46 protein-coding genes and 1 pseudogene (2 of these 47 running past the window's edge) are annotated in these 57671 nt (G+C 36.0%); 29 read left to right on the forward strand and 18 right to left on the reverse strand.

What is annotated here, in order from left to right:
• The 4 genes from ACOOWA_RS14555 to ACOOWA_RS14570 all read right to left on the reverse strand — a co-directional run.
• Positions 1-1629: the 5' portion of a hypothetical protein gene (locus ACOOWA_RS14555; protein ID WP_421376266.1), read on the reverse strand. It extends 765 nt beyond the left edge of the window; only the first 1629 of its 2394 coding nucleotides appear in the window; its start codon is at positions 1627-1629; the stop codon falls past the left edge of the window.
• The gene (locus ACOOWA_RS14560) at positions 1620-2363 is read right to left on the reverse strand and encodes a hypothetical protein (RefSeq protein ID WP_421376268.1); all 744 of its coding nucleotides are present in this window, start codon (positions 2361-2363) and stop codon (positions 1620-1622) included. Before ACOOWA_RS14560 ends, ACOOWA_RS14555 begins: the two co-directional genes overlap by 10 nt.
• Entirely contained in the window at positions 2336-3469 is a 1134-nt protein-coding gene (locus ACOOWA_RS14565; protein ID WP_421376270.1) for an AAA family ATPase, read from the reverse strand. Before ACOOWA_RS14565 ends, ACOOWA_RS14560 begins: the two co-directional genes overlap by 28 nt.
• 116 nt (positions 3470-3585) lie before the next feature.
• The gene (locus tag ACOOWA_RS14570; protein WP_421376271.1) at positions 3586-4227 is read right to left on the reverse strand and encodes a hypothetical protein; all 642 of its coding nucleotides are present in this window, start codon (positions 4225-4227) and stop codon (positions 3586-3588) included.
• Between the two features lie 242 nt (positions 4228-4469).
• On the opposite strand from ACOOWA_RS14570, the gene deoD reads away from it, so the two are divergent.
• Positions 4470-5180 (forward strand): purine-nucleoside phosphorylase, encoded by a 711-nt coding sequence (deoD, locus tag ACOOWA_RS14575; protein WP_421376272.1) that lies wholly within the window; start codon positions 4470-4472, stop codon positions 5178-5180.
• On the opposite strand, the gene ACOOWA_RS14580 is transcribed toward deoD, so the two are convergent.
• The gene (locus tag ACOOWA_RS14580) at positions 5177-6760 is read right to left on the reverse strand and encodes a Na+/H+ antiporter (protein WP_421376273.1); all 1584 of its coding nucleotides are present in this window, start codon (positions 6758-6760) and stop codon (positions 5177-5179) included. The two genes, deoD and ACOOWA_RS14580, sit on opposite strands and share 4 nt — an antisense overlap.
• Before the next feature lie 259 nt (positions 6761-7019).
• On the opposite strand from ACOOWA_RS14580, the gene ACOOWA_RS14585 reads away from it, so the two are divergent.
• Entirely contained in the window at positions 7020-8048 is a 1029-nt protein-coding gene (locus tag ACOOWA_RS14585) for a LacI family DNA-binding transcriptional regulator (RefSeq protein ID WP_421376274.1), read from the forward strand.
• Positions 8049-8257: 209 nt separating this feature from the next.
• Here ACOOWA_RS14585 and ACOOWA_RS14590 read toward each other — a convergent pair whose 3' ends face one another.
• Complete coding sequence (locus ACOOWA_RS14590) at positions 8258-8644, reverse strand: winged helix-turn-helix transcriptional regulator (RefSeq protein WP_421376276.1); 387 nt, start codon at positions 8642-8644, stop codon at positions 8258-8260.
• 171 nt (positions 8645-8815) lie between these two features.
• Between ACOOWA_RS14590 and ACOOWA_RS14595 the strand changes: the two genes are divergently transcribed.
• The 4 genes from ACOOWA_RS14595 to ACOOWA_RS14610 all read left to right on the forward strand — a co-directional run bounded on the left by ACOOWA_RS14595 (position 8816) and on the right by ACOOWA_RS14610 (position 12065).
• Positions 8816-9562: an SDR family oxidoreductase gene (locus ACOOWA_RS14595; protein WP_421376377.1), complete on the forward strand. Its 747-nt coding sequence runs from the start codon at positions 8816-8818 to the stop codon at positions 9560-9562.
• A 22-nt stretch (positions 9563-9584) separates the two neighbouring features.
• Complete coding sequence (locus ACOOWA_RS14600) at positions 9585-9902, forward strand: nuclear transport factor 2 family protein (protein WP_421376278.1); 318 nt, start codon at positions 9585-9587, stop codon at positions 9900-9902.
• A 458-nt stretch (positions 9903-10360) separates the two neighbouring features.
• A complete protein-coding gene (locus tag ACOOWA_RS14605; protein WP_421376379.1) occupies positions 10361-10846 on the forward strand; it encodes a hypothetical protein in 486 nt (161 codons plus the stop codon).
• 664 nt (positions 10847-11510) lie between these two features.
• A complete protein-coding gene (locus ACOOWA_RS14610) occupies positions 11511-12065 on the forward strand; it encodes an REP-associated tyrosine transposase (RefSeq protein ID WP_421376280.1) in 555 nt (184 codons plus the stop codon).
• 247 nt (positions 12066-12312) lie between these two features.
• Here ACOOWA_RS14610 and ACOOWA_RS14615 read toward each other — a convergent pair.
• The 9 genes and pseudogenes from ACOOWA_RS14615 to kduI all read right to left on the reverse strand — a co-directional run.
• Positions 12313-12648 (reverse strand): annotated as a pseudogene (locus ACOOWA_RS14615) (altronate dehydratase); the annotation flags it as partial.
• A 190-nt stretch (positions 12649-12838) separates the two neighbouring features.
• Positions 12839-14455, reverse strand: a complete 1617-nt coding sequence (locus ACOOWA_RS14620) for a UxaA family hydrolase (RefSeq protein WP_421376281.1) — start codon at positions 14453-14455, stop codon at positions 12839-12841.
• 6 nt (positions 14456-14461) lie between these two features.
• The gene (locus tag ACOOWA_RS14625; protein WP_421376283.1) at positions 14462-15925 is read right to left on the reverse strand and encodes a tagaturonate reductase; all 1464 of its coding nucleotides are present in this window, start codon (positions 15923-15925) and stop codon (positions 14462-14464) included.
• 153 nt (positions 15926-16078) lie between these two features.
• Entirely contained in the window at positions 16079-17611 is a 1533-nt protein-coding gene (locus tag ACOOWA_RS14630; RefSeq protein WP_421376285.1) for an MFS transporter, read from the reverse strand.
• 175 nt (positions 17612-17786) lie between these two features.
• Positions 17787-18446: a bifunctional 4-hydroxy-2-oxoglutarate aldolase/2-dehydro-3-deoxy-phosphogluconate aldolase gene (locus ACOOWA_RS14635; RefSeq protein WP_421376286.1), complete on the reverse strand. Its 660-nt coding sequence runs from the start codon at positions 18444-18446 to the stop codon at positions 17787-17789.
• A gap of 231 nt (positions 18447-18677) precedes the next feature.
• Complete coding sequence (locus ACOOWA_RS14640) at positions 18678-19685, reverse strand: sugar kinase (protein ID WP_421376288.1); 1008 nt, start codon at positions 19683-19685, stop codon at positions 18678-18680.
• A 361-nt stretch (positions 19686-20046) separates the two neighbouring features.
• Entirely contained in the window at positions 20047-21444 is a 1398-nt protein-coding gene (gene uxaC, locus ACOOWA_RS14645) for a glucuronate isomerase (RefSeq protein WP_421376290.1), read from the reverse strand.
• An 18-nt stretch (positions 21445-21462) separates the two neighbouring features.
• The gene (locus ACOOWA_RS14650) at positions 21463-22245 is read right to left on the reverse strand and encodes a gluconate 5-dehydrogenase (protein WP_421376291.1); all 783 of its coding nucleotides are present in this window, start codon (positions 22243-22245) and stop codon (positions 21463-21465) included.
• A 9-nt stretch (positions 22246-22254) separates the two neighbouring features.
• A complete protein-coding gene (gene kduI, locus ACOOWA_RS14655; protein ID WP_421376292.1) occupies positions 22255-23091 on the reverse strand; it encodes a 5-dehydro-4-deoxy-D-glucuronate isomerase in 837 nt (278 codons plus the stop codon).
• An 869-nt stretch (positions 23092-23960) separates the two neighbouring features.
• Between kduI and ACOOWA_RS14660 the strand changes: the two genes are divergently transcribed.
• The 14 genes from ACOOWA_RS14660 to ACOOWA_RS14725 all read left to right on the forward strand — a co-directional run bounded on the left by ACOOWA_RS14660 (position 23961) and on the right by ACOOWA_RS14725 (position 43414).
• Entirely contained in the window at positions 23961-26963 is a 3003-nt protein-coding gene (locus ACOOWA_RS14660; RefSeq protein ID WP_421376294.1) for a SusC/RagA family TonB-linked outer membrane protein, read from the forward strand.
• A gap of 10 nt (positions 26964-26973) precedes the next feature.
• Complete coding sequence (locus tag ACOOWA_RS14665; RefSeq protein WP_421376296.1) at positions 26974-28797, forward strand: RagB/SusD family nutrient uptake outer membrane protein; 1824 nt, start codon at positions 26974-26976, stop codon at positions 28795-28797.
• 17 nt (positions 28798-28814) lie between these two features.
• Positions 28815-29915, forward strand: coding sequence for a pectinesterase family protein (locus ACOOWA_RS14670; protein ID WP_421376298.1), 1101 nt, complete (start codon positions 28815-28817; stop codon positions 29913-29915).
• Between the two features lie 22 nt (positions 29916-29937).
• Positions 29938-31383: a pectate lyase family protein gene (locus ACOOWA_RS14675; protein WP_421376300.1), complete on the forward strand. Its 1446-nt coding sequence runs from the start codon at positions 29938-29940 to the stop codon at positions 31381-31383.
• Positions 31384-31431: 48 nt separating this feature from the next.
• The gene (locus tag ACOOWA_RS14680) at positions 31432-32442 is read left to right on the forward strand and encodes a DUF4861 family protein (protein WP_421376302.1); all 1011 of its coding nucleotides are present in this window, start codon (positions 31432-31434) and stop codon (positions 32440-32442) included.
• Positions 32443-32452: 10 nt separating this feature from the next.
• Positions 32453-33712 (forward strand): glycoside hydrolase family 88/105 protein, encoded by a 1260-nt coding sequence (locus tag ACOOWA_RS14685; RefSeq protein ID WP_421376304.1) that lies wholly within the window; start codon positions 32453-32455, stop codon positions 33710-33712.
• A gap of 260 nt (positions 33713-33972) precedes the next feature.
• Positions 33973-35613, forward strand: coding sequence for a glycoside hydrolase 43 family protein (locus tag ACOOWA_RS14690; protein ID WP_421376305.1), 1641 nt, complete (start codon positions 33973-33975; stop codon positions 35611-35613).
• Positions 35614-35737: 124 nt separating this feature from the next.
• A complete protein-coding gene (locus ACOOWA_RS14695) occupies positions 35738-37396 on the forward strand; it encodes a glycoside hydrolase family 28 protein (protein WP_421376307.1) in 1659 nt (552 codons plus the stop codon).
• 369 nt (positions 37397-37765) lie between these two features.
• The gene (locus ACOOWA_RS14700) at positions 37766-38668 is read left to right on the forward strand and encodes an alpha/beta hydrolase (protein WP_421376309.1); all 903 of its coding nucleotides are present in this window, start codon (positions 37766-37768) and stop codon (positions 38666-38668) included.
• Positions 38669-38920: 252 nt separating this feature from the next.
• On the forward strand, positions 38921-39895 hold the full coding sequence (locus ACOOWA_RS14705) for a pectinesterase family protein (RefSeq protein WP_421376311.1): 975 nt from the start codon (positions 38921-38923) through the stop codon (positions 39893-39895).
• A 253-nt stretch (positions 39896-40148) separates the two neighbouring features.
• Complete coding sequence (locus ACOOWA_RS14710) at positions 40149-40886, forward strand: rhamnogalacturonan acetylesterase (protein WP_421376313.1); 738 nt, start codon at positions 40149-40151, stop codon at positions 40884-40886.
• A 183-nt stretch (positions 40887-41069) separates the two neighbouring features.
• On the forward strand, positions 41070-41411 hold the full coding sequence (locus ACOOWA_RS14715) for a cupin domain-containing protein (protein WP_421376315.1): 342 nt from the start codon (positions 41070-41072) through the stop codon (positions 41409-41411).
• Positions 41412-41472: 61 nt separating this feature from the next.
• Positions 41473-42372 (forward strand): alpha/beta hydrolase, encoded by a 900-nt coding sequence (locus tag ACOOWA_RS14720; RefSeq protein ID WP_421376317.1) that lies wholly within the window; start codon positions 41473-41475, stop codon positions 42370-42372.
• A gap of 136 nt (positions 42373-42508) precedes the next feature.
• On the forward strand, positions 42509-43414 hold the full coding sequence (locus tag ACOOWA_RS14725) for an alpha/beta hydrolase (protein ID WP_421376319.1): 906 nt from the start codon (positions 42509-42511) through the stop codon (positions 43412-43414).
• Between the two features lie 269 nt (positions 43415-43683).
• Here the strand turns inward: ACOOWA_RS14725 and pelA are convergent, their stop codons facing one another.
• Positions 43684-44709, reverse strand: a complete 1026-nt coding sequence (gene pelA, locus ACOOWA_RS14730; RefSeq protein WP_421376321.1) for a pectate lyase — start codon at positions 44707-44709, stop codon at positions 43684-43686.
• Between the two features lie 6 nt (positions 44710-44715).
• The gene (locus ACOOWA_RS14735) at positions 44716-45834 is read right to left on the reverse strand and encodes a DUF4861 family protein (RefSeq protein WP_421376323.1); all 1119 of its coding nucleotides are present in this window, start codon (positions 45832-45834) and stop codon (positions 44716-44718) included.
• Between the two features lie 194 nt (positions 45835-46028).
• Between ACOOWA_RS14735 and ACOOWA_RS14740 the strand changes: the two genes are divergently transcribed.
• Positions 46029-46511, forward strand: coding sequence for a hypothetical protein (locus ACOOWA_RS14740; RefSeq protein ID WP_421376325.1), 483 nt, complete (start codon positions 46029-46031; stop codon positions 46509-46511).
• A 48-nt stretch (positions 46512-46559) separates the two neighbouring features.
• Here ACOOWA_RS14740 and ACOOWA_RS14745 read toward each other — a convergent pair whose 3' ends face one another.
• Complete coding sequence (locus ACOOWA_RS14745) at positions 46560-47000, reverse strand: cupin domain-containing protein (RefSeq protein WP_421376327.1); 441 nt, start codon at positions 46998-47000, stop codon at positions 46560-46562.
• A 323-nt stretch (positions 47001-47323) separates the two neighbouring features.
• Between ACOOWA_RS14745 and ACOOWA_RS14750 the strand changes: the two genes are divergently transcribed.
• The 8 genes from ACOOWA_RS14750 to ACOOWA_RS14785 all read left to right on the forward strand — a co-directional run.
• Positions 47324-53032, forward strand: coding sequence for a DUF3320 domain-containing protein (locus tag ACOOWA_RS14750; RefSeq protein WP_421376329.1), 5709 nt, complete (start codon positions 47324-47326; stop codon positions 53030-53032).
• Positions 53033-53043: 11 nt separating this feature from the next.
• Complete coding sequence (locus ACOOWA_RS14755) at positions 53044-53376, forward strand: hypothetical protein (protein WP_421376331.1); 333 nt, start codon at positions 53044-53046, stop codon at positions 53374-53376.
• Between the two features lie 51 nt (positions 53377-53427).
• Complete coding sequence (locus tag ACOOWA_RS14760) at positions 53428-53847, forward strand: lysozyme inhibitor LprI family protein (protein WP_421376333.1); 420 nt, start codon at positions 53428-53430, stop codon at positions 53845-53847.
• An 8-nt stretch (positions 53848-53855) separates the two neighbouring features.
• Positions 53856-54575 carry a hypothetical protein gene (locus tag ACOOWA_RS14765; protein ID WP_421376335.1) on the forward strand — a complete coding sequence of 240 codons (720 nt, stop codon included), beginning with the start codon at positions 53856-53858 and terminating at the stop codon, positions 54573-54575.
• A gap of 103 nt (positions 54576-54678) precedes the next feature.
• The gene (locus tag ACOOWA_RS14770; protein ID WP_421376337.1) at positions 54679-55635 is read left to right on the forward strand and encodes a DUF2157 domain-containing protein; all 957 of its coding nucleotides are present in this window, start codon (positions 54679-54681) and stop codon (positions 55633-55635) included.
• A complete protein-coding gene (locus ACOOWA_RS14775) occupies positions 55625-56710 on the forward strand; it encodes a DUF4401 domain-containing protein (protein ID WP_421376339.1) in 1086 nt (361 codons plus the stop codon). The genes ACOOWA_RS14770 and ACOOWA_RS14775 overlap by 11 nt, the downstream gene beginning before the upstream one ends.
• Positions 56697-57185, forward strand: coding sequence for a GDYXXLXY domain-containing protein (locus ACOOWA_RS14780; RefSeq protein ID WP_421376341.1), 489 nt, complete (start codon positions 56697-56699; stop codon positions 57183-57185). The genes ACOOWA_RS14775 and ACOOWA_RS14780 overlap by 14 nt, the downstream gene beginning before the upstream one ends.
• A gap of 9 nt (positions 57186-57194) precedes the next feature.
• Positions 57195-57671, forward strand: the 5' portion of a protein-coding gene (locus ACOOWA_RS14785) for a class I SAM-dependent methyltransferase (RefSeq protein ID WP_421376343.1). 234 nt of this gene lie beyond the right edge of the window; the window shows 477 of its 711 coding nt (coding positions 1-477); the start codon lies at positions 57195-57197; the stop codon falls past the right edge of the window.

Raw genomic sequence — 57671 nt, forward strand, 5'->3', positions numbered from 1 at the left:
AACCTCGCAGCCACGAAGAATTTTGTAGAGTTCATAGTAGTTTTTGTCATAATAATTATTCGAAAGATAGGTTCTCAACAATTGTTTTTTACTGCTCAGAATAAAAAATTCTCCTTCATACAAAAACTTTGCAATCTGCTGCTGCGGAATCGGGAAAAGTAACGGATAATTAAGCGGAACGTCTGTTTTTTCACCTTTACTATTTTGGCTGACTGATCTTTTGCTTTTTTTGCGTGGAGGATCTGCCCAAAGTTCTTTCAGAGGAAGTACAATCTTCTGAATATGTTTTCTCGCTCCTAAATGATGTTTATAAAAATTAAGTTCGCCGTCTGAAGATGTTGTTACTAAAAACTTAAGCCGGTTTCTGTTTTCGTGAATGACTCTTTGCAGGTTTTCATTCATTAAATTCTCATGATTGGTGATAAAAAAAACTTCAATATCTTTTTCTGTACGTTCTTTTTTGAAAAATAAATCCAAAGTTTCGGAAACATCGAGTGTTCCGCTTACCAGATTAAGGTTTTCAATCACTTCTTCAACATGATCTAATGTCATCGAAATGCTGGATTTTCCCAATGCATATACTTTACACTCCGAATGCGCTTTAGGATGCTTAATTATCGCAAGAGCAGAAGCAAACGCCAAAACTTTCGGCGTTCCCCAGTTTTTAAGCGAAGTGTCAATAAGAATAATTCTTTCAAAAACATTTTCTTCGGGCGGAATTTCTCTTTGAATATAAAGTGCCTCATTATTCGCAACACGGTTCATAAAAACCTCATCGTCATGGGCATATTCAGACAAAAGCATTCGGTGAAGATCGCCTTTATTGGTAATATCAGAAACACCGCCAATTGGCTGTTCTCCGGGAGAAAGATGCTTCATCGGGATTTTCAGTCCGCTCCAGATTCTTTTAATTAAACTTCCTACCTGAAATGTTTTTGGTTCTTCAATTAATTCCTGAATAAAATCTTTTTCAGATTCGATTGCGTTTTCCCCGCCTACTTCTTTTTTAATTTCCGGTTCGTCTGTTAAACCCTGTATAGCTTTGACAATAGATTCTGTTGTCGGAAATTTTTGATGAATAAATGATAATGTTTCAATATCCTTTTCTATAACCTCATCAGAAAGAATAAGCTTTTCAGCAGCATCTCCAATTTTCTGGGGACTTCTGTAATAACTGTTGAGAATATATTCCGATTCTTCCGGAGAAATCAGATGAACAGTATCTTTAAAAACCGTCTGGAAGAGATTGATTCTGTTTTGTCCTCTCTTCATGGAATTCCCGATTTTACTTAGGTTTTCCAATAACTGACATGCATTTTTTATATCTAAATTAAAATCACTCGTTTCTTCTATTCTGTATTTCCTTAGGAAAAAAAATATTCCGTCCAGATTCAGATAACCGTCCTGTGTAGCATATATTGTCAGCAAAAAAGCTCCGAAAGACGGAAAACCTTGTGGCTGAAGTTCTTTTAAAACTTCTAAAATATAAGGTCTGTAAGCAATTGCACCCACATTCGGAACAGAAGCAAGATTATTTTCAAGATATCCTGAAGGATCACGAACATCTTTATCTGTGATCCATTCCCAAAAATAATTTTCATAGGATTGAAAATAACGTACTACATCCATTCTCTTGCTTTTTGAGTCAAACGGAAAGAACTTACAGAGAATTTCCGTAAATCATCTTTTTTGATGGAAAGATAGCTTCCGTTTTCATTCCACAATAACAAGTGGTCTGAATTTTTATTATATTTTTTCTGCAACAGTAAACTCAGATTTTTAAATTCAAAATCAAATCCGCTTGGTAAAAGATGACCATCTTTCATCCAGAATGTTTTTCCCGGAAAGCCCAATAATGGAGTTCCCAGAAATAAAGCTTTATCATCTACAATAAGCCACTCCAGTTTTTCTAGTTTAAATTTCGGAATTTCAGCAATTTTATCCTTTATTTCATCAATCAAACACAACAGTGCAACGGCTGAAAATTCATTTTTTCCTTCTTTGAGATGAACAGCAATTTTTTCATCAATTCCGAAAAAATTATGATTTGTAGGCGGAAAATTCAGTTTCAAAGCTTTATCAATTGGTGTCCAGAGCAATCCGGTTCTTACTTTTTTACTTGGAACCAATGCATTTCTTCTGAATAAAAGTCCGTTTTTCAATTCATACAAAATAAAGTTTGGAAGCTGCTTCAATTCAGAGGAAACAGATTGTTCTGCGGTAAAACCTTTCATCCAGATCACCTCATCATCTGCGCAAATCTGAATATTTTTCCAGTCACGGATTGATCCCAAAGAATATTCATCTTTACGGGGAATTTCAGCCCAGAATTCTTTTAAATACTCTGAAGAATCTTCTGCCATAAGATTTCAATTTCTTTTTTAATAAACTGTTTCTGTTCTGCATTGGTAATCCAGTCACAACGGGTTTGAAGGTATCTTAATTTATCTTTAATGACATTCTGTTCTTCAAAGCTCAGATTTCCGTTTTCCCATTGATCGATTAATATTTTCACATCTTTCATCACTTCTTCGGGATTCGGAGTTTTATTGTGTAAAGCTTGCGGATGAGATTTCGGGTTTTCGTCTTTCTCGATTGTCCGATTAATAATTCCTTCTAAAATCTCAATCTGCTCTTCGGTGTCCCAAATATGTTTTAACACCCATAAATCTGATAAAATTGCTTCATTTCTTCCACAAATTAATGCACTTGCAGCGATAAGATTTTGCATTTTAACCGCACGACGATCCGAGATTGTAATTCCAGTATTTCGAAGACTGATGATCGTATTCAGATAAACCTCATAAATTGGCTTTAAATCTACCGTTCTACATAATGTCTGAAGTTCTTTGATTTCGTGAGCAAGAATTTCAGGAATTTCATTATCTGTGGTATTTTCTAACTTTCTTCCCGCCAAAAGAACCTGCTGAAGAAGATCAGGATGGACATAATCAACATTTATTCTGACCAAAAAACGATCGAACAATGCATTTAACGCCTCGTCTTCGGGAAGCACATTACTTGCTCCTACGAACATTAATGCAGGAAGATTTTTTGTTTCTTTTCCTCTTTTGAAAATCTTTTCGTTCAGCGCCATCAAAAGGGAGTTCAGAATGGCAGAATTGGCATTGAAGATTTCATCCAGAAAAACCAAGGAAGCTTCCGGCATCATTCCGTCTGTATTAGTGAAAAGCTCGCCTTCCTTTAATTTTCTGATATCAAACGGACCGAAAATTTCGTTCGGTTCCGTAAAACGGGTCAACAAATATTCAAAGTTTTTTCCATCTTTCACTGTTTTTGCCAATGTTCTAACTAAAGCAGATTTTGCAGTTCCCGGAGGTCCATACAAAAAGGCATTTTCTCTTGCCAGTAAGCAGATTCCCAACAAATCTACCACATCATTTTTCCCAACAAAAGTAGCTTTTACATAATCGAGAACGGTATTTAATTTTTCAATATTTTGAGTCATTTGTTCAATTTTTTATACTAGTTTTTTAACGCAAAGTCCGCAAGGTTTTTTTAATATTGATCTGCATATTTTTAGTTCGCAAAGGCGTTTCGCTCAGCAAAGACCGCTAAGTTTATTCATTCTTTATTTTTTTTCAATTCTTTCCAGAAAGTATCTTTGTACCATCCGAATTCTGCCGTTAACAATTGATTGATGTAAGGAATTTCTGCAAGTCGATACACTTTATTCTCTACAATTCTTTCGAGATACAGTTTTCTGTACGTTTTATCTTTTAATTCTTCTTCCCAATTTAGATTTTCTAAATGGAGCTCGATTTCAATTCCTGAATAGTGAAATTGTTTCAGAATGTTTTCGAGCAATACAATCAATGGGTCTTCAGAATCTACATTTTTCAGGGAAATAATAATTTGCGGTAAAAACCTCAGCGATAAATCAGCAGATAATTTTGATGAAAGCGTAAACTGACCTTTAAATTCAGGAATTAACTTCGAAAGATCTTTTTCTGTATTTTCACGAATGAGATAAAGCTGCACACTGTGATACAAAATTTTCGCTGCCCAAACCGCCGCTTCTTTGTCAAACAGAATGTGATCCGACAAAAATTCTAATCTTTCTTTTTCGAATTCAGTTTCAAAATAATCTGCCGCTTCCTGTTCCTCTTTTGGGGAAATTTTTTTGATATCAGCAAAAATGGTAATACACTCATCTTTTCGTAGCCGAAACAAAGTGTCTAAGAAGGGAGATTTATTTTCCAACATGTAACAAAAATAACAATATTTTTAGTGAAATGTCAATTTTGCGTTGTAAGTTAATTAGAATTTATGAATAGAGTAAAGTCACTTCTTTTTATATTACAAACAACATTATTAGCCCCGATTGAGTGAAAATCCTTTTTTAAAAAAAAAGATTGTAACGGAAAGCGGGAAATAGCTTCAAAAAAAATTCACGTGTCATTCATTTTTCACATATTTGTTATCTTTGCACCATTGAAAATAAAATTATGAGTGTACATATCAGTGCCAAAAAAGGAGAAATAGCTAAAGTCGTACTGCAACCGGGCGATCCGCTTCGTGCAAAATATATCGCTGAAAATTTTCTTGAAAATCCAAAACTGGTGAGCCAGACGAGAGGTATTCTGTACTACACAGGAACTTATAAAGGAAAAGAAATCACAGTGGGAGCAAGCGGAATGGGTTTTCCGAGCATCGGAATTTATTCTTTTGAGCTGTACACAGAATATGAAGTTGACACCATCATCAGAATCGGAACTTGTGGAGCTTATACAACTGATCTTAAAGTTTTTGATATTTTAAATGTTGAAAATGCGGCAAGTGAAAGTACCTATGCAAGATTTGCCTGGGAAATTGAAGATGATATAATTTCTCATCAGGGAAATATTTTTGATACTATAAACGAAACTGCTGAAGAATTATCTTTAAAATCACAATCTACCAATATTCACAGTAGTGATATTTTTTACAGAAAAGATCCCGCAATTCCGGCTATTGCAATAAAACATCATTGTCCGGCTGTAGAAATGGAAGCTTTCGGATTGTTTGCCAATGCGAAACATTTAGGGAAAAATGCAGCGACGATTCTTACGGTTTCTGATATTATTCCGACACACGAAAATATTTCTGCTGATCAAAGGGAGAGAGCTTTGAAACCAATGATCGAATTGGCATTGGAAGCAGCATGGAAAAGCATTTAAATCATCTTCAAACGTTCTTCTTCAAGATCGATCTGAAGTAATTGCTGACGGATAATTTCTTCATTTATTTCGGGATCTTTATTAAGTTCTGAAAGATATTCACGTTGAACTTCGAGCATTTCTATAAAAATAATTTTAGTTCTGTCGTTCATCCAACTGTCATCTCCGGCTTTTGCACGCTCTTCCCATTGTTTTAGAAAGACTTCAAGGCCGGAGTGCTTTTCCAGCTCATTTTCGTACTTTGATTTTAAAAATTCATGGATATGTTTTTTGAGATCTTTTTTAATCTTTTGTTTGGTTAAAGCTTCATTATCTTCATTATAAATTCCATCAAAAAAACCTGTTCTTTTTATTATGTAGGGTAACGTAAGTCCCTGTACTAAAAGTGTAAGGAGTATTACCACAAAAGTGATAAACAGAATTAAATTACGATGTGGAAAAGCTTCACCATTACTCAGTGTAACCGGTATTGCCAATGCTGCGGCAAGGGAAACCACTCCACGCATTCCTGTCCATCCCAGCAAAAGAGGCATCATCCATCGACGTCTACGGGAGGATGCATGAGGCTGTACGCCCGGACGGAAAATCATTGTAAAGATTAATGCAATGTACGAACTTATCATTCTTGCCGAAATCAGAATTGCCGTCACCAACACACCATAACCGATTGCTGTTTGAAGAGGAATTTGATTTTCTTTCAGCCCATCCACAATTTCAGGAAGTTCTAATCCTATAATTAAAAATACGATTCCGTTTAAAATAAATATCAAGCTTTCCCAAACACTGTAAGCGTGAATTCTGCTTGTACTGTTCAAAAATTTCAATCTTCTTGCAGACATATAAAGTCCACCCGCTACAACTGCCAATACACCAGAACTGTGAAGCTGTTCTGCGATCCAGTACATCAGATAAGGTTCAATAATAGTCAGTGCAATATCAGAAGGCGCATCGGTGGGAAGAATTTTGTGTGCTTTTACAAACAGCCAACCCACAAGCAACCCAATCAGAGCACCGCCAATAACCATCCAAAAAAAGCTCATTGTAGCATCTTGCCAAGCAAACTGACCTGTACCGACAGCTACCAAAGCAAAACGGAAAATAATCAACGATGATGCATCATTTAACAGACTTTCACCTTCTAAAATTGTGGCTGTAGATTTTGGTATGGTTACAAATTTTGTAATCGCTCCGGTACTGACAGCATCCGGTGGAGAAACAATTCCGCCAAGCAAAAATCCTAAAGCAATCGAAAATCCCGGAATGTAATAATTAGTTACTAACGCAACAGACAAAGCCGTAAAAAACACAACCAGAAAAGCAAAGCTTCCGATGATTCGCCACCATTTCTTCATTTCCTTGAACGATATAGACCACGCTGCTTCAAACAGTAATGGCGGAAGGAAAATAAAGAATATTAGATCCGGATCAATTTTGATAACGGGTAATCCCGGTATGAAACTTATCGCTAAACCACCGGTAACCAATAAGATCGGGTAAGCAATTTTCAGTTTAGCAGCAAATATATTCAACAGAACGATTACTGCAATCATTGCTAATAGAAAAGGTAAAAGACTATGCATTATATTAATTTGTGTTTTAAAATACAAAAATAACAATTCGGATGAATTATGAATAATAATTTTCCATTTATGTAAATCTGTGAATCTGTGAACCATTTAATAAATGACACAGAGTCGTATCCTAATTATTTCTAAACCCTGTTAATAAAAGCATAAATTTGCTGTTCACAGTATGTCGATCATATTTAATTTGATTACATTTACAGCTATCCTGAGAGGGATTGATCGAAGGAAAATTTAACATTATTCCAGATTATCTATGACAAAGAAAAATGCTACTATTTATGATATTTCAAGGAAGCTGAACGTAAGTGTGGCAACCGTTTCCAGAGCATTAAACAATCACCCGAGAATCAGCCAGGCTACCAAAGAACTTGTAGTAAAAACCGCAAAGGAAATGAACTATAAGCAAAATAATCTTGCCAAAGCGCTAAAAAGCGGAGAAACCAAAAACGTAGGAATCATTGTACCTTTTGTTAATACCAATTTCTTTTCCTCCGTTATTCGCGGGATTGAGGAAGAGCTTTCTCCACACGGCTATCACGTTATTATCTGTCAAAGTCATGAAGACGTAAATATCGAAAAAAAGCATCTTAATACTTTATTAAATGCACAGGTTGACGGAATTTTCATGTCGGTTTCCCGAACGACAATCGATACGGAACATATTCAGCATATTTTAGATACATCCAATACTCCGATCATATTTTTCGACAGAAAAAAAGATATTCCGGGAATAAGTACGGTAACGGTGGATGATTATCGGGGTGGATATATGGCGACTGAACATTTGATTTCTGAAGGTTACAAAAACATCTGTCATTTTTCAGGAGATCTCAATCTCGAGATTTACCAGAACCGTCTTAATGGTTATAAACAAGCTCTAATTGATCATCAATTTCAGGTAAAAGAAGAGAATATTATCTCCACGGGAAGTTCGATTGACTCCGGAATTGAGGCCATCAAGACTTTGTGGGAAAGCAAATCTATTCCGGATGCAATATTTTCTGCCAGTGATTTTGCAGCATTGGGAGCTTGTCAGGAACTTAAAAAACGTAAAATAAAAATCCCTCAGGAAGTCGCCGTAATCGGTTTCTCAAACGAACCGTTCACTCAATTTATGGAACTTCCGATGAGCTCAATCGATCAAACTCCTGTTATCATGGGTAATATGGCAGGACAGGTTTTTTTAGACCGAATTAAAGATAATTCTTCGGGTGTCTCTATTGAGAAGAAAGTAGTTTTGACTCCGCAGATTTGTATCAGAAAGTCTTCGAAGAGGAAGTAATGTGGTTTCAAATTACATGATGTAACCACCCCGTCTTCTCCCTTCGGTCGAATCCACCCCTCCAGAGGAGGGGAATTTTGTGATCTGTAACAATCTGCTTTCTCACCTGAAAACAACTTTCACATAAAGCCTAAATGTGTTCATTCCCCTCCTTTGGAGGGGTGGCAAAAAATTTTATATTTTTTGACGGGGTGGTTTTATGGAGACAATTATTCTTCCATACGAAGCGATTCACTTTCCGCATTCAGACGTTTTAAAATAACGGTACGCAAATGCGTTTCGTTCTCATCACCCCAAATTCCAAGCTGCAGAATAATGGGAATAACACTTTTACCCAAATCTGTAAGACTGTACTCCACTTTTGGTGGTACGACTGGATAGATTTTTTTGGTAATCAGTTCATGATCTTCCAGTTCTTTCAACTGGATATTCAAAACCCTCCTTGTAGCATCGGGGATTTTGCGCTGCAGTTCACTCGGTCGCTGATGTCCCTGATCAATAAACCAGAGCAGACGTATTTTCCATTTGCCATAAAGCACTTCGCCGATCAGATCAAGACCGCAATTTAAGTTCGGGATTATTTTTCTCTCATACATAAAGCAAAATTAAACGTATGTTCCGATTTGTACAATAGGGGAATAATTTATCTCTATCTGAATCGTAATTCCGTACTTGTACAAACTGCTTTTATACCCCAATTTTGCCCTATAAACAAATTTAAAAATGGAACAATTTAATTTCAACAATGAGTTATCGGGTAAGATTGCATTGGTAACAGGAGGGACAAAGGGAGCAGGAAAAGCCATTACAGAAAGGCTGCTGCAAGCCGGTGCAACAGTGATATTTCTGCAAGAAATGAACCTGAAAAAGAAAACAGCAATCTGCATTTTATTGCCGCTGATTTAAGCACCGCAGAAGGAACAGAGAAAATAATCAATGAGGTGATGTCAAAATATGGAAGGCTCGATATTCTGATCAATAATCTAGGTTCTTCTACAACTCCTGCAGGTGGATTTAATGCTCTCACAGATGATGACTGGGAATCTACATTAAGAGCTAATCTACTTGCTCCTGTAAGATTAGACAGAGGATTTTTACCTCAAATGATCGAAAGAAAAAGTGGTGTTATCATCCATATTGCCTCTATTCAGGGTATGCTTCCTTTGTACGATTCTACTTTGCCGTACGCAGCTGCAAAAGCAGCATTGAGAAATTATAGTAAAAGTCTTTCGAATGAAGTGACTCCAAAGGGTGTTCGTGTTTTGGCTGTTTCACCGGGTTGGATCAATACATCAGCATCAGAAGCATGGCTGGGCGAAATTGCAAGAAACGCCAACAGTACCGTGGAAGAGGCACAACAGCGCATAATGGATGCACTTGGCGGAATCCCTTTTGGCAGACCTGCCGAACCGAGAGAAGTCGCAGAGTTTGTAGGATTTCTTGTATCACCAAGAGCAAGCTACTTAACAGGAACAGAATATGTGATCGACGGAGGAACAGTCCCAACCATTTAATTAACCTTAAAAATATAATATTATGAACTTACCTAAAGTAATTGAAGAATTAGTAAAGACTCAAAATGAATTTGACAGTGCTGCCTATGCCAACTGTTTCGCTGAAGATGCGCAAGTATTTGATGAAGGCAAAACCCATACTGGAAAAGCAGAAATAGAAAAGTGGATAGACAAATCCAATACAGATAACAAAGCCACGATGGAGCCGTTAGCTTACGATGAAAAAGAAGATATTTTATCAGCGAAAATCGCAGGAACATTCCCGGGAAGTCCGCTTGTTTTAAAATTCCACTTTAAAATTGCTAATGGAAAAATTCAGAACCTGAAGGTAACAGGATAAAATATATGCCTGATAAATCCCAGATTTTTAGATGCAGGGCTGAAATTTTCGCTTCAGCCCTTTTGTTTTTAATTTATTATGTTCAATGATATTTCAATATTAAATTCTTCCATTCTGTTTGTCATCCCAGAGGAATCTCAACAACACAATTATACCGTTTAGATTCTTAGGAAATCGCAGATTCGAAAAAGTCAATGACAAACTTTATGCTTTACGATAATAATAAATCACAGTGATCGGTACTATTTGTCGAAAAAAAAGGATAACGAACTGAATTTGCAGATTTGCAATCTGTGACACTACACCAGGATGACATCTAAAAGATCTAACACTTTATACTTGTAATCTATCCTAAAAAAAACTTCCTGTGGTATTAAAATTTTTTCTACCTTAGTTTTCATTAAATAAAAACACACGATTTTAATACTCATATATATTAACCTTTAAAATCAAAAATGATGGGATTAACAAATTTGAACTCCACCCATTTGAGCAGTGCAAAGATCACTGCAGCACAAGATGCCATTGCGGCACTGGAAATAGCTCTTGCTGAAATCACTTTCAACCTTTCGCCCGAAGACCGCAGACGGTACGGAAGCATCAACGAGCAAAACAAACTCTTTGTGAACAAAGTTTACGATTACAACAACAGTCAGCCCAACTTGAGTTCTCCCGAAGTCGACTGGGATGAATTCAACAAAGATCACAGCTCACGGAATACGCTCGAAGGGATGATCAGCAGACTGGAAAGCCTTATCACCAGACTAAATAATTCTAAAACCCTGCATGATTACGACAATTATCAGTCGGCGCTCGTGGATTATTCGTACACCACTTACAAAGCGGGAACTTCGGCACCGGGATTTGAAGACAAATACAAAGACCTGAAACAGTTCTTTGTAAAAAATTCAACTTCCACCGCTCCACCCGAAGAGAAAAAGTAAAACAGTACGACACAGATTACCCCTCCCATGTTACGGAGGGGTATTTTTATGCTCTTACGTGATCATCACAACCTAATGACAGGTTCTTTAATGATTGGGAGGCATTGTTTATTGTTCCCGATACGTTTAATGAAGGTTCGGAGAGCTTATTTAATCATCCGGACGCGTTGTTTAATAGTCGCCCGTTATCATGTCCCGCTTCAGACACGTTTTCGGAAAGTCCGGAGCGGTCGTTTATCGATCCTGACTTATCTTTTATTTGTCGGGATAGGTTGCGTGACCTGTAGCAAGGGTCATATTACCCCGTCGGAGGTATCAACCACCCCGATGGATTTTTGAGGAACGTGTCGGGATAGGTTGGGTACGTATCGTAACCTTTGAAGAATGTGTCGGAACTTTTGTAGGACGTATCCCGATGTATGTTTTACGTATCGGGAGGGGTTGGGAACGGCAAGTTTTGGGTTGGGAACGTGGAGAGAATGGCTTTTGCTGGAACAAGTGTCTCGCTTGTGATCGCTTTTATTAATTGCAATGGGTACGAGAACGATGTCGCGGATTTGCAATCCGTGACTTTCTACAATATACGATATCCTAAGCACGGATTACAAATCCGCACTATCGATTCTAAAAGAAAAATATTTTGTACATTTAAACAAAAACACAAATGTCTACAAAATACAAAGCTTTAGATATTGATCAGGCTTACTTTATCACAATCACTACTGTAGGATGGGTTGATGTATTTACCAGATTATCACAAAAAATGGTAATTATAGAATCTTTAAAATATTGTCAGGCACAAAAAGGTCTTTCCATTTTTGCATACTGTTTAATGTCAAACCACCTGCATATTTTCTGCAGAGCAGATGGAAAATATACGTTATCTGAAATCATGCGTGACTTTAAAAAATTTACTTCAAAAAAAATTATTGAAACCATACAATCTGAACCTGAAAGCAGAAAAGAATGGATGTTGGATTATTTTAAAAAATCCTGTGAACATTTATCTCGTGAACAAAAATTCAAAGTCTGGCAGGATGGCTATCATGCCGAGGAAGTTTTTTCTAACAAATGGATTAAAGAAAAAATAAATTACATTCATCAAAATCCTGTGAAACAGAAAATCGTGACAGAACCTGAACATTATTACTTCAGTAGCGCACGCAATTATGCGGAATTAGATAATCCTTTAGATGTTTTTGTGGTTTTTATGGGGTGATTTGTGGTGTGTTGTCGTCACGGATTGCAAATCCGCGACATCGGTGTTGCTACCTATGCGGGTGTCGTCAAATTGAATAGATAATTATAATCTTCAATATGCGGATTAAGACACTATTCATTAAAATACAATATTTCAAATAAGCCCATAATTTTTATACTAGCTTTCAGCAAAAGTAACAAAAAGAAAATGCTCCCCACACAAAGCAAGAAGCATTTTCAACCCTAATATTTAATATAATTAATCATTACAGAGAGACCCCTCGTCTCCATGGAATGAAATCATTCTGATTGAGTAGATCGGCTTTGGTTTTTACATCGCCGCTTGCTACTTTGATGATGTATTCTAATAATTCGTCTGCTGCTTCGGGAATGGTTTTGTCTCCGCTGATTACTGTTCCTGCATTAAAATCGATAATATCAGACATTTTTTCTGCTAAAACCGTGTTTGAAGAAATCTTCACTACCGGAGAAATCGGATTTCCCATCGGCGTTCCAAGACCTGTTGTGAAAAGAACTACTGTTGCGCCTGAACCCACCAAAGCGGTTGTACATTCGGCATCATTTCCTGGTGTACACAAAAGATAACCAGATGTCGCGGATTTGCAATCCGTGACTATATGCTTTAAATATCATACTTATATATTGTAAATATGAAATAAGCACGGATTGAAAATCCGCGCTATCAACAAACGCGTTATCACCCAAAAAAGAAAATGCTCCCCACACAAAGCAAGAAGCATTTTCAACCCTAATATTTAATATAATTAACCATTACAGAGAGACACCTCGTCTCCATGGAATGAAATCATTCTGATTGAGTAGATCGGCTTTGGTTTTTACATCGCCGCTTGCTACTTTGATGATGTATTCTAATAATTCGTCTGCTGCTTCGGGAATTGTTTTGTCTCCGCTGATTACTGTTCCTGCATTAAAATCGATAATATCAGACATTTTTTCTGCTAAAACGGTGTTCGAAGAAATCTTTACTACAGGAGCAATAGGATTTCCCATCGGAGTTCCAAGACCTGTTGTGAAAAGAACTACGGTTGCACCTGAACCCACTAAAGCTGTGGTACATTCGGCATCATTTCCGGGAGTACACAAAAGATTCAGTCCGGGTTTTGTTGCGTATTCTGTAAAGTCTAGAACTTCTACAATCGGGGCTGCTCCGCCTTTTTTGGCTGCTCCTGCAGATTTCATGGCATCGGTGATTAAACCGTCTTTGATATTTCCGGGAGACGGATTCATATCAAAACCTGATCCTGCCGCCACAACAGAAGCTTCAAAATCTTTCATCAGCTTCAGGAACTTCACACCGTCTTCATCATTAATGCAACGGTTCACTAACTCCTGCTCTACGCCACACAATTCCGGGAATTCGGCAAGCATGGTTGTACCGCCAACTGCTGCCATAATATCGGAAACTTCACCCAAAACAGGATTTGCAGAAATCCCTGAGAAACCGTCTGAACCACCACATTCCAAACCAATATTCAGTTTTGTGATAGGTGCAGGCTTTCTTTCGATATTGTTGGCCTGTTTAATTCCTTCGTAAGAATCTTTAATTACGCCGGTCAGCATTTCATCGATGGTACCCGATTTTTGCTGTTCATAAACGACAATCGGTTTTTTGTTATTTGGAGCCAAAGCGTGCAATGCATCCATAAAAATCTGCACCTGAAGATTCTGACAGCCTAAACTTAAAACTGTAGCACCTGCAACATTCGGATTGTTCACATATCCTGCGAACAGTCTTCCCAATGCTTCGGCATCCTGACGAATTCCTCCACAACCACCTTGGTGCGTGATGAATCTTACATCAATATTTTTAAATACTCTAGCATCTTCTTCTTTTTCTTCTTCAACAACATCAGTCGCTCCTCCATTTAATAATGAGCGCAATAATAACTGATGTTTGCTGGCTTTATCGTGCAGTAATTCTTTTTCAAAAATATCTTTTAATGTCTCGATATTTTTGTTTTCGCAAAATACCAATGGGAAGAACAGCCAAACGTTTTCCGTTCCCACCTGTCCGTCTTCACGGTGATATCCGTTGAACGTGCGGTCTTTCCATTTATCAACATTCGGTGGATTCCAACCTAAAGTTTCAGTTTTGCCCTCTACTTTTGCACTTTGATGTTTTACGTTTTCAGTCGTAATCACCTCTCCTTTTTTGATGGATTGGTTGGCTTTTCCAACGATTACGCCATACATGATGATATGATCACCGTCTTCAAAATCCACAGCGGCAAATTTATGTTTCGCCTTAATATCTTTTACAACCGTGTAATTTGTACCGTCTAGATGCACCGATTCTCCGGCAGGCAAATCCAACAGCGCTACGATAACGTTGTCTTTAGGATTTACTTTCAGTACTTTCTTTTGCATGATGTTTTAAGAATAAAATTGAATAAAATTTTTGTAGGCAGTTTCCATGTCATTGTGATCGATTTCGTACAATGCTTTTACTACTGCTGCTTTCAAACCTTCAAGTTGAGTGAGATCTGTATCCCAAAAAGATTTTTCGGAAAGAGCTAGCTCAGCCACTTTTTCATAATCTTCGTTTGTCCAGATTTCTTTGAATTTAGCGATAATTGGTGCTTCGTCATTCAACGGAAGTGTTTTTTCGCCATAACTTCCCTGGTAGAATCTGATTAAACTTGCTAAAGAGAAGGTTAAGTTCAAAGGAAGTTTATTATTTCTTTCCACATATGTCAACAGACTTGGGATTACTCGCACTTTAAATTTAGAAACAAAATATAAAGCAATACTCGCCAAATGATGTTTGATAAAAGGATTTCTGAAACGGTCGAAAACTTCTTCCGCAAAATCTTTCAGTTCAGTTTCGTCTAAACCTAAAGTCTGATTGACTTCGTTAAAAATAGTTTCGCTTAAAAAGTTACCGATAAACTGGTCATCAATTGCTTCTTTTACCAATTCTTTTCCTGATAAAATTGCCGGAGCCAACATCAAAGTATGGCCACCATTCAGAATTCTTACTTTTCTCAAACGGTACGGCTGAATATCATCAACCATCAAAATCTGTTCGTTGATTTTACTGAAAGGAATTCTTTCATTTAAATTTCCGGCATCCTGAATCACAAACAACAAAAATGTTTCTGAAACCACCATGTTCTGATCTTCATAATCCAACTGGTCTTCATACGATTCTGCATCGTCTTTCGGATAACCCGGAACAATCCTGTCTACCAATGTGTTATGAAAATAGTTGCTTTGGTTAATCCATTGCACAAATGCTTCTTCTAAATTCCAAAGTTGGGCATATTTCAGGATGATATTTCTTAAAGCAAAGGCGTTGTCCTCAATCAATTCACAAGGAATAATTCTTAACCCTTTATCTGAAGCTCCATTAAAATGCTTAAATCTTTCATACAATAAAACCGCTACTTTCGCGGGGAAATTTTTGTGCGGACCTTCGTAAGAAGTTTCGCTCTCGTCGTATGCAATTCCTGTTTCGGTTGTATTTGAAAAAATAAATTCTAATTCTTCTTCTTTTGCCAAAGCTAAGAATTCATCATAATTCGCATAAGGATTGACCGACTTCTGAATCGCAGAAATAATCTGCTTCTGATCGATAATTTCACCTTTTTTAATTCCTCTGTTGAAAAGAGTGTATAAATTATCCTGATCTTCCATTTTTTGGATTGAACCGTTTGGCGTCGCCTGTAAGTTCACAATTCCTGCATTGAATCCTGCTTCTTTATTCATTTTGTCGATCACATAATCTGTGAATCCACGCATGAAATTTCCGCCACCGAACTGTACGATTTTAATTGGACGTTTTGTATCTAATCCGCTGTTCTGGCGGTTTAATTTTTGTTTTGTCTGATTTTCCATCTTATTATTGGATGATTTTTAACGCAAAGTCCGCAAAGTTTTTTTGGACAAAATGCTGTATATTTTTTGTTCGCAAAGGCGTTTCACTCAGCGAAGAGCGCTTTTGCTATTTCAAACCTTCAAGGTTTTTGAAACCTTGAAGGTTTAGAATTTCTATTTACTGATTACTTTATATTTAGGAACCAATGTTTTCATTACTGCCCAAGCGATTAAGTAGGCTACGGCGCAGATTGAGAAAATGATCATATAACCTTTATCGATTCCGTCTACGACGATTGCTCCTGATTTTTCCAGTTGCTTGAAAAAATCATCTGGTAATCTTTCGTTGATATACTGAGGATATTTTTCCAGTAAAGGAACTCCGTCAACGGTTGACCAGGCTTTGTGAGCATGATCGAAAAGAACTCCCGAAGATTTGTTAATGATAAATGAACCGATTCCACCTGCCATTCCACCAATTCCTGTGATGGTTGCTATGGCTTTTTTAGGGAACATATCGCCTACTGTCGAGAAAATATTTGCTGACCAAGCCTGATGTGCTGCTCCTGCAATACCGATAATTAAAATCGGAAACCAGTATGTTGCTGAACCAAGAGGTTGTGCTAAAAGTGCCAATAATGGAAAAAATGCGAAGATCAACATCGCTTTCATTCTACCAGAATAAGCGTTCATTCCTTTCTTTTCCACAAAATATTTTGGAAGCCATCCCCCAATAATCGAAAGCAAAGTAATCATGTACAATACGAATAATGGCAATGCACTTTGTGTGGAATCCATTCCGTAAACTGAACTTAAATATGCCGGAGTCCAGAATAAAAAGAACCACCAAACGCCGTCTGTCATGAATTTTCCGAAGGCAAAAGCCCATGTCTGTCTGTAGCTGAAACATTCTCTGAACGTAAATACTTTTTCCGGAACTGAAGCATCTTCATTCGGAAGATCGTCCTGATCCTGGTTGATATATGTTAATTCATGTTCATTAACTTTCTTGTTTAAATGAGGTTTTTTGTAAACGAAAACCCAAAGTCCCATCCAGATAAATCCTAACGCACCAATAATAATAAATGCCCATTCCCAACCCATTGATTTTGCAATAAAAGGAATTGTGATAGGTGCTGCTAAAGCTCCAACCGTCGCTCCTGCATTCCAGATACTGGTAGAAAATGCTCTGTCTTTTTTAGGAAAATATTCTGCCGTCGTTTTAATCGCTGCCGGAAAATTTCCTGCTTCACCGATTGCCAGTACGAAACGTGCAAAAACAAACAGCGTTACACTTGTACTGATAATCGCTGAAGTATTTGAAAACGTTCCGATTAATTCTTTAGATCCGTGAAAACCAGCCATCCATTCTCCTGTAAGGATTCCTGAAGTTGCGATTCCACAGAATGCGTGTAATACGGCACCAATAGACCAAACTCCGATTGCCCAAAGGAAACCTTTTTTGGTATCCATGAAGTCTACGAATTTTCCTGCGAATAACATTCCTACAGCGTAGAAAATTGAGAATAAGGCGGTGATATTTCCGTAATCATTATTGTTCCAGTGAAATTCCGGAGCGATAAAATCTTTCCACGTTAATGATAAAACCTGACGGTCTAAATAATTAATCGTAGTGGCAAGAAATAAAAGTAAACAAATCGTCCACCTGTATTGAGTTGGTTTTAGAGCTTTAACTGAACTCATCATTTTTTAGAATTTAGTTTTAATTTATTAATAATGTTTTGTTTTAAACGCAAAGTCCGCAAAGGTTTCTCTTTAAAACCTGATGTATATTTTTAAGTTCGTAAAGGCGTTTGACTACGTCGAATCTTCGATTTCACTCAGCCAAGACCACAAAAAAATTACTTTACTCTAACATTAATTATTTTAAAGCTTGGATAATATCCAAAACTTTTTTAGTTTCAATTTCAATCGTCGAATAATCTTTCGCAAGCATTAATTCTTTACTCACCAGTTTGCTACCCATACCTACCGCAGAAACTCCCGCTTTAAACCAGCTTTCGATGCTTTCTTTAGTGGTATCAACTCCACCTGTCGGCATAAATTTAAGATTCGGGAACACATCTTTGATGGCACTCATAAATCCTGCACCTAAAGCATTTCCAGGGAATAATTTAATGAAAGTTACTCCACCTGCTTCGGCGTTGATAATTTCAGTCGGCGTCATGCAACCCGGACTGTATAATACATCTTTTGTAATTAAAAATGCAGCAACTTCCGCCACAAAACCCGGACTGATAAAGAAATCTGCCCCAACTTTATAATATTCTTCAGCCTGTTTCAAATTCTTGATGGTGCCGATTCCTAAAAGCATTTCCGGCATTTCAGCATTACGGATTTCTACCATTTTTGTGAAATTACTCAACGCTGCTTCACCACGGCTTGTGTATTCCACCGCACGGATTCCTGCTTTGTAAAGTGATCTCAATATATCTAAAGTTACCGTTTCGTCAGCATTATAATACAGAGGTAAAACTCCCTGATTGATAATAGCGTTCGTAACTGTTTGAATTTTTGTCATTTTTTTTAAATTATTCTGTTTGAAAAATAATCTTTGATGGAGTTTTAGCCATCCTTCTGTGTGCTGTGTTTTTTTGGAACACAGAGTTCACGGAGTCTTTTAACTACTAACTGTTTTAAGGTTCACTAAGCCGCTTCGCTTATATAAGACCAAAAACTTGGTTAGTATTATTTAATTTGAAATCAGGGAATTTCCAAAGCCATTTGCCAAAAGCTAATCGCCAAAAGCCAACTACCTTTTGATTCTTCCGCCTGAATTTCCTGCCATTACTTCGAGAATATCTTCTGCGCTGCAATAGTTGATGTCACCTAAAATCGTGTGTTTGATGGCACAAGCTGCGTTGGCAAAATTCAATGCTTTTTCGTCGTCGAAATTCAATAAACCATAAATCAGACCTGCGGCAAAAGCGTCACCAGTTCCGATTCTGTCGACAACGTTGTCTATTTCTAAAAATTTAGTTTCAAAATAATTTCCGTTGATCAAAGCTCTTCCCTGAGTTTGTTGAGAACTTGCTGTAACTCCGATTCTTATTTTGTCGAAAATTTTGTGAATTGACGGACATTGTTTTTTCAATTCCTCACAAGCTTCCAGAAAACCTTCTTTGTTGGATTGAAACTGAGTTCCTAAAATTTCGTTGATTTCATTCACACCACCAATGAAAATCGTTGATAGAGAAACCAATTCCTTTAAAACTTCATTTCCATTTTTGCCATATTTCCAAAGGTTGGAACGGTACGCCGGATCGGTTGTAATTTCAACTCCGAGTTCACGAGCAGTGATTAAACCTTGTTTCAATGATTCGTAAGCTGCTTCTGAAATTCCTGGGCTAATGCCTGTCCAGTGGAAATATTGGCAACCTTCCAAAGCTTTTTTCCAGTCGATCTGTTCCGGTTTAATGTTGGCAAATGAACCGTTCAGTCTGTTGTAAGCGATTCTGCTTGCACGAACTGATGAACCCACTTCAAGGAAATATAACCCTAAAGGATGCTCATTTTTATTGATAAAGTTTATATTGATACCAAAACTTTTGATGAAAGAAAGTGCAGATTCACCTACAAAATCATCAGAAACATTACTGATATGCGTCACATCGCAACCCATTGTTGCCAATGATGAAGCTACGTTAAGCTCAGTTCCGCCGAAAAAGAATTCCATTTCGTGGCTTTGCTTCATTGTTTTGTTTCCGGGAGGCGAAAGCCGCATGATTACTTCACCGAAAGTAAGAATTTTGTTGCCCATATTGTACTTAACTCATTTTTCAACCACAAAAGAAACAAAAGTTTTTGATGTTTTCATTACTTGAAGTTAAATATGTTAAAAATAAAAGATCAAATAAGCCGAAACTTTAACTAATCTCTATTATTTAAGATTTTTGAACCATTAAGATTTATTTAAGAAGTTTAGAAAAATTAAGTTGAGCTTTGCTTTAAGGGTTTCGCTATATTAAAATCTGTGATTTTACCTTAATAAAACTTAACTTCTTAATTCTCCTTAATGGTTTAAAAATATTTTGAATCTCTTGCAGATTTAGCTGATAACGCAGATCAATTAAACTCTGCAAAATTTGTTCAATCTACGTGAGATTTAATACTATTTAAATTTAAAAATCGAAATAATTTTTAGCATTGTGATAACTGATATCGGAAATAATTTTTCCTACATGTTCCATATCGTCCGGCAATTCGCCTTTTTTCATTTCTTCACCGAATAAATTACACAGAACTCTTCTGAAATATTCGTGTCTCGGGAAAGATAAGAAACTTCTTGAATCGGTCAACATTCCAACGAAACAGCTGATTAATCCCATGTTTGAAAGGGCATTCATCTGCTTGATCATTCCATCTTTCTGGTCTAAAAACCACCATCCTGAACCGAACTGTACTTTTCCTTTGATGCTTCCGTCGTTGAAATTCCCTATCATTGTTGCGAAAATTTCGTTGTCAGCAGGATTTAAGTTGTATAAAATCGTTTTCGTCAATTTATCTTTTCCGTCTAACGCATTTAACAATTTAGACAAAGTTTCAGCCTGTACGAAGTCACCGATAGAATCCCAACCCGTATCAGGACCTAAAATTCTGTGCATTCTTTCGTTGTTGTTTCTCAATGCTCCCAAGTGGAACTGCTGAACCCAGCCAAATTTATGGTATGTTTCGCCTAAAAATAATAAAATCGCAGTTTTAAACTGGTTAACTTGCTTTTCGGCAATAACTTTTCCTGAAATTTTATCATTGAAAATTGCGCTTACTTCCGCTTCCGAAGCTTCTTCGAAAGAAATATTGTTCAATCCGTGGTCGCAAAGTCTGCATCCGTTTTCATGGAAATACTCTACTCTTTTCGTTAAAGCATCACACAAAGTCTGGTAAGAATTAATTTCAATTCCAGCCGATTCGCCTAATTTAGAAATATAATCTGCGAAGTTGTGGTTTTCTATTAAAATCGCTTTATCCGGACGGAAAGCTGTCGTTACTTTAATATCGAAATCACTTTTTGCCAAATCCTGGTGATAATTTAAAGGATCAATCGGATCTTCTGTTGTGCACAAAGATTCTACGTTCATCATTTTCAGCAAACCTCTGGTCGACTTTTCAGGAGTCTGAAGCTGTGCTGTGATGTTGTCGTAAATATCTGATGCGTTTTTTTCGTTCAACAATTCGTCGATTCCGAAATAACGCTTCAATTCTAAATGCGTCCAGTGGTACAAAGGATTTCTCAAAGTGTAAGGAACAGTTTTTGCCCAAGCTTCGAATTTTTCTTTGTCTGAAGCATCTCCGGTAATGAATTTTTCGTTCACGCCCATCGTACGCATCGCTCTCCATTTGTAGTGGTCACCGGCAATCCATACCTTTGAGATATTTTCGAAAACTGTGTTTTCGGCAATATCTTTGGGAATTAAGTGATTGTGATAATCAATAACAGGTTGTTTTTCGGCAAAATTGAAGTACAATTCTTCCGCGTATTTATTTTGTAATAAAAAGTTATCTGTAATAAAAGATTTCATTTCTGTAAAGTTCTGGTGTTACTCGTTTGAAGGTTTTCCTATGGTCGCCAAAATCCCTCCATCAACATAAATAATCTGTCCGTTGATGAACTTACTTGCGTCTGAAGCTAGGAAAATAGCCGTTCCTGCAAGGTCTTCAGGATTTCCCCATCTCCCTTCCGGAGTTCTGCTGATGATAAATTCGTTAAACGGATTTCCGTCAACTCTGATTGGTTCTGTCTGAGCTGTTGCAAAATATCCTGGACCGATTCCATTTACCTGAATATTGTGTTTTGCCCATTCTGTTGCTAAATTTTTAGTAAGCATTTTAAGTCCTCCTTTTGCTGAAGCGTAGGCTACAACGTTGTCGCGACCCAACTCACTCATCATTGAGCAAATATTAATGATTTTACCGGATTTTCTTTTGATCATGTGTTTCCCAACCAACTGAGACATGATGAAAGGACCGGTAAGATCTACATCGATTACTTTTCTAAAGTCTGCCACCTCCATCTCTAAAGCCGGAACACGTTTGATGATTCCTGCATTGTTGACCAAGATATCTATTTTCCCATGGGTTGCAAGCATTAAAGCTACTTTCTGAGCGGCTTCCAGCTCGTCTGTCACATCAAAAAGATAACCTGTTGCACTGTATCCTTTGCTGTGATAATAGTCTAAAGCTTCATCTAGTTTTGAAGGCGTTGTACTGGTGATTGCCAGTTCAGCACCTGCAGAGGCAAGACCTTCTGCCATTGCCATTCCTAATCCGTGAGTTCCGCCTGTAACAACGGCCACTTTACCGGATAAATCGAATAAATTCATGTGGGAAAATTACTTTAGTTCGTTAGTTTTAACGGCATCCATGTCGCCATAATCCATATTTTCTCCTGCCATTCCCCAGATAAAGGTGTAGTTGGAAGTACCAACTCCTGAGTGGATCGACCATTCCGGAGACAAGACTGCTTCATTGTTTTTCATAAAAATATGACGGGTTTCATTCGGCTGTCCCAAGAAGTGACTTACCGCCTGACCTTCTTCCAGATCAAAATAGAAATACGCTTCCATTCTTCTGCTGTGCGTGTGAGAAGGCATGGTGTTCCAAACGCTTCCTTCGTGCAACTCGGTCATTCCCATTTGTAATTGGCAAGTTTCCAATACGCTGTTTACAATCAGTTTATTGATTGTTCTTCTGTTGGCGTATTTCGTTTCGCCTAATTCTACAACTTCAGCTTCGTTCTTAGTGATTTTCTTAGTTGGATAAGAATGATGAGCCGGCGCGGAATTGAAATAAAATAAAGTCTGACCTTCATTTCCGTTTTCAAAAACTACGTCTTTTGCGCCTTTTCCGATATATAAAGCTTCTTTATTTCCCAGTTCGAAAACTTTGCCATCAACAGTCACCTTTCCGACAGCACCTACGTTGATGATTCCCAATTCTCTTCTGTCTAAGAAATTTTCTGCTTTAAGATCGTTTGTCGGTTCAAGTTTCAACGCACTTTTTACGGGCCTTGCACCACCAACAATCATTCTGTCGTACATAGAATATACTACATTGATCTGATCTTCATTAAATAAATCATTCATCAAAAACTCCCTTCTCAGGTCTTCAGTTGTATATTTTTTTACATCTTCCGGATGATGGGCGTAACGAAATTCTGATTTTGTCATACTCTAGATTTTAATCTTAAATTATGGTTTTTTGAAACCTGTTAAACATTGCGTAATCGATTGCATTAAATTACACTAAAAAAATACAGAAATACTTGTGGTTAAATATATAAATTATATGTAATCAGTTTAGAAAAAATTAATTTTAATTTACAAAAAACTGATAATCAAGTAAATAAAAATTAAAAATAAATTGTAAATTGCTGATTTGGTATTGAAAACTAATGTTTTTTTTAACGAAATAATAGAGTAACAGCCATGAAAAATAAAAATCGTGCCAATAATTTCATTAAGATAGTATTAAATGCATTATAGATAAGAATAATATAAACATGTAAAATATAAAATGTTAAATTCACCCAATTTCTTACTATCTATAAAATATTCAAAATTTGATGGTAAAAAAACTGATAAAAATCACTTTAATTTTAAAAAAACAGTTGCTAACAATAAAAAACGGGAATTTATTTTCATAAAAATTCGAAAAATTCAGGTGATTCAGAAGTTATTATTGGTAGGATTATAGAAAATCATAAACTTTTTAATTAATATTTAAAACAAATACAATTAGACACAAAAATCTGATTATTAGACAATTAAACAACATTAAAATCAGAACGTTTTGCTATTGTTAACAAACAAATCGATCAAATTAATAAAAAAATAATATTTTTTTCTTTGTGTAATAAAAAATAATATTAGTTTAGAAGCCAAGATATTTTATTGTAAAAAATTACGCAATCGATTGCACACTGAGTTCGCGTAATGAATTTGAAATATCACTAAAAACAGAATACTTAAAAATCCAAAAGAAAAAGGGAAGCTAAATGGCTTCTCAAAGCCCAATTAAACTATATAAGGATATATTAATGGATAAAAAAGTACAATCAATAAAGTGGTTATATTTAACTGTCTTTCTTCTTCCTGTACTGGCTATGGCTCAGGAAAAAGATAAAGAAACCAAAATTGACGAAGTCGTTTTGGTAGGATATACTAAAGTTTCTAAAAAAGATGTTACGAATTCTGTATCTTCTGTAAAAGCAGATGCAATAAAGGATATGCCCTCGACAAACGCAGCTGAAGCTATTCAGGGAAGAATGGCCGGGGTAAAAGTTGCACTTAGTGAAGGTTCACCCGGAGCAGAAGTTGATATCGTTGTACGAGGTGGTACATCAATTACAGGAAGTAATGCTCCTCTATATATTGTAGACGGAATACAGATGGATAATGCTCTTTCTATATTATCACCAAAAGAGATAGAATCTATAGAAGTTTTGAAAGATGCTTCTTCTACCAATATTTACGGAGCAAGAGGAGCAAATGGTGTTGTTCTGATTACAACTAAAGGCGGACGAAAAAAATCTAAAACATCCATAAACTATAACGGGTTTTTAGGTGTAAGAAAGCTGCAGAATAAGATCGACGTATTAAACCCTTATGAGTATGTTCTTTATCAATACGAATTGTACAATAAAGCAGGGGTACAAACAGATATTGATGCTTTTAAAGCAAGATACGGAACTTACGATCAATTAAGCAAATATAAAGACGTAGAAACAAGAGATTGGCAGGATGAAGTTTTTGGCAGAGAAGCCTTTAATTTTACTCACAATCTTGCCGTAACAGGAGGATCTGATAATTCTTCTTTCTCTTTATCTTTAAACAATGTTGATGAAGGGGGAATCATGATTGGTTCCGGCTTCAAAAGGAATATGGCCAATTTTAAATATGATTACGATATTTCTAAAAAATTAACCATGTCTCTAAATGCAAGATACAGCAGACAAACTATTTTCGGAGCAGGAACATCTTCTACAGGATCTCAAAGTACAAACCGTCTTAGAAATGCTGTAAGATATCAGCCTTTTGAAGGTGGTTCTACGGTAAACGTTGATGAGTTTGACCCTTTATTTGCAGATCAAACCAACTTGGTAAATCCTATTTTACTGGCTAATAATGAGATTAAGGAAAATGGAAGAAATGACCTTTTACTTAATGCGGCTTTAGATTATAAAATCAGTAAGTATTTTACTTTCAGAACTGTAATAGGATATGTTCAAAGAGACGAGTCTGTTAATCAGTTTTCGGGATTCGTAACTACTCTTGCAAGACAGAATAATGACCAGCCCGTGGTTTTTCTTAGCCAGGCTCAAACAAGAAGAATCACAAATACCAATACCTTAAATTTCAGAAGAACATTTGGCAATCATAAAGTAGATTTATTGTTGGGTCAGGAAATGGTAAAAACCGATGGAGAATCTTTAACAATGAATATTAAATGGTTTCCAAAATCCATCAATGCTCAGGAAGCATTTGCCAATATTCAGGCCGCTTCTCCTCCATCTGGTCAGGTACAAGATGCGCCAAAAGCAGGAAGAATACCCGACAGGTTAGCTTCATTCTTTGGAAGAGCCAATTATATTTTCAAAAATAAATATATTGTTACCGCATCAATGAGAACAGATGGCTCAAGTGTCTTCGGACCAGGAAACAGATGGGGATATTTTCCGGCAGCTTCAGTAGCGTGGAAAATTGCTGAAGAAAATTTCTTAAAAGACAGTCAAACTATTAGTGAATTAAAGCTTCGTGCAGGATATGGTTTATCTGGGAATAACAGGATCGGAGCATTCTTATATGATACTTTTTTCACAACATCATCTGATTACGGTTATGCATTTGGAACGAATGTAACACCCGGAGCGACTACGGGAAATATTTTAGCAAACAAAAATGTAAAGTGGGAATCTGCAGCTTCTAAAAACTTAGGATTAGATTTTGGGTTATTTAAAGGTAAAGTTTACGGTACTTTAGATGTATACCAGACAGATACAAAAGATCTGCTGCTTTTAGCAAGAATCCCACAGACTTCCGGGTATGAATATCAATTCCAAAATTCTGGCAGCACAACGAATAAAGGGATAGAATTCTCTATTGGAAGTTCTATCATCAACAAGGAAAATTTCACCTGGAAAATTGATGCCAATATTTCTTCTAACAGAAACACCATAAAAAGTTTAGGAAACAATGCATCAGTAAGTTCGAATTACTACTTATTTCCTTCAGGATGGCAAAATAACCTTAATGACTTCCTGGTTCAGGTAGGAAAACCTGTAGGAACTTACTGGGGATATGTGACTGCAGGAAGATACGAAGTAAGTGATTTCGATTATAATGCGGCTACACAAGCTTATACACTTAAAGCAGGTATTGCGAGTTCTGCCGCTGCAGCAAACGGAGCAAGACCTGTGCAGCCGGGAGATCTTAAGCTTCAGGATTTGAATGGTGATGGTGTGATCAATAATGATGACATGACCGATTTGGGAAATGCTCAACCTAAATTCTATGGAGGTTTCAACCAAACTTTCCGTTATAAAAACTGGGATATGAGCTTAATGTTCAATTTCTCTGTCGGAAACAAGGTTTATAACGCCAATAAGCTAGAATATTCTACCCAATATCTTTATAAAGACAACAATATGCTTGCAGAAGTTGCCGACAGATTCAGATGGTTTAATGATGCAGGTGAGAAGGTTAATGATCCTGTTCAATTGGCTGCATTAAATGCCAATACTACAGGATGGACTCCACCTGCGGGAGCTTATTTCCTGCATTCTTACGGTATTGAAGACGGTTCTTTCTTAAGACTGAACAACGTAACGCTTGGTTATTCTCTTGGAAAAGAATTTACAAAGCAAATTGGTCTTTCAAACTTCAGGCTGTACTTTACAATGAATAATGTCTTTACTGTCACTGGTTATTCAGGATACGATCCTGAAGCAAATACAAGAAGAAACCCTTTAACGCCCGGTGTAGATTATGCAGCTTACCCAAGAAGCAGATTTATCTTATCCGGAGTTGACATCACTTTTTAATTCTAATATTATGAAAAAAAATAAATTTTTAACAATTCTTTTTGCTGTTACAGGAACAATAACTTTGTCTTCTTGCGATGATTATCTTGATGTAGAAAGTTTATCAAATACAGCAGAAGCACAGCAATTTGATTCTGCTTCAGATACTTTCTCAGCATTGGTAGGTGTTTACAACAGCAGCATGGGTGATAATACCTACGGACAAAGAATGAATCTCATCCTTACTCAATCAGGAGACGATTTAAGAACTTCCGGTGATTACAATGCGAATGACAGAAGAGGGGTAAGCTGTTTTGGAGCTATTCCCACCAACACAGAACTTTTAAGACCTTTCTTAGATACGTATGCCGGTATTGAAAGAGCGAATTTGGTGATTAAAAACATCCCTATTTCTCCTGTATATCAAACAGGTTCTGCAGCCGATAAAAAATTAATGGACAGATATTTAGGTGAAGCATTGACGTTGAGAGCTATGTTTTATCATGATCTGATTAAAAACTGGGGCGATGTGCCTTTTCAGGATGTACCTTCAGCAGATCTTCCGTCTGTTTATCTAGCTAAAACAGACAGAGATGTAATTTACGATAAGCTTTTAGACGATTTATTGAGAGCAGAAGGCTTAGTTCCCTGGAGATCAGAAGGCGGAACTACAGCACAGAGAATCTCAAAAGGTGCTGTAAAAGGTTTAAGAGCCAGAATTGCCCTTGCAAGAGGAGGATATTCTTTGAGAAGAAACCCACAGCTAATGATGCAGGGATCTAATCCTCAGAAATATTATCAGATTGCATATGATGAATGTAAAGACATCATCAATTCTGGTCAGCACGCTCTAAATCCTAGCTATGAAGGAATGTTCAGATCTTTACATACGAATAGTCAGGACGCTACAAACGAAGTGATTTATGCAATCGGAGCTTTCGGAGGAAATTCTAAAACCGACAGTAAAATTGGTTACTACAACGGATTAAGACATGATGATACCGATTGGAAATCTTCAGGTGGTATCAATGCAATTCCTGTTTATTTTTATGAATTTACAAAATACGACTTGAGAAGAGATGTTAATATTGCCATCTATAGAGTTAGTACTTCTAAGCAAGAAGAATTACAGACATCAATCAACTGGAATGACGGTAAATTCAGAAAATCCTGGACGTCTATCACAGGAACTTCTCAGAATCTTGGGATCGACTGGCCAATGTTAAGATATTCTGATATCTTATTGATGTTTGCAGAAGCAGACAACCAGCTTAACAGCGCACCTTCCGCACAAGCAATAAATGCAGTTTTATCGGTAAGACAGAGAGCTTACGCAGGAAATTTAGCTCAAGTTGGAACAATCCCTACAGACAAAACAGGATTTTTTAATTATATTGTTAAAGAAAGACAATTGGAGTTTGGTGGAGAAGGTTTAAGAAAATATGATCTTATTCGTTGGAATTTATTAGAAACTAAAATCAATGAAACAAGAGCCAAGCTTACCCAATTCATGAATGGTACAGGAGCTTACGCCAATGTTCCGGAATATATTTTCTATAAAAAGCCAACTTACGTGCCAACAAAAACAGCACAGCAAAACGTTACAGACATCGATTTTTATACTGCTACTGGAGTTGCTAAAGCAGACGTTTTTTATAGTCCGAATCAATCAGTGGCTACACCTTCAGGTTACACAAAAGTAAACTGGAGATTGGCGTTGACCCAGCCTTACATCAGTGGAGATCCTATTAAAAGTTATGCCTATTATTTCCAGCCTAACAAGAAAGAATTACTCCCGATTGCATTAGATGTAATTAATTCCAACTACAATCTTACCCAAGATTATGGGTATTAGTAAGATATACATTTATATTGATTAATTTTCAGTACAGACTTACTCCTTTTGGGAGAAAGTCTGTACTTTTCTTCAAAGAAAAATTCGGCGATATGCAGATTTCAGGTTTACAAAATACCATCAGGTCTTTACTAATTTTTTCAGCAGTCATAATCAGCCTTCTTTCTTTCAAAATTAATGATGATAAAACCATCATCGTTTCGAAAGACGGAAAAGGAAATTTCATGACGATTCAACAGGCAATTGATGCCGTTGAAGATGGAAAAACAGGAAGAACAAAAATTATTGTAAAACCAGGAATTTACAGAGAAAAGATTAGTATTGCTGAAACAAAAAGCCCGATCATTTTAATCGGAGGAAATCCCGAAAACACGATTTTAGTTTACGGTGATTATGCTTCAAAAATAAATTCTGAAGGTAAAAATATAGGAACAACAGGTTCATCATCTTTTTTTATCTTTTCTGATGATTTTTCAGCTAAAAATATCACTTTTCAAAACGATGCCGGTCCGGTCGGACAAGCAGTTGCCGTTCTAACGACAGGCGACAGAATTGCTTTCGAAAACTGTAAATTCTTAGGATTCCAGGATACGCTTTACACAAAAGGAGTGCAGGATTCTTTAGATAAAACTAAAATTTCGAGAAATTATTTCAAAAATTGCTACATCGAAGGTACAACCGATTACATTTTCGGAGCCGGAACTGCTGTTTTTGAAAACTGTACCATTTACTCTAAGAAAAATGCCTCTTACGTCACAGCGGCTTCAACAATTGAAGGTAATGAATATGGGTACGTATTTATTAACTGTAATTTAACAGGCAATGCAGATGCTAATTCTGTGTATTTGGGAAGACCTTGGAGACCTTTTGCAAAGACTGTTTATATAAATTGTGCAATCGATTCCATTATTAAAAAAGAAGGTTGGCACAATTGGTCTAAACCTGATGCTGAGAAGACTACTTTTTATGCAGAATACAATTCTAAAGGAGTTGGAGCTGATATATCAAAAAGAGTTTCATGGTCGCATCAATTGACTAAAGAACAAAGTAAAAAATATACTGCTGAAAATATTCTTTCCGGAAAAGATAACTGGAATTTCAAAAAAGCTTTACAATAAGGCAAAACCAAACCGAAAGATTATGAAAAATACTTTCCTTGCCCTTTCAACACTCGGAATTTTCACCCTGCAAAACTGCACAGCTCAGTCTAAAGTTTCAGGTGAAAACGAAACCGTAATTTCAGGAAAAACAATCAGTTTTCCAGGAGCAGAAGGTTTTGGAAGATTTACAACTGGTGGAAGAGGTGGTAAAGTTTTATTGGTAACCAAATTGGCAGATGACGGTTCGGAAGGCACTTTGAGATATGCTTTAAACCAGAAAGGAGCAAGATATATTGTTTTTAAAACAGCCGGAACGATTTATTTGGAATCTCCATTAAAAATTAAAGAAGGTAACGTCACTATTGCCGGACAAACCGCTCCCGGAGACGGAATTACAGTTGCCAACTATGAAACATTCATTGCGGCTGATAATGTGATTATCCGTTACATGAGATTCAGAATGGGAGATCAGAAAAAATTTGAAGGTGATGCTTTAGGTGCAAGATTTATTAAAAATTTAATCGTCGATCACTGTTCGATGAGCTGGTCTACCGATGAGACGGTTTCTATTTATGCTAACGAAAACACTACGCTGCAGTGGTGTCTGATTTCAGAAAGCTTAAGAAATTCAACCCATCAAAAGGGAGCTCATGGCTATGGCGGAATTGCAGGCGGAAGATTCGCATCTTTTCATCATAATTTATATGCCAATCACGACAGCAGAAATCCGAGATTGGGAGAATATGCCGGAAGTAAATTTGCGTTAACCGATTTGACAGATTTTAGAAATAACGTCATTTACAATTGGGGACACAACAATATATATGGTGGAGAAGCGATGAACGTGAATATCGTGAACAACTATTTTAAACCCGGTCCGGCAAGTTTAAACAGGACAAGAATTGTTGCCATCGATAAAAACGAGAAGCCAGAAACCGAAGTGTACAATCTTTGGGGTAAATATTACATCAGCGGAAACTTTTCTGAAGGAAATCCTGAAGTAACGGCAGACAATTGGGAAAAAGGAGTTTTCAGTCAGATGAAAAAGTCTTACAACCTGACCGAAGCCGATAAAAATTCTATCAAAATCAATCAGCCACACGATATTCAGAATAATGTAAAAACGGATTCTCCAAAAGAGGCGTATGAAAAAATATTGCAGATCGGAGGAGCGAGTTTCGTAAGAGATGCTGTTGATTTAAGGATTTTAAAAGATGCTAAAAACGGAACTTTCACATACGAAGGTTCTCTTGGAAGCAAAAACGGAATCATCGATTCCCAAAAAGATGTCGGTGGATTTCCGGAATTAAAAATGGGAAAAGTTCCAGCTGATTCAGACAACGACGGAATGCCTGATGAATGGGAAATTAAAAACAATCTAGATCCTAAAAAAGCAAACCCAAACGGAAGAGATTTAGATAAAAATTATGACAATATCGAGGTTTACATAAACGACCTTGTGAAAACAATAACCGAAAAACAGTAGAAACTCAATGAACTTTTTGAGTAAACGGGTATCTAAAACGAAAGTATTATGTCAGAAAAATTCAGATCAAATGTATTCAAAATTATTCTAGCGGGCGCTGTTTTCGCAGCCGGATCGTTTTCCGCACAGAAAAACGTGATCGAAAAAATCCGTAAAAATCCTAAAACACCTTTTTCATACGCAGAACTTTCAATAAAAGACGGCGGAAAATGGCAGGGAAATGAATACATCGGCGGAACTTTCAAAAACGTGAACGAATTACAGCTTCCGGCTGAGCATACTGATCATTCTTTCTATATCAGATACGAAGGAATTGGTTTAGAAAATAATCAGATTGCTTACAGACTATATCTGGACTGGAGAAATGCTACAGATATTTTCGGCAAAAAAGTCAGCACTTTGGTTTTACCGGAAGTCGGACAGGACGGTTTTGAAACCTATCATCACGATGCACTTTGGGGGCAGGATATTTTGAAATCCGGCCGTACCATCGGAATCGGTTCTTACGGAAGATACGATGATCAGAATGATTTTGTGGAAACCTTTAAAACCGTAAAAACTACAACGGCAAAAGTCGTTAATGAAAACGACAAATCTTTCGCAATTATCAATTATAAAGGCTGGAAGACATGGGGAAAAGCAGTTGACCTTCAATCTAAACTGACAATTTTTAACAGAGACCGTTTTGTAAAGGTTGATTTAAGTTTAAATGAAACAATTTCCGGTTTGTGTACAGGAATTGTCGCTTTCAAAGATATTCCCATGAAAGAGGCGGTCAGTAAAAGCAAAAAATGGGCTTATATTGCAACGTACGGAACGCAGACTTTAGCCAAAAACGAAGATAATCTTGGGATGGCGATCTTCTACTCTACCGAAAATTTAGATAAAATTGTAAAAACAAAATCAACGCACGTTGTGGTTTTCAAAAAGAATAAAAATGTTTCGTATTACTTTCTGGGAGCCTGGTCGCAAGAGCCAAACGGTTTAAAAACAGAAGAAGAATTTTATAGAGATTTAGATAAAAAACTGGAAACTTTAGATCAGAACAATCAACTTTAAAATATAAAATATGAATTTCATCAACCATAAAATAAAAATACTTGCTCTCGCAACCATCGGTTCAGGAATGTTCATGGCCTGTGCTCAGACAAAAAATGCTGTTGCATCAAAGCCAGTGCATGCAGCTTCGCAATCAGGAAAAGTAGTTCCTACGAACCTGAAATGGTCTGAGAGAATGATGCTTTCAGAAATGCAGCGTTTCCCGAAAGCTTGGATGCTCGATTTCAGTAAAAGCCCAAAATGGACCTATCCTTCTGCGATCGTTTTGGAGGGTGCTGAGCAATTATATAATAAAACCGGCAAAAAAGAATATTACGATTACATTAAAGGTTTCGGTGAAGATTTAATTAAAGAAGACGGCACCATCGCAACGTACGATCTGGACAAGTACAACATCGATATGTTGAACAGCGGAAATGTATTGCTTTATCTTTACGAAAAAGAGAAAAAAGAAAAATACCTGAAAGCGCTTCAAACACTGCGTTTACAAATTGACGGACAGCCCAGAACCAATGAAGGTTCCTTTTGGCACAAAAAAATCTATCCTAACCAGGTTTGGTTAGACGGATTGTACATGGGAATGCCTTTCTATACGCATTACACAAAAGATTTCGTAAAAGGTGCAGAGGCAACAAAAGCGTATGACGATATTGTAATGCAATTTGATTCGGTTCAGAAAAATCTTTTAGATAAAAAAACTGGTTTGCTTTATCACGCTTGGGATGAAAGCAAAAAAGAAGCATGGGCAAATAAAGAAACCGGACTTTCACCTAATTTCTGGGGAAGAGCCATGGGTTGGTACGGAATGGCAATGGTTGATGTTTTGGATTATTTACCAAAAGATCATCCGGGAAGAGCAAGAATTATTTCTTACATCAAATCGTATTCTGATGCTATCATTAAAGTTCAGGATAAAAATTCCGGACTTTGGTATCAGGTTTTAGACAAGCCTTTAACCAATGGTAACTACGAAGAAGCAACAGCTTCAGCGATGTTTGTGTACACAATGATTAAATCCGTGAACAAGGGTTACTTACCAAAATCTTACAAAACTGCAGCAAAAAAAGGCTACGACGGAATCATCAAAAATTTAATTACAATTGATGAAAACGGCGTGGTGAATTTAAATAAATGTTGTGCTGTTGCCGGTTTAGGTGGAAAACCTTACAGAGACGGTTCTTACGAATATTACGTAAACGAAGAAATCCGTTCCAATGACGGAAAAGGAACGGGACCATTTATTTTGGCAAGTTTGGAGTTTGAAAAATAGAAATTTGAACCATTAAGTGAATTAAAAGCTTAAGTTTTTTCAAGGTTAAAAAATCAAAGATTTTATCAAGAATGCAGCTTAAAGCAAAGCTCAGCTTAAAAAAACTTATACTTCTTAATGGTTTGAAAAAAACTAAGTTTAAAACATCAAGCCTTTGCTGAGCAGAGCGCCTTTGCGAACGGAAAATATGCAGAAAGAGATTAAACAAAATCCTTGCGCTCATTGCGATTAAAACTAAACCAGATTAAAAATCTGATGTTATGACAAACAAAATTTTAAATATACTTTCCATCACGGTATTTTCTATTGCTTGCAATTTTTTGAATGCACAGGAAAAGTCCTACGTTTCAGAAGTCTGGACTGCCGATCAGGGAAAAAATTACAAAAACCCGATTTTGTACGCAGATTATTCCGATCCTGATGCCATTCGCGTTGGAGAAAATTACTACATGACCGCTTCAAGTTTCAATGAAGCTCCTGGATTACCCATTCTTCATTCAAAAGATATGGTCAACTGGAACCTTGTGAATTATGCAATTCAAGATGTTTTACCAAAGGAACATTTCTCAGTTCCAAGAAGAGGCGATGCAGTTTGGGCGCCATCAATACGTTTTCATAAAGGAGAATTCTATATTTATTGGGGCGATCCGGATTATGGAATTTACATGGTAAAAACCAAAGATCCACTCGGAAAATGGGACGAGCCAGTTTTGGTGATGGAAGGAAAAGGTTTAATTGATTCCTGTCCGTTCTGGGATGAGGATGGACAGGCGTATTTAGTTCACGGTTGGGCAGGAAGCCGCGCCGGAGTAAAAAGTTTGCTTTCCATCAATAAAATGAATCCTGAAGGAACAAAAGTTTTAGATAAAGGGGTACATATTTTCGACGGTCACGATGCTCATCCAACAATTGAAGGTCCGAAAATGTACAAAAGAAACGGCTATTACTATGTTTTCGCTCCCGCGGGAGGTGTTGCTACAGGTTGGCAATTGGTTTTAAGATCTAAAAATATTTACGGTCCTTACGAAGAGAAAATTGTCCTCGAACAGGGAAAAACTAAAATAAACGGCCCACATCAGGGAGCTTGGGTAGATACACCTTCAGGTGAAGATTGGTTTTACCATTTTCAGGATGTTGATGCAGGCGGAAGAATCGTGCATCTGCAACCGATGAAATGGGAAAAAGACTGGCCTGTAATGGGAATTGATAACGATAAAAATGGAATTGGTGAACCGGTTTTAACGTATAAAAAACCTAACGTTGGAAAAACATATCCAGTCGTTACTCCGCCAGAAACGGATGAGTTTGATGGTGAAAAATTAGGTTTGCAATGGCAATGGAGTGCCAACGAAAATATTGTTTGGTCTTCAAAACTTCCCGGACAAAAATTTCTGAGATTATTCTCGATGAAAATGGCAGAAAATGATAAAAACCTTTGGAATGTTCCGAATCTTCTAACTCAAAAATTCCCTGCTCCAACTTTTGCTGTTTCCACTAAAGTTAAATTAACTCCGGAAGATGCCAAAGAAGGAAAAACTGCCGGACTTTTAGTAATGGGAATGGATCACGCATCAATTGTGATCACTAATAAAACTGACGGATTTTATGTTCAGTTAAGAAAAGCGGAAAAGGCCGAAAAAGGTGGTGAGGAAAAGGTTTTATTTGAAACCAAATTAAAGTCAAACGAAGTCTATTTTAAAGTAAACGTCAACGAGCCGAACGGAATTTGCACATTCAGTTACAGCGAAAACGGCAAAAACTTCATCAAAGCAGGCGAACCATTCCAGGCAAAACCAGGAAAATGGATTGGTGCTAAAGTCGGATTATATTCTGTTAGCACACAGAAAGCAAATCGCGGTGGCTACGCAGATTTTGAATATTTTAGGGTAACAAAAAATTAAATATTACCCACAGATTTTCACAGATCACATGAAGTTTATTTAAAATTTTGCACAATCATCTGCGAAAAGCTGTGTGATCCGTGGGAGAAAAAAATTTAACAGAAAATAAATAAGAATATATATAATGAAGAAGTCAATAAAAATACTAGGTCTTGTCGCAGCGATGATGTTTTCGGGACAGATCTACGCTCAAAATACTGATATTTACAAAGGAATAGAGTTTAAAATGCCGAAAGTGACTGAAACTTCTTTTGCAGCCAACACAGTTTCCATCAAAGATTTTGGCGGTGTTGCAGGCGGAAGTGTAAAAAATACAGAAGCTTTCAGAAAAGCAATCGACGCTTTGGTAAAAAAAGGTGGCGGTAAACTGGTTGTTCCAAGAGGTCTTTGGCTTACAGGACCGATTGAGTTAAAAAGCAATATCAATCTTCATGTAGAAGACGGTGCCATGATAATTTTTAGCACAGATAAAAGCGATTATCCTTTGGTTGATGTGAGTTTTGAGGGATTGAATACGATCCGTTGTCAGTCACCTATCTCGGCAAGAAATGCTAAAAATATTGCGATTACAGGAAAAGGAGTAATCGACGGAAGCGGTGACGCTTGGAGAGCCGTTAAAAAATCGAAGCTTTCTGAAGTTGAATGGAAAAAATTCATTGCGTCAGGAGGAATTTTATCGAAAGATGGAAAAACATGGTTCCCATCCGAAAGTTATAAAAAAGGATTCGAAGCCAGCACCAACTTCAACGTTCCGGATAAAATCGGCAAATCTGAACTGGAATCTGTAAAAGATTTCCTTCGTCCGGTGATGGTGAGCATCGTTGGTTGCGATCAGGTTTTATTGGATGGACCAACGTTCCAGAATTCACCGGCGTGGAATTTACATCCATTGATGACTTCCAATTTGATCATAAAAAATCTTACGGTTAGAAATCCTTGGTACTCACAAAACGGTGACGGCTTAGATTTGGAATCCTGCAAAAATGTATTGATTTACGACAACACATTTGACGTTGGTGACGATGCCATCTGTATTAAATCAGGAAAAGATCTTGACGGACGAAAAAGAGGGATGCCAACTGAAAATGTAATCATCAAAAACAATATGGTGTATCATGGTCACGGTGGTTTCGTTATCGGAAGCGAAATGAGTGGCGGTGCGAGAAATATGCACGTTTCAGATTGTACTTTTATTGGAACAGACATCGGTCTCCGTTTCAAAACGACTCGTGGAAGAGGTGGTGTTGTTGAAAATATTTACATCAAAAATATTGATATGATCAACATTCCGACGCAGACGATTGGTTTCAATATGTTCTACGAAGGTTCTTCGCCAGTTTTGGAAGACGGACAAAAAATGGAAGGAAATAAAGCTCCGGAAAAGACGTATCCTGTGACTGAAGAAACTCCGGTTTTCAGAAATATCTATTTTAAAAACATCACTGCGACCAATTCTGATGAAGCCATTACTCTTTTCGGTTTGGCAGAAATGAATCTTAAAAATATCGTTATTGAAGATTCTCAGTTTGAAACTAAAAAAGGTTTAACCATTGTAGACGCAGACGGAATTCAGCTTAAAAATGTAAAATTAAAATACACTGAAGGAACTGGAACAACTATTTTTAACAGTAAAAATATCGACCTTAACACACTTCAGCTGGAAAATCAAAAACCGACCATCAAAGTTTTGGGAGCAAAAACCACTGCGGTAAAGCTTCCAAAAGATGTAAAAGGCGAGCAACTGAGCATCTCAAAAGAGATTGCGAAGAATGCTGTTAAATGATTTGAGATTTAAAGTTTGAGGTTTGAGATTCGTGATGCGGGTTTGAGATACGAGATACGAGACATGAAGAAATTCTAGGTTCGGTATTTAAAGTCCTGAAAGGACGGTTTTCTAAAGGATAGGATAAAATCCTATCTATGAAATGACAATTGTTATTTCAAAATTCAAGCACCAAAGAAAAATTTTAATTTTTCAACTTATGAGATCTAAATTTTTTCAAAGCAGCAAAACTTAAAGGTTTCTAATGTGTCAAAAATTTGCAGTTAAAATTAAAACGTCAGCTTTTTTGAACTCAATATTTTCAAAGTCTAAACTTAAAAAATTGCGAAAATCTTTTGTGACTTTTGCGGTTAAAAAATTAATTTAAAAATGAGTTTTTACAAACTATATTTTCTTTTTGTTTTTTTTGTAGGAGCAACAGCATTCGGTCAGACAAAGCCGAATGCTTCTCCTTACACGATCGAAGCAACGTTTGAAAAATTAAAAAAGAAATATCCGATCATCACTCCGTTGAACAGACCTTTTCCCAAAAATATTGGAATCGATAAAGATGTAGAGTACGACAAGATCAACGGATTATCGTTGAAAGCAGACATTTATTATCCTCTCGACAAATCAAAAAAACATCCCGGAATTGCATTGGTTCACGGTGGCGGCTGGATTTCAGGAAGTAAGGAAAACGAAAAATATATGGCTCAGGAATTGGCTTCAAAAGGTTATGTAGCTATTGCCGTCGGTTACCGTTTAAGCGACGTGGCAAAATTTCCGGCAGCAATCGACGATGTAAATTCTGCCATTGAATTTTTAAAGGAAAATAGAAAAAAGTATTCTTTAAATACTAAGAAAATAGCAGTTTTAGGAGAATCAGCAGGTGCGCAGATTGCAACTTTGGTTGGCGTGAAATCTAAAGGAAAAATAAAGGCAATTGTAAATATCGACGGAATTGTTTCCTTTATTCATCCCGAAGCAGAGGAAAGCACATATGCTGCTTATTGGTTAAACGGCGACAGAGACGTCAATTTAAAAAACTGGACGGCTGCTTCACCATTAGAACTCGTAGATGAAAAAACGCCACCTACTCTATTCATTAATTCTTCTCAGCCCCGTTTCCATGCAGGAAGAGACGACATGATGAAGAAACTGAAAAGCTACAGAACTTTCACAGAATTTCATGAAATAAAAGATACTCCCCATTCATTTTGGTATGCCGAACCTTGGTTCACAGAAACTTTGAATCTGACAGTGGATTTTTTAGATAAAACGTTAAAGTAAGATTTAGGTTTAGGCTAAGTCATCCTTAAATCGGCTTAGGAGTTTGGAACGTTAAGAAAATTTAAAATAAAGCCGTTAAGAAATTCCCACTGTTTGAGTGCGGCAAAAATTATCTTAACAAATGAAATTTTCAATCCGCACGAGTTTTGGGAATTTTAGGATTTACTTTAAATTTTTAGTGGAAAAATCCAGCCTTGAATTTTTGGTTCTTTTGTTTTAAGACAAAAGAACATTAAAATCAAATTATTTTTTATGAAAAAACTATTTTTAATACTTCTCATTTCTGTAACTAATTTTATTTTGGCTCAAAACCCATACATCACCATCACGGTTGCACAGGACGGAAGCGGGGAATTTACATCCATACAAAAAGCAATCAGTTCGATTCGAGATTTTGGACCTAGAGAAGCTTTGGTTAAAATAAAATCCGGAATGTATCATGAGAAAATCGTCATTCCTTCTTCCAAACATAAAATCACCTTACAAGGCGAGAATAAAGAAAATACCATCATCACCAACGATGATTATTCCGGTAAAACTGATGTGTTGAACGAAAAAATGACGACGTTCAATTCGTACACGCTTTTGGTGATGTCGGATGATGTTAAAATTTCTGGTATCACCATTCAGAATACCTGGTGCAATAAAGGACAAGCCGTTGCGCTTCATGTGGAAGGTGACCGTTTCATTATCAAGAATTCTAAAATTTTAGGTTGTCAGGATACCGTTTACACAGGCGGAAATCACAGCAGACAATTTTACGAAAACTGCTACATCGAAGGAACGACAGATTTCCTTTTTGGTTCGGCAACCGTTGTATTTAAAAACTGTACCATTAAAAGTTTGGCAAATTCTTATATTACGGCGGCATCAACAGACCAGAGTAAAGAGTTCGGCTATGTATTTTTCGACTGTACATTAATTGCGAAAGAAGGCATCAACAAAGTATTTTTGGGGAGACCATGGAGGCCTTACGCAAAAACAGTTTTCATCAATACCGAAATGGGAAATCACATCGTCCCGGAAGGCTGGAATTCGTGGCCAGGTGACAAAATGTTTCCGGATAAAGATAAAACCGCTTATTACGCAGAATTTGGGAGCAAAGGCGAAGGCGGAAAAACCGAAAATCGCGTAGCCTGGTCGCATCAATTGACAAAAAAAGAAGCAAAAAAATACACAATCGAAAACATCTTCGGAGATTGGAATCCGGGTATGAGTAATAAGTAATTGGTAATGAGTAATGAGTAATTATCACAATATAAATAACATAAGAAAATGGAGCGTGAAATTAAAACTTAATCCGTTAAGAAATTTCCACTGTTTGAGTGCTGCAAAAATTAGGCTAATAAACACAATTATGTTCTGCACGAGTTTGGAAATTTTAGGATTCAATTTAAATTTTTATCGGAAGTTTCCAAGTCTTGAACTTTTGGTTCTTTTTTTTTAAAACAAAAGAATATCAATTAAAATTTATTTAAAAATGAAAAAAATACTTTTAATTCTAGGCATTGTAATATCAACATTTACACTGGCTCAAAAAAAACCAACTTTATTCCTGATTGGTGACTCCACAATGTCTAATAAAGACAATCCCGAAAAAAATCCTGAACACGGGTGGGGACAGGTTTTAGGTCAATTCCTAACTCCAAATATCGAACTTCAGAATCATGCGATGAACGGCAGAAGCTCAAAAAGTTTCAGAACGGAAGGAAGATGGGATAAAGTGGAAAAACAACTGAAGAAAGGTGATTTTGTCATTATTCAGTTTGGACATAACGACCAAAAAATAAAAGATTCCACAAAATTTACCAATCCGCACACGCAGTACAGAGCCAATCTGGAAAGATATGTGAATGAAACCAGAGCTAAAGGCGCAACACCGATTTTGATGACTTCCATTACAAGAAGAAACTTTAATGAAAACGGCGTTTTAATTGACACGCATACAGATTATCCTTTGGTAGTAAGAATGGTGGCAAATGATATGAACGTTGCTTTCGTAGATATGCAGTTGCTGACTGAGCAAATGGAAATTGCAGCAGGTCCGGAAAAATCAAAACTTTTGCATTTGTATTTCAAAGCCGGTGAAAATCCGTATTACGATAAAGACAAAGCGGATGACACGCATTTATCAAAACTCGGTGCAGAAACGGTTGCAAAACTGGCGGCTAAAGATTTGAAAAAACTGAAAACCGGTTTGGAGAAATATATTAAATAAATCTCCCACGAATTGCACAGATTTTCACAGATTTAATTACAAATTATCTGCTCAATCTTATGAAATCTGCAGAGAAATTAACGCTTAGTTTGTCATCCTGAAAGGATCTATACTTATTTTTTGCCGTTTAGATGCTTTCAGCATGACAAAGTGAATGCAGAAAAAATTTAAAAAACAAATAAAATGAATTTCAAAAAAGAACCTTTTTTCGACGGCAATTCAGAATGGGAAGATTTGGGAAGCGGTGTTTCCAGACAGTTTGTCGGTTATAACGCTCAAGTGATGATGGTTATTGTGAAGTTTGAAAAAGATGCGATTGGCGCTTTGCATCAGCATTTTCATTCACAGATTACTTACGTTGCAGAAGGAAAATTTGAAGTAACCGTTGACGGCGAAACCAAAATTTTACAGCAAGGTGACGGTTTTTTTGCCCAACCCAATATTTTTCATGGTGTGAAATGTCTGGAAGCAGGAAAACTGATTGATGCTTTTACACCATTTAGAGAGGATTTTCTGAAAGATTAAATTTTATAAAATCAAACCTCATAGGTTTTCGAAACCTATGAGATTTATAATTTAAATTCCTATGAGAAAAGGCATTTTGATATTACTTATTTTCATTTTCAACCATATTTCAGCTCAAGAAAAACAGATGTTTTGGCCGAAAGGTGAAATGCCCAATTCTAAAATTTTAGCTTCAAAAACAAAGAAGAAAAAAGAATTGGCAAAATTGAAAGAGCCCGAACTTTTCGCTTTTCTTCCTCCCATAAAAGAAAGAAAACAGATGTCGGTCATCATTATTCCCGGTGGCGGATATTCGAAACTGACGTATGATGAAGGGGCTTTTCAGATTGCAAAATGGATGAATACTTTGGGAATTTCTGCGTTTGTTTTAAACTACAGATTACCAATTTCGACCGATCTAATTCAGAGAGAAATTGCTCCACTACAGGATATTCAGGCTTCTATTAAATACATCAGGAAAAATGCTGAGCTATGGAAGATTTCTCCAAATTTAGTAGGTGTTGTCGGAACTTCGGCAGGTGGACATTTGGCAACTAGCGTAAGCAATATTACCAAAGATTACACGAATTTAAAAGGTGATTGGACTACAATTTCCACAATTCCTGACTTTGCCGTTCTGTTTTGTCCGGTTATTGATTTTGGCGAATATGCTCACAAAGGAAGCCGTGAAAGTTTACTTGGAGAAAATGTTTCGACAGAAAAAATCAAAGAATATTCGATGCAAAATAGAGTGACTGAAAAAACACCACCCACAATTTTGTTTCACAATCAGGATGACACCGCAGTTCCGCCGATGAACAGCATCTTGTATTACAAAGCAATGACGAAAAATAAAGTGAAAGGTGCGATGTTTATCTTTCCTAAAGGAGGACATCGTTTTTTTGTTACCGATAAAGATGCGTTGAGTGAAAACTGGAAGAAACTTTGTGCAGATTGGCTTGAGAGTATTGGTAATAAGTAATCGGTAATGAGTAATTTAAAGTGCTGTAAATCACACCGAGCTGTAGAAGTTTTTTGCGTTTTAACAACAGTATTTTTTATCAAAAAAGATTGCAGCTGCGATTAACTAAAACAAAAGCAACCAAATTGTTAAATCAATGAAAAATTTCATTCTAATTTTAATCCTATTTTCTGGAATTCAAATTTCTGCTCAACAGAAAATTACGGTTTGGCCGAAAGGTGAAATGCCCAATTCTAAAGGTTTAAAATTAAAGATCACTGAAGAAAAAGAAGGCAGAATTACCCAGATTCAGGAAGCTGAATTGTTTGCTTTTTTACCTGCTAAAGAAGAGAGAAAACCAATGGCAATAATCATTATTCCAGGCGGCGGATACAAACATCTGACCTACGATTTGGGAGGGTATTCTTATGCTAAATGGCTCAATACTTTAGGAATTTCAGCTTTTGTTTTGAATTACCGTTTGCCAACTTCTCCAGATTTAAAACAGGGAGAAATTGGTCCGTTACAGGATATTCAGGCGGCTATAAAACTAATAAGAAAAAATGCCTCTCAATATGGAATTTCTCCAGACCATATTGGAGTTTTGGGAACTTCTGCAGGTGGACATTTAGCGGCAATGGTCAGTAATATTACTACAGATTATACTGAATTAAAAGGTGAATGGAAAAATTATTCCACTTTACCAAACTTCGCAATTCTAATTTCTCCGGTGATTGATTTGGGAGAATTTGCACACAAAGGAAGCCGTGACAATTTGTTAGGAGGAAATGCTCAGGTAGAAAAAATTAGAGAATATTCGATGCAGAATCGGGTGACTGAAAAAGCACCACCAACGATTTTGTTTCATGCACAGAATGATAATGCCGTTCCCGTCATTAACAGCATTTTGTATTATGAAGCGATGATTAAAAATAAAGTGAAAGGTGCGTTATTTATTTTTCCGAAAGGAGAACATAATATTGGAGTTTCCAATACGACAGAACTGACTGATAACTGGAAAAAAATCTGTGCAGATTGGCTTGGGAATATGAATAATAAATGATGGGTAATGTTAAACACAAAAATTGATTTCAAGCATTTAACAATATTTGAAATTAAATCATTTTAATCCCACGAATGAACAATTACAAAGTAATTGCACTAAAATCTGTGGAAATCTGTTAAATCTGTGGAACAAAATATTTCACGCAGATTGAGCAGATAAAGCAGATTTGAATTGGCTTGAAACTATAAAATCCTGATGTATTTTGCATCAGGATTTTATAGTTTGATAAAGCTTTTAGGTTTTCGAAACCTTTGAACTTTATTTTATTACTGAGAAATATTATTTCGCTTCATCCATTTAGGAAATTCATTTTCAATCAGTTTTGTACCCGACTCGTTGTACCAGCTGTAGCCCATTCTGCGTTCTTCAGACACTTCTTCATAATTGAATTTCACACTTCCATCGCGGTCGCCAAAAACAGGTTTATTGGTTGCAATATCATAAAATCTCGCCCAAACTACCGAACCTTCTTTCTTGCTTAAAGTACGGATCGCCTTATTATTTTCTTTCGAAACATCATAAGTGTAACCCTCTATTTTGCTTTCTTTAAACCACTGAATTGCAGATTTTATCGACTTTTCAATTTCCGGAGTTACAGGCAGCATCATTAAAAATTTGACAATATTCACCGACTCGCCGCTTGCCAAAGACATGGGTTCGAAGGCTCTGGCTTTTTCAGGAACCAACGTCACTTCATTGTATTGATCTGCCCAGATTGACAGCTTTCCTTTTTGTACAACCTGGGTTTTTAAAATACAGGCAATTCCTTTTTGCAAAGCCATTTTCGACTTTTCTTTCAACTGAGAATTTACCGCATCAAAACCTTCTTTTCCTTCCGAAATATTGTACAGAACCATCATTACATTAATCATCGCATTATCGTTGTAAGTGACTTGTTTTCGGTAAATTGAGGTGTTCGGAAAATATTGAGGAAAACCACCGTTCTCGTACTGCATAGACAGGAGATATTGAATTCCCTTTTCCGCTGATTTAAGGTACGCAGGATTTTTCGTGCTATTATAAGCTTTAATTAAACCATTGATTTCCCTCGAAGTGGCATTGTTATCTATGGTTGCGAGATCATTGTCATTCGCTTTGATGATTTTTAACAGTTTCGAATCTATTTTTGCCGTGTAATCTACATTTTTTTTATCGCTGTTGTGTTTTCCCCAACCTCCGTTCGGAAGCTGGTAAATCATCATTTTTTCTGCCAAAGTATCTTTCGTCTGCGCTGAAATTTCTGAAAACGCCAGACAAAATAAGGCAATTGTAAGTTTTGATTTTATTATCATATGAATTTATTTAACGGTAATTAGTAAGGGATTAGCAATAATTTTCGCCTGCTTCTGCAAGATATTTTCCCAATCATTCAGAGTTTGGATCTGTCCGCTTTTCTGCCATGCAAATCCGGCATAATAAGTCAGTTTTTTACTCGGTTTTGTTACAATCAACAAATTACTTTGGTCTGGAGTTTCAGATTTGTGAGCCACAGATTTTTCAACGGTTTTCGGGTTGACAACAATTCCTTCGCCCACGTATGCATCATCGATTTTTTCCCAGTGCAGATAATATCCGGCTTTATCATTCAGTTTAGATTCACCTTCATTTTTATGTAAAGTAATTCCGACTGTATAATTCGGGACAGGCTTTTCAGATTCAAAAGTAGATTCAAACTTAGAAAAATTCGAACCTAAATCGAGAGAAATTCTTTTCGTTTCTTTCACACCAAATTCGCTCCACGGTGCATATGTCAATTCAAAAATTGTTCGTAACGGACCTTCTGCAATCGTTTTAGAACTTGTGAAATTTTTAGAAACCTGAAGTTTTTCATCTTTCCAGATTCCGATTCCGCCTGTTCCACGGCTGTCTCCCACGTGATATGGGTCGTAACCTTCGCCTCTCGTGTCTTTGTGATAGTACATCGGATCTGTCAGATAGCCTTTGTACCATTCGTTAATCACAGATTTTCCTGTTCGTTTAAACCAAATATCAACACCGCTTGAAAGTGTGCTTCCCTTTACTCCGGCCAAAGCTTCAGCCTGACCTTTCGGGCCGTAAACTCTGAACGCAATTTTATCATTTTCCCAGGTATAATCATCCACTCTTTCAGGAACAAGCCTGGAATACGTCGTTATTTTACTTTCCGGAACCGCCGTTTTGGAATCAGCAACAATGGTGTAATAATTTGTTTTTTTTGCATCTACTTTAGCTTTGAAAAGAAGTTCGTCGTTTTTTCCATCTCCATCATTATCCACCCATTGAATGACCAGATAATTATTCTGAGCGTCTTTAATTCTTAAATCTTCCGCTTTATTTTTCCCTAAAAATGATTTTAACTGAGCATCTGAAAGAGAAACAATCTCATTTCGGGCAAAATCCTGAGTATTTTTTACCTGAATTGAAGTCTGCGCGTTCATGAAATCCGCAGTTATGCAAACGATTGCACAACTTAACCCAAATTTCGATAATTTACCTATAACCATAAATGTTATTTTCTCAAAAGTAGAAATATTCTGTATATAATTGCTTTTTTAAACCTTAAAACTTTCTTAAAACATAAATTCCAGTAACAATTCAACAAAATTTTCTACTTTTAAGTAAAATTAATCCTATGCAAGAGAATTCTGCCTTCTGCGAAAAACAACACTTCAGACAATGGTGGCTTTGGTCGATTCTTATTTTCGTTTTAGGAGTTTCTATTTATAACTTTACTGACAGTCTTGAATACTTCTCAACGGGCGAACTGATTGCTTCATCATCCGTTTCAGTCATTATTTTCATCCTGTTTTTTATTATTAAACTGGAAACTAAAATCGATGAGCTCGGAATCAGGGTAAGATTTTTTCCATTCCATTTACAGTTCCGATATTTCCAGTGGAAAAATGTAGAGAAAGCATTCATTAGAGAATATTCCCCGATTACAGAATACGGAGGTTGGGGATTGAGAGGCGGAATGTTCGGAAACGGAAAAGCATACAACATTTCAGGAAACATCGGACTTCAATTGGTTTTTAAGGATGGTAAAAAACTTTTGATTGGGACGCAGAAATCTGAAGAGATAAATCAATTTTTAGCAGAGATTAAAAAAACATAAATAATAAATCTCCAAAATTGGAGGTTTTAAATTTATTAAAAATTCACTTCACCTCAAATCCTTCTTAATCACCAAATATTTCAAATCTTTATCTCCCGCATTGCTTATTCCATGCTCAGAATTTGGCGGACAATACAAACTGGTATTTGGACCGACTTCCACCGTTTTTCCATTGAGATAAAACGCAGCCTTTCCTTCCAGAATATAAAAAAATTCTTCTTCAGGATGATGATGTGGAGCGTGGGTAGATTTTCCCGGTTCTACAATGCTCATCTTTAATGTATTTTCTTCAGTTAATTTTTTGTCGGCAAACCAATACTGATAACCGACATTTGTCTTTTTCGCTTTTGCTAAATCAAACTCGTTGACACAGTTTTCAATGGTATATTTTGAAGAATCCTGAGTTGGTGCTTTTTGCTGAGCTTCTAAATTCTGATGAAATAAAAAACTGATGGCGATGGTAAATGTAAATTGGGATAACTTTTTCATGTTTAATAATATGGAAAAATAATGATTTAAGAATCAAAAAAAGAAGAATATTTTGAATATCCTTTTTAGTTATATAATCTAAATCGGCAGTCAATTTGTCATTCCTTAGGAATCTAAACTGTTTTATTTTCTGTATGTTGAGATTCCTGCGGAATGACAAACAGACCTTTAGAAACCAAACTCTTAATATTTATAAACAGTCATTTACTCTCACCAAATTTGGTTACCGATAAATCTCTTTACCTCAAACCATTTTGTGATTCACCCATTTATTTCTAAATTGCATTTTCTCCCGAAAGGGAGAACGATTACAAAATACACTTATGCATCAGATTATTCCGTTTGACTTACAGATACAGTACAATCCTTATTTCAACTATACTTTTTGCCTTAATCAACTGTCTTTTTTGCAGAGCATTTCTTTCAGAGAAGTAACCGAAGATTTTGAAAATCTGAATATTCAGATTACCTCATCTTTAGGTTTATTTGAAAAATACGATGTTTATATTGATAAAATCAGGCAAAATTCACTGTATAAAATTTCACTTTTCAATTTTGTTTTTAATCATTCTCTGCTGAAAAGATTGACGGAAAAAGATTTAGACCAGATTAAAATTCAGGTTTTAAAAAACGGCGAATCGATCTGTGAGGAAAGTTTCAGCATTGAAGTTCTGCCGATGGATTACTTTGGCGGATTGCAGTCTTACCCGCAACTTTTGGCTTCGTATGTTCTTTCCAATACTACTTCTCTGTACAAAATCAAAGCGGATGCGATTGATATTTTAGCAAGAAATAAACTCACACCATCCTTTGAAGGTTATCAGCAAAAAAGCAAGGAAAGAGTTTTGCAGATGGTTTCGGCGATCTACAAATCCATTCAGAATCTGGAACTCATTTACAGTGCAATGCCGCCCAGTTTTGAGAAGAACGGACAAAGAATAAGGCTTGTAGACACAGTTTTAGAAACAAAATTCGGAAACTGCATCGACATTTCTCTCCTTTTTGCGGCGTGTCTGGAAGCGATTGATTTAAACCCAATTATCGTTGTGACTGAAGGTCATGCTTTTGTCGGAGTCTGGCTCGATGATCAACGTTTTGACGGAATGATTAATCTTGACCAAGCCGCCATTTCTAAAAGAATCGCTTCAGGAATTAAAGAAATTGCTTTAATTGAGTCGACCAGTTTATGCAAAGGAATTAACATCTCCTTCAAAGATGCAATGAATTCTGCAGAAACTCAACTGATGGATTCTTCAAGATTTCTGCTTTCATTAGACATTAAAAACGCAAGGTCAGCGGGAATTTCCCCTCTCCCACTTCTTAAAAATGAAACGATTAAAAATCAGGATTTTGATTCTATTAAAAATTCAAATGAATTGGATCAGGATTTTGATTTGGGAACACAATATGATGATTTGGAACTGACGGATATTTCCAATTTAACCAAACAGAAAGTCTGGGAAAGGAAACTTTTGGATTTATCGCTTAGAAATAATCTGCTCAATTTACGCTTTACCAAAAGCATACTGCAACTGATCGATACCAAAATAAATGTCCTTGAAGATAATTTAGCCGAAGGAAAATCTTTCACGATTCATCCTGACAATAATCAGGCAATTCTCAGAAAATACAATCTGTACAGCGAACCTTTACACCCATCGCAACCGCTTTTCAAACTGGCGGAAGATGAGTTTAAATACAACCGGCTTTTAACGTATTACCATCAGGATGATTTGGATAATATTCTCACCAACCTTTACCGAAGCGCAAAATTAGCCGAAGAAGAAAACGGAAAAAGTACGCTTTATCTGGGAATCGGACTTTTAAAATGGTTTGAACCCAAAAATAAAGATGTTCCAAGACTGGCTCCGATTTTACTGGTTCCTGTCGAATTGTCGAGAAAATCTGTCAATTCTAAATTCACGCTTCGAAGTCGTGAAGAGGAAACAATGATCAATATTACGTTGTTGGAATATTTAAAACAGGAATTTAAACTCAACATCAACAGCCTCGAAAATCTTCCGATGGACGAATCTGGAGTTGATGTACCGAAAGTTTTGGCGATTATCCGAAATGCCGTTCTGAATTTGGAAGGTTGGGATGTTCTGGAACAGTTGGTTTTGGGAATTTTCTCCTTCAATAAACTGATTCTCTGGCAGGATATTTCAAAATATTCAGAAGAAATTCAGAAATCTTCGATTGTAAAAAGCCTGATTGACGGAAGATTGACCGGAACTTTAGAAAGCGTAAAAAATGATGCCCAAAGTTTAGAAAATATCTCCGCTGCAGAACTCGTTTTACCAATTTCAACCGACAATTCTCAATTGAATGCCGTAAAAAATGCCAATCTCAGCAAAAGTTTTATCCTTCACGGACCTCCGGGAACGGGAAAATCTCAGACGATTACCAACATCATCGCCGATGCGCTGTCAAATGATAAAAAAGTACTTTTCGTTGCTGCCAAAAAAGCTGCTTTGGATGTGGTTCATCACCGTTTGGAAAATATTGGTCTGGGAGCATTTTGTCTTGAATTACATTCCAATAAATCTAAAAAATCGGATGTTCTGAAACAGTTTGAAAGAACATTGGAAGTTCCGAAGTATAAAATCAATGCCGATTATCACGAAGAAGCAAAAAGACTTGATGAACGCCGAAAAGAACTCGGAAAATACGTCAATGAACTGCATCAGAAATTCCCGATTGGCTGGAGTTTGTTTGATACAATTGCCTTTCTGGAAACGAATCACGTAAAATCAGACGAACGTTTTCACATTAATTTTCCGCTGGAAAGTGCCGATATTTTCAACTGGAATCAGTGGAAAGACTGGTTAATTCCATTTGCATCGATTGTGAGAAAAATCGGGCAGCCTTCCCTTCACGCTTTAAGACCTATAAAAACTTCAACACATCAGTTTGAAAATAAAAATCTGATTCTTTCGGCAATTTCAAAATTCAACGAAAAGAAAAATTTGGCCGAACAGGTGAAAAATCAGTTTCAGCTGAATGAAGTTTCCAATTTCGATAGCATTGAAATTCTTGAATATTTAAAAGATAATCCTGTAAAATCTGCTTTGATAGATTTGGTTTTCAATGAAGGTCAGTTGAATTTATTTAAAAACTGGATGACTCAGCAAACGCAGTTTCAACAAATTGAAAATCAAATTACGGCAAGTTTTAATGCTTCCATTTTAAATATCGATTTCGCTTCTTTAAAACTAATTTGGAATCAGGCGAAACATACCTGGTTTATTCCAAAATGGTTTAAGCAGAGAAAAGTAAAGCAACAATTAAACGGTTATGCAAAATCTGGAATTGAATCTGATGTTCAGATTGACGGACTTTTTGAAAAGCTTGAAAATTATCAGCAGATTAAAAATCAGCTCAGCAATCTTCATTATAATGCGCTTTCATCCGTGACAAGTCTTTATTTTAATGGAACTTCGTTTGATCTTTCTGCGATTGAAAAAGATTTAAAGACTATTGAAAATGCAAAAGATTTAGCTCAGAAAAATTCCATCAGAAATTTCCCGGAATGGTTGAAAGATTTTTCTTTAAAACAAAATAATAATCAGATTATTTCTGAAGTTGTTAAGACATTGAAAGATTTTGAAAATGCAGAAACTCATCTTTTGGAATTTGTGCATGAAGTTCCCAATGATGCAGATTTACAAAATATTGTTCAAAATATTCATCAGCTGGAAGACTGGATTAATTTTAACGGTTTAAAGGAAAAAGCACAGGATTTAAACCTAAACTGGTTCATCAGTTTCCTTGAAAAAGGCTGGCTTGATACCGAATCTATCGAACTGGAATTTGAAAAAGTCGTTCATCTGAATTTATTCATTAAAACCATTTACAGTTCGGGAACTTTGAACGGTTTTGATGCCAATATTTACGAATCTCAGATTCAGCAGTATAAAAATCTCCACAAAGAATTTACGGAACTGACGAAAAATCAATTGATCATGAAACTCAGCGACCGAATTCCTAATTTTTCGCAGGAAGCCGTTCAAAGCTCTGAAATCGGGATTTTGCAGAAAGCAATTCGAAATAAAGGACGAGGTTTATCCATCAGAAAATTGTTCGACCAAATCCCGACTTTAATTCCGAGGCTGAAACCTTGTATGCTGATGAGTCCGATTTCGGTGGCGCAGTATTTTGATGTGAATGAAGAACATTTTGACCTGGTAATTTTCGATGAAGCTTCACAGTTACCGACTTCTGAAGCGGTGAGTGCTTTGGCAAGAGCAAAACAGGCGATTATTGTTGGCGATCCGAAACAGATGCCTCCGACCAGTTTTTTTGCATCCCAAAAAGTAGACGAAGAAAATTTTGAACTGGAAGATTTAGAAAGTATATTGGATGACTGTCTTGCGCTTTCAATTCCGTCGAATTATCTGTTGAGACATTACCGAAGTAAGCATGAAAGTCTGATTTCTTTCTCGAACGCTCATTTCTACGATAATAAATTGCTCACGTTCCCGTCTCCGGATGACTTAAATAGAAAAGTAACCTTTCAATTTGTTGACGGATTTTATGATAAAGGAAAAACGAGAACCAACAAAAATGAAGCGGAAGCCATTATTCATTACATTAAAAATCATCTTGAAAAGAATGACAAAAAATCGATTGGTGTGGTCACTTTCAGTCAGACCCAACAGAGTTTGATTGAAGATTTACTGCAGAAATTATTTCAGGAAACTCCAAATTTAGAAGAATTGGCGATCAATTCTGAAGAACCGATTTTCATTAAAAATCTTGAAAACGTGCAGGGTGACGAAAGGGATATTATTCTGTTCTCAATTGGTTACGGACCTGATGAAGACGGGAAAATTTCGATGAATTTCGGTCCGCTCAACCGTGACGGAGGTTGGAGACGACTGAATGTTGCCGTGACGAGAGCGCGATACGAAATGAAAGTTTTTTCTTCATTAAAAGGCGACCAGATTGATATGAACAGAACAAATTCTGAAGGTGTTTTAGGATTAAAAAACTTCCTGAATTTCTCTGAAAAAGGTTTGGGGTATCAAAACTCAAATTCTAATATGAATCAGCAGAAACTGATGGTGAATTCGGTGGCGAAAACTTTAGAAGAAAACGGATTTAAGATTAAAACAAATATCGGAAGTTCAGAATATAAAATTGACATCGGAATCATCAATCCTGAAAATGAAAACGAATATCTGATGGCGGTTTTGCTGGACAGTGAAAATTATTATAACATCAATACGACGAACGACCGAGAACTGCTTGTTCCGAATGTTCTGAAAGGTTTGGGCTGGAATGTTTTCAGAATCTGGACGCTGGACTGGATTAAAAATAAAGAAAAAATTGTCACTAAAATACAGTGTGAAATTGAAAAAATAAAAATGCAGGTTCAGGAAAAAAAGGAGCAAATTAGTGAAGTAAAAACATCAGAAAAAATATTTCTAAATGAAGTTTCAGCGACGGAAAGACCTTTAAAAATGATTCCGTATGTTGCAGCAGGATTGATTCCTGAAACGAATGCCAATTCAGAAACGATTTATTCTTTTGAAAATAAGCAGGTTCTTTTAAGTCAATTAAAAACGATTATTGATACCGAATCTCCGATTAGCCAGAATTCTTTATTCAGAAAGATTTTAAAACTTTGGAATACTTCAAGAGCCGGCGGAAAACTCAATTCGTATCTTTTAGAAATGTTGAATTCCATCCCGAATTTACAAACGACAGAAAGTTATCAGAAATTTTACTGGAGCGAAAATCTTCAACCTCAAAATTTAGATTTTTACAGAGATAATTCTGTCGAAAAAAGACTGATTGATGAGATTGCACCTGAAGAAATTTCGGTAGCTATTATGGAATTGATGCATTCGAGTTTGAGTTTGAATAAAGAGGAATTGATTCGTGCAGTTTGTAAGACTTTTGGTTTTGCGAAAGTGGGTTCTCAGATTGAGACGGTGGTGAAGTTTTGTGTGGAGGAATTGGTTGGGAAAGGCTTGCTGAAAGAAGTTGAGGAGAGGATTGTTTTGATAGAACTATCTTCCAAATAATATATTGAAATTTGAAAAATAAACAAAAACTAAATAAAATTCAGAAAATAGGTTTTCTCATATTGATATTTACTCTTATTATTTATCTGAACCGAAATGTTCTTATATATAGAAATATAATTGATTATTTAGAAACTAAAAAAGTTAATGCTAAAATCATTGATAAAAAGGAACGTGGCAGAGGTTCTCATATGTTTGAGTTTTATTCTTACTATTACGAGTTTAATTTGAATGGTAAAACGTATCAAAAACCAAGCTATAATAAAAAATATAAAATTGGGGATAGCATAAAAGTTATTTATTCTACCCAATTTCCTTTCATCAATAAGTCTGTTTTTGAATAACTTTACAATATCCCGTTTCACAAGATATGCAAATCTCTACAAAAGAATGTGATGAAAAATATAATTATGGCAATTCTGCTTTTTCTTACAATTTCTGTTTTTTCTCAGAATAAAGATCAGCAGGAAAATTTGATAGATCTCACAGAATCTAATTGTCTTGATAAAAAAGACATTTCAAATGCTGAAATGCGAAGCTGCACCATTCAAGCAACACAATCTTGGGATAAAGAACTCAATAAATACTATAATCTATTAAAAAATAAACTTCCAAATGAGACTTTTGAAACCTTGAAAGAGTCGCAAAAACAATGGATGATTTACAGAGATAAAGAATTTGCTTTAATTTCTAAATTTTATTTTGAATTGAAAGAAGGAACCATTTGGTACACCATTGCTGAAGACAGGAAAAAAGAAATTGTGAAAAGCAGAGCACTGGAACTGCAAATGTATTTTGAAAATTTAGATTATTAATTTTAGAAATGAATAGAACATTCATAAAACTACTTTTTTATTTATTTGTTTGTTTGATTTCCTGTAAATCAGCCTACATCAATACTTCAAAAAAACTTAAGGATGGCGGAGCAAATAAAAGCATAAATCTATATGCTTTTGTAGGAAAGAAAATTTCTGTGACAGAATTTGATCCCAATGAAAATAAAGAAAATGAACTTACAGGTGAATATGAAATTGATGAAGATACGGGTGACACTCTTAAAATTATCAGGAAACATTACATTATGGACAGAGCTTTTAAATGTAAATATCAGGTTTTAAGAAAAATGTTTAATTATCTTGAAAGTGATACCATAGAATTTATTGCATATGATCATTATGGAACTCCAGGATTTGCAGAAAGCGATTCTGTCATTTTATACATTTCAAAAAGTAAAGATGGCAGTCATTATTTTCATCAGAAGTATCAGTTTGATAAAGTTTATGTAAATAAAAAAGGTCAATATTACAGTTACCCGAAATTCACCGAAAATGCAAGTATAAAGACGCTTGAAAATCTTTTCGGTTTCGATAAGACTTTCAATGATGAAAAATATGATGTTTCTAATCTTGACAGCAACTCTGTGAAAATGTATTATCCATCGGAATTTTATAAGATCGAAAATAATTTTGCGATTCCTGTTAAAGGGGTTTATTTAAACCCATTAACTAATTACAGACTGTTTACAACATTCAAAGATTTGTAAATAAAAACACAACATTACATCACTTTTTTGTAGTTTAGTTCAATTGAAAATGAATTAATCGTCTTATAATATTAAAACTTTTTAATTCCCTTAAAACAATTGAATGAAAAATATCCAACGTGAAGATCTCAAAATAATCAGCCTTCACAGCAATATGAGCGAGGCGGAATTTGAGCGGCTTCTGAAAGACAATGTGTACAATGATAAAGAAATGTGGCAGAAATTTCTGCGTTTGTTCTTTATCACACTTGGAGTGGGTTTTACTACCGCCGGAATTCTTTTCTTTTTCGCCTACAACTGGGCAGATTTACACAAATTTGCTAAAATAGGATTGACTGAAGTGCTCGTCATTGCCACAACAATCGTTGCGCTGCTTCCTAAAATCAATCAGAATACCCGAAATATTATTCTTACGGGAGCCTCGTTTTTGGTGGGTGTTTTATTTGCAGTTTTCGGACAGATTTATCAAACCGGAGCCAATGCTTACGATTTCTTTTTAGCGTGGACGCTTTTCATTGCTTTGTGGGTCGCTGTCTCAAATTTTGCTCCGTTGTGGTTGCTTTTTATTGTTTTAATCAACACAACTTTTATTCTTTATACGCAGCAGGTTGCCAAAGACTGGGACGAATTATTAATCGCAACCCTACTTTTCTGCATTAATGCAATTGCGCTAATTTGTGCTCTTCTGTTGAAAAATCAGAAGAAAATCTCTGCAATTCCTATTTGGTTTACCCATATTTTAGCTCTCTCTTGCGCAGTCATTGGAACAATGGGGATGATTATCGTGATTTATGATAATCATGAAGGTTTTTCAATTTTATTTACCATGCTTGTTTTAACGACTTATGCATTGGGAATCTGGCATGGTTTAAACTCAAAAAGTGCATTCTATCTTTCGATTATATCATTCAGTATTATTTCAATCATGACCTCTGTATTCATCAATTTTTCGAATGACGGCGGAATGTTTCTGTTTGTAAGTCTTTTCGTGATTGGAAGTGTCACTGCGGTGATTATGACGCTTATTAATCTTCAAAAAAAATGGAAAAATGAGAACTAAAGAAGATATTAAACAACTCCTGGATTCTCTTCAGAATTCAACCGGTCAAGATTTGAAATTTAACGAAGAAGAAATTTACAAAGCTTACGAGAAAAGCGATAATCATCAGTCTTTGGCAATAAAAATTTTATCCATTTTCGGTGGAATCATGGCAAGTTGTCTGTTTGTAGGATTTCTTTTTATTACAGGAATTTACGATTCAGAATTAGGATTATTAATACTCGGAATTTTTTTAATTATTTTTGGAGCATTCATAACCAAAGTAACTGATAACATACTGTTAGATACGCTCAGTATTTCAGCCTACATTATAGGATTTATTCTCCTTGGAGTAGGATTAGTACAAATGGAAACGGATGAAAACCTCGTCAGTATTATTTTTATCTTAATCGCAACTTCAGCTTTATTGATCGTGCGGTCTTATCTCATTTCATTTATTTCGGTACTGATTATCTGCGGAGGATTTTTGTTTTTAATAATATCAAATAAAAGCTTTGATTTAATTCATATTTATATTTCTCTTTTGGCTGTAATTCTTACTTTCATGTATCTGAAAGAATCAAAATTAATCACCTTCAATAAATCATTTTTACAACTGTATGATTCAGTTCGTATTGCATTAATTTTTTGTTTCTTAGCCGGTTTATATCTTTTGGGAAAAAATTATCGTGTTGATTATCTGGCTGAACATACATTTGGAAATTTCTGGATTTCTTCAGTAGTTATTATTTTGGCAATTTTGTACGTAATTTCTCATCTTTTTGAGATGCTGAATATCAAAAAGAGCGAACAAAAATATGGGATTTACGCACTTTCAGTTTTGATGTTATTGCCAACGATTTTTGCCCCGTCAATTTCGGGAGCGATCTTAATTATTCTGTTAAGCTTTTTGGTAAACTACAAAACCTCTTTAGTTATCGGTGTTGTAGCGTTTGTTTACTTTGTTTCACAATATTATTATGACCTTCATTACACGCTGCTTACCAAATCGATTGTCCTTTTTTGTTCAGGTGTTTTGTTTCTTGGTCTCTACTTTTTAACCCATAAAAAACTATCATCCGATGAAAAAATATAAATGGCTGATTATTGTTTTAAATCTCATTATACTTTTGGTCTATTTTAATTTTTCTGTTGCCAGAAAGGAAACTCTTTTAAAAGATGGAAAATTAATTCTGCTCTCGTTAGCTCCTGTTGATCCGCGTTCTTTGATGCAGGGAGATTACATGACTTTACGTTACAGCATTTCAGAAGATTTCAATGAAAAATCTTTTCCTAAAAGAGGATATTGTGTGGTAAAATTAGACAAAAACGGTGTTGCACAAAAACAGAGATTTCAGGAAAATACGACCCCTTTGAAACAGGGAGAATATTTAATCAATTACACTTCATCCAACAACTGGAATGTGAATATCGGCGCAGAATCTTTCTTTTTTCAGGAAGGACAAGGCGAAAAATATGCGAAAGCAAAATATGGTGCAGTGAAAGTTGACGAGAACGGAAATAGTCTTTTGGTAGGGCTTTACGATGAAAACCTAAAGAATATTAAATAATTTCTATTGATGAATAAGATTTATGAACCAGAATTTGTAAAACAACTTTTCAATCAAATGTCGGGGTCTTATGAAAGGATGAATTACATTACTTCTTTCGGCTTTTCCATTCGTTGGAGAAGACAATTTTTAAATAAGCTCGGAAAATCCGACGAAAAATTAAATGTCATCGACCTGCTTTCTGGTTTAGGAGAAAACTGGACTTATCTTAGAAATAATTTCCCAAACTCTAGTTTTACAGCATTAGATTTTTCTGATGAAATGATTGTTCAGTCAAGAAATAAAGGGAACAAAGTTTTTAAAAACCAATTGAATCTTCTTTGCGAAGATGTTCTTGAAAGTCAATTAGAATCCAATTTTTTCGACATTATTTCCTGCGCTTACGGTTTAAAAACATTTAACAGTCAACAACTTGATATTTTAGCAAAAGAAGTTTCAAGAATTCTGAAACATAAAGGTAAATTCAGTTTTGTAGAAGTTTCCAAG

It is taken from the genome of Chryseobacterium sp. GP-SGM7 (assembly GCF_049166575.1).
In the GTDB taxonomy this organism is placed as follows: domain Bacteria; phylum Bacteroidota; class Bacteroidia; order Flavobacteriales; family Weeksellaceae; genus Chryseobacterium.

Coding starts and splice junctions, on each gene's coding strand:
- ACOOWA_RS14610 (WP_421376280.1), top strand. CDS start 11,511: ATGTCTACAAAATACAAAGCTTTAGATATTGATCAGGCTTACTTTATC.
- deoD (WP_421376272.1), top strand. CDS start 4,470: ATGAGTGTACATATCAGTGCCAAAAAAGGAGAAATAGCTAAAGTCGTA.
- ACOOWA_RS14725 (WP_421376319.1), top strand. CDS start 42,509: ATGAAAAATTTCATTCTAATTTTAATCCTATTTTCTGGAATTCAAATT.
- ACOOWA_RS14585 (WP_421376274.1), top strand. CDS start 7,020: ATGACAAAGAAAAATGCTACTATTTATGATATTTCAAGGAAGCTGAAC.
- ACOOWA_RS14685 (WP_421376304.1), top strand. CDS start 32,453: ATGAATTTCATCAACCATAAAATAAAAATACTTGCTCTCGCAACCATC.
- ACOOWA_RS14700 (WP_421376309.1), top strand. CDS start 37,766: ATGAGTTTTTACAAACTATATTTTCTTTTTGTTTTTTTTGTAGGAGCA.
- ACOOWA_RS14570 (WP_421376271.1), bottom strand. CDS start 4,227: ATGTTGGAAAATAAATCTCCCTTCTTAGACACTTTGTTTCGGCTACGA.
- ACOOWA_RS14765 (WP_421376335.1), top strand. CDS start 53,856: ATGAATAGAACATTCATAAAACTACTTTTTTATTTATTTGTTTGTTTG.
- ACOOWA_RS14560 (WP_421376268.1), bottom strand. CDS start 2,363: ATGGCAGAAGATTCTTCAGAGTATTTAAAAGAATTCTGGGCTGAAATT.
- ACOOWA_RS14665 (WP_421376296.1), top strand. CDS start 26,974: ATGAAAAAAAATAAATTTTTAACAATTCTTTTTGCTGTTACAGGAACA.
- ACOOWA_RS14650 (WP_421376291.1), bottom strand. CDS start 22,245: ATGAATTTATTCGATTTATCCGGTAAAGTGGCCGTTGTTACAGGCGGA.
- ACOOWA_RS14705 (WP_421376311.1), top strand. CDS start 38,921: ATGAAAAAACTATTTTTAATACTTCTCATTTCTGTAACTAATTTTATT.
- ACOOWA_RS14690 (WP_421376305.1), top strand. CDS start 33,973: ATGACAAACAAAATTTTAAATATACTTTCCATCACGGTATTTTCTATT.
- ACOOWA_RS14710 (WP_421376313.1), top strand. CDS start 40,149: ATGAAAAAAATACTTTTAATTCTAGGCATTGTAATATCAACATTTACA.
- ACOOWA_RS14715 (WP_421376315.1), top strand. CDS start 41,070: ATGAATTTCAAAAAAGAACCTTTTTTCGACGGCAATTCAGAATGGGAA.
- ACOOWA_RS14660 (WP_421376294.1), top strand. CDS start 23,961: ATGGATAAAAAAGTACAATCAATAAAGTGGTTATATTTAACTGTCTTT.
- pelA (WP_421376321.1), bottom strand. CDS start 44,709: ATGATAATAAAATCAAAACTTACAATTGCCTTATTTTGTCTGGCGTTT.
- ACOOWA_RS14635 (WP_421376286.1), bottom strand. CDS start 18,446: ATGACAAAAATTCAAACAGTTACGAACGCTATTATCAATCAGGGAGTT.
- ACOOWA_RS14590 (WP_421376276.1), bottom strand. CDS start 8,644: ATGTATGAGAGAAAAATAATCCCGAACTTAAATTGCGGTCTTGATCTG.
- ACOOWA_RS14720 (WP_421376317.1), top strand. CDS start 41,473: ATGAGAAAAGGCATTTTGATATTACTTATTTTCATTTTCAACCATATT.
- ACOOWA_RS14580 (WP_421376273.1), bottom strand. CDS start 6,760: ATGCATAGTCTTTTACCTTTTCTATTAGCAATGATTGCAGTAATCGTT.
- ACOOWA_RS14625 (WP_421376283.1), bottom strand. CDS start 15,925: ATGGAAAATCAGACAAAACAAAAATTAAACCGCCAGAACAGCGGATTA.
- ACOOWA_RS14740 (WP_421376325.1), top strand. CDS start 46,029: ATGCAAGAGAATTCTGCCTTCTGCGAAAAACAACACTTCAGACAATGG.
- ACOOWA_RS14780 (WP_421376341.1), top strand. CDS start 56,697: ATGAAAAAATATAAATGGCTGATTATTGTTTTAAATCTCATTATACTT.
- ACOOWA_RS14750 (WP_421376329.1), top strand. CDS start 47,324: ATGCATCAGATTATTCCGTTTGACTTACAGATACAGTACAATCCTTAT.
- ACOOWA_RS14640 (WP_421376288.1), bottom strand. CDS start 19,685: ATGGGCAACAAAATTCTTACTTTCGGTGAAGTAATCATGCGGCTTTCG.
- kduI (WP_421376292.1), bottom strand. CDS start 23,091: ATGACAAAATCAGAATTTCGTTACGCCCATCATCCGGAAGATGTAAAA.
- ACOOWA_RS14630 (WP_421376285.1), bottom strand. CDS start 17,611: ATGATGAGTTCAGTTAAAGCTCTAAAACCAACTCAATACAGGTGGACG.
- ACOOWA_RS14620 (WP_421376281.1), bottom strand. CDS start 14,455: ATGCAAAAGAAAGTACTGAAAGTAAATCCTAAAGACAACGTTATCGTA.
- ACOOWA_RS14760 (WP_421376333.1), top strand. CDS start 53,428: ATGAAAAATATAATTATGGCAATTCTGCTTTTTCTTACAATTTCTGTT.
- ACOOWA_RS14600 (WP_421376278.1), top strand. CDS start 9,585: ATGAACTTACCTAAAGTAATTGAAGAATTAGTAAAGACTCAAAATGAA.
- uxaC (WP_421376290.1), bottom strand. CDS start 21,444: ATGAAATCTTTTATTACAGATAACTTTTTATTACAAAATAAATACGCG.
- ACOOWA_RS14675 (WP_421376300.1), top strand. CDS start 29,938: ATGAAAAATACTTTCCTTGCCCTTTCAACACTCGGAATTTTCACCCTG.
- ACOOWA_RS14770 (WP_421376337.1), top strand. CDS start 54,679: ATGAAAAATATCCAACGTGAAGATCTCAAAATAATCAGCCTTCACAGC.
- ACOOWA_RS14565 (WP_421376270.1), bottom strand. CDS start 3,469: ATGACTCAAAATATTGAAAAATTAAATACCGTTCTCGATTATGTAAAA.
- ACOOWA_RS14680 (WP_421376302.1), top strand. CDS start 31,432: ATGTCAGAAAAATTCAGATCAAATGTATTCAAAATTATTCTAGCGGGC.
- ACOOWA_RS14605 (WP_421376379.1), top strand. CDS start 10,361: ATGGGATTAACAAATTTGAACTCCACCCATTTGAGCAGTGCAAAGATC.
- ACOOWA_RS14745 (WP_421376327.1), bottom strand. CDS start 47,000: ATGAAAAAGTTATCCCAATTTACATTTACCATCGCCATCAGTTTTTTA.
- ACOOWA_RS14775 (WP_421376339.1), top strand. CDS start 55,625: ATGAGAACTAAAGAAGATATTAAACAACTCCTGGATTCTCTTCAGAAT.
- ACOOWA_RS14735 (WP_421376323.1), bottom strand. CDS start 45,834: ATGAACGCGCAGACTTCAATTCAGGTAAAAAATACTCAGGATTTTGCC.
- ACOOWA_RS14695 (WP_421376307.1), top strand. CDS start 35,738: ATGAAGAAGTCAATAAAAATACTAGGTCTTGTCGCAGCGATGATGTTT.